The sequence below is a fragment of the Actinomadura physcomitrii genome, from assembly GCF_008923205.2.
GTDB lineage: Bacteria > Actinomycetota > Actinomycetes > Streptosporangiales > Streptosporangiaceae > Spirillospora > Spirillospora physcomitrii.
Genome location: NZ_WBMS02000058.1, coordinates 1 through 56,868, shown reverse-complemented (window position 1 = coordinate 56,868; position 56,868 = coordinate 1). Strand labels below are relative to the sequence as shown.

General features: G+C 73.3%; 53 protein-coding genes. 27 read left to right on the top strand and 26 right to left on the bottom strand.

What is annotated here, in order from left to right:
• Positions 1-115: 115 nt before the first annotated feature.
• Positions 116-808: an SMI1/KNR4 family protein gene (locus F8568_RS42245; protein WP_151599770.1), complete on the bottom strand. Its 693-nt coding sequence runs from the start codon at positions 806-808 to the stop codon at positions 116-118.
• Between the two features lie 19 nt (positions 809-827).
• The gene (locus F8568_RS42240; protein WP_328601284.1) at positions 828-1,193 is read right to left on the bottom strand and encodes an SDR family oxidoreductase; all 366 of its coding nucleotides are present in this window, start codon (positions 1,191-1,193) and stop codon (positions 828-830) included.
• 101 nt (positions 1,194-1,294) lie between these two features.
• On the opposite strand from F8568_RS42240, the gene F8568_RS42235 reads away from it, so the two are divergent.
• The 8 genes from F8568_RS42235 (at position 1,295) to F8568_RS42200 (ending at position 12,126) form a co-directional block, all read left to right on the top strand.
• Positions 1,295-2,287, top strand: a complete 993-nt coding sequence (locus F8568_RS42235) for an SDR family oxidoreductase (protein WP_151599766.1) — start codon at positions 1,295-1,297, stop codon at positions 2,285-2,287.
• 49 nt (positions 2,288-2,336) lie between these two features.
• On the top strand, positions 2,337-3,962 hold the full coding sequence (locus F8568_RS42230; RefSeq protein WP_151599764.1) for an alkaline phosphatase D family protein: 1,626 nt from the start codon (positions 2,337-2,339) through the stop codon (positions 3,960-3,962).
• Between the two features lie 282 nt (positions 3,963-4,244).
• The gene (locus F8568_RS42225; RefSeq protein WP_151599762.1) at positions 4,245-5,702 is read left to right on the top strand and encodes a sigma-70 family RNA polymerase sigma factor; all 1,458 of its coding nucleotides are present in this window, start codon (positions 4,245-4,247) and stop codon (positions 5,700-5,702) included.
• 241 nt (positions 5,703-5,943) lie between these two features.
• Positions 5,944-7,356: an NYN domain-containing protein gene (locus tag F8568_RS42220; protein WP_151599760.1), complete on the top strand. Its 1,413-nt coding sequence runs from the start codon at positions 5,944-5,946 to the stop codon at positions 7,354-7,356.
• 92 nt (positions 7,357-7,448) lie between these two features.
• A complete protein-coding gene (locus F8568_RS42215; RefSeq protein WP_328601283.1) occupies positions 7,449-8,090 on the top strand; it encodes a tetratricopeptide repeat protein in 642 nt (213 codons plus the stop codon).
• Positions 8,091-8,151: 61 nt separating this feature from the next.
• A complete protein-coding gene (locus tag F8568_RS42210) occupies positions 8,152-9,009 on the top strand; it encodes a PaaX family transcriptional regulator (protein ID WP_202125994.1) in 858 nt (285 codons plus the stop codon).
• A gap of 123 nt (positions 9,010-9,132) precedes the next feature.
• The gene (locus tag F8568_RS42205; RefSeq protein ID WP_151599759.1) at positions 9,133-10,497 is read left to right on the top strand and encodes an alpha/beta fold hydrolase; all 1,365 of its coding nucleotides are present in this window, start codon (positions 9,133-9,135) and stop codon (positions 10,495-10,497) included.
• Between the two features lie 51 nt (positions 10,498-10,548).
• Complete coding sequence (locus F8568_RS42200; RefSeq protein ID WP_202125993.1) at positions 10,549-12,126, top strand: MFS transporter; 1,578 nt, start codon at positions 10,549-10,551, stop codon at positions 12,124-12,126.
• Between the two features lie 18 nt (positions 12,127-12,144).
• Here the strand turns inward: F8568_RS42200 and F8568_RS42195 are convergent, their stop codons facing one another.
• The gene (locus tag F8568_RS42195) at positions 12,145-12,663 is read right to left on the bottom strand and encodes a lipase family protein (protein WP_151599757.1); all 519 of its coding nucleotides are present in this window, start codon (positions 12,661-12,663) and stop codon (positions 12,145-12,147) included.
• A gap of 71 nt (positions 12,664-12,734) precedes the next feature.
• Here F8568_RS42195 and pyrE point away from each other — a divergent pair, with 71 nt between their 5' ends.
• Complete coding sequence (pyrE, locus tag F8568_RS42190; RefSeq protein WP_151599755.1) at positions 12,735-13,271, top strand: orotate phosphoribosyltransferase; 537 nt, start codon at positions 12,735-12,737, stop codon at positions 13,269-13,271.
• On the opposite strand, the gene F8568_RS42185 is transcribed toward pyrE, so the two are convergent.
• Both F8568_RS42185 and F8568_RS42180 read right to left on the bottom strand, forming a co-directional pair.
• Positions 13,268-13,690, bottom strand: a complete 423-nt coding sequence (locus F8568_RS42185; RefSeq protein WP_202125991.1) for a hypothetical protein — start codon at positions 13,688-13,690, stop codon at positions 13,268-13,270. The genes pyrE and F8568_RS42185 overlap by 4 nt on opposite strands.
• A 51-nt stretch (positions 13,691-13,741) precedes the next feature.
• Positions 13,742-14,467, bottom strand: a complete 726-nt coding sequence (locus F8568_RS42180; protein ID WP_151599751.1) for a DedA family protein — start codon at positions 14,465-14,467, stop codon at positions 13,742-13,744.
• Positions 14,468-14,656: 189 nt separating this feature from the next.
• Here F8568_RS42180 and fbaA point away from each other — a divergent pair, with 189 nt between their 5' ends.
• The 3 genes from fbaA (at position 14,657) to F8568_RS42165 (ending at position 17,006) form a co-directional block, all read left to right on the top strand.
• On the top strand, positions 14,657-15,679 hold the full coding sequence (gene fbaA, locus F8568_RS42175; RefSeq protein WP_151599749.1) for a class II fructose-bisphosphate aldolase: 1,023 nt from the start codon (positions 14,657-14,659) through the stop codon (positions 15,677-15,679).
• Between the two features lie 266 nt (positions 15,680-15,945).
• Positions 15,946-16,395 (top strand): winged helix-turn-helix transcriptional regulator, encoded by a 450-nt coding sequence (locus F8568_RS42170; RefSeq protein ID WP_151599747.1) that lies wholly within the window; start codon positions 15,946-15,948, stop codon positions 16,393-16,395.
• 68 nt (positions 16,396-16,463) lie between these two features.
• Positions 16,464-17,006, top strand: a complete 543-nt coding sequence (locus tag F8568_RS42165; protein WP_236010020.1) for a GNAT family N-acetyltransferase — start codon at positions 16,464-16,466, stop codon at positions 17,004-17,006.
• Between the two features lie 17 nt (positions 17,007-17,023).
• Here the strand turns inward: F8568_RS42165 and F8568_RS42160 are convergent, their stop codons facing one another.
• Positions 17,024-17,299 (bottom strand): helix-hairpin-helix domain-containing protein, encoded by a 276-nt coding sequence (locus tag F8568_RS42160; protein WP_151599743.1) that lies wholly within the window; start codon positions 17,297-17,299, stop codon positions 17,024-17,026.
• Between the two features lie 178 nt (positions 17,300-17,477).
• On the opposite strand from F8568_RS42160, the gene F8568_RS42155 reads away from it, so the two are divergent.
• The 4 genes from F8568_RS42155 (at position 17,478) to F8568_RS42140 (ending at position 21,248) form a co-directional block, all read left to right on the top strand.
• A complete protein-coding gene (locus tag F8568_RS42155) occupies positions 17,478-17,897 on the top strand; it encodes a DUF3151 domain-containing protein (protein ID WP_151599741.1) in 420 nt (139 codons plus the stop codon).
• A 133-nt stretch (positions 17,898-18,030) separates the two neighbouring features.
• Entirely contained in the window at positions 18,031-19,314 is a 1,284-nt protein-coding gene (locus F8568_RS42150; protein WP_151599739.1) for an adenylosuccinate synthase, read from the top strand.
• Between the two features lie 75 nt (positions 19,315-19,389).
• Positions 19,390-20,262: a glycerophosphodiester phosphodiesterase family protein gene (locus F8568_RS42145; RefSeq protein WP_151599737.1), complete on the top strand. Its 873-nt coding sequence runs from the start codon at positions 19,390-19,392 to the stop codon at positions 20,260-20,262.
• 89 nt (positions 20,263-20,351) lie between these two features.
• Complete coding sequence (locus F8568_RS42140; RefSeq protein WP_160573963.1) at positions 20,352-21,248, top strand: hypothetical protein; 897 nt, start codon at positions 20,352-20,354, stop codon at positions 21,246-21,248.
• 74 nt (positions 21,249-21,322) lie between these two features.
• Here the strand turns inward: F8568_RS42140 and F8568_RS42135 are convergent, their stop codons facing one another.
• Entirely contained in the window at positions 21,323-22,423 is a 1,101-nt protein-coding gene (locus F8568_RS42135) for a magnesium and cobalt transport protein CorA (RefSeq protein ID WP_151599731.1), read from the bottom strand.
• A 439-nt stretch (positions 22,424-22,862) separates the two neighbouring features.
• Between F8568_RS42135 and purD the strand changes: the two genes are divergently transcribed.
• The 3 genes from purD (at position 22,863) to F8568_RS42120 (ending at position 26,298) form a co-directional block, all read left to right on the top strand.
• Positions 22,863-24,110, top strand: coding sequence for a phosphoribosylamine--glycine ligase (gene purD / locus F8568_RS42130; RefSeq protein ID WP_151599729.1), 1,248 nt, complete (start codon positions 22,863-22,865; stop codon positions 24,108-24,110).
• 63 nt (positions 24,111-24,173) lie between these two features.
• Entirely contained in the window at positions 24,174-25,484 is a 1,311-nt protein-coding gene (gene purB / locus F8568_RS42125) for an adenylosuccinate lyase (protein ID WP_151599727.1), read from the top strand.
• Between the two features lie 31 nt (positions 25,485-25,515).
• Entirely contained in the window at positions 25,516-26,298 is a 783-nt protein-coding gene (locus F8568_RS42120) for an MOSC domain-containing protein (protein WP_151599725.1), read from the top strand.
• Here the strand turns inward: F8568_RS42120 and F8568_RS42115 are convergent.
• The gene (locus tag F8568_RS42115; RefSeq protein ID WP_151599724.1) at positions 26,295-27,338 is read right to left on the bottom strand and encodes a suppressor of fused domain protein; all 1,044 of its coding nucleotides are present in this window, start codon (positions 27,336-27,338) and stop codon (positions 26,295-26,297) included. The two genes, F8568_RS42120 and F8568_RS42115, sit on opposite strands and share 4 nt — an antisense overlap.
• 273 nt (positions 27,339-27,611) lie before the next feature.
• On the opposite strand from F8568_RS42115, the gene murA reads away from it, so the two are divergent.
• Both murA and F8568_RS42105 read left to right on the top strand, forming a co-directional pair.
• Complete coding sequence (gene murA / locus F8568_RS42110; RefSeq protein ID WP_151599790.1) at positions 27,612-28,898, top strand: UDP-N-acetylglucosamine 1-carboxyvinyltransferase; 1,287 nt, start codon at positions 27,612-27,614, stop codon at positions 28,896-28,898.
• A 776-nt stretch (positions 28,899-29,674) separates the two neighbouring features.
• A complete protein-coding gene (locus F8568_RS42105; protein ID WP_202125990.1) occupies positions 29,675-31,003 on the top strand; it encodes a transcriptional regulator in 1,329 nt (442 codons plus the stop codon).
• Positions 31,004-31,052: 49 nt separating this feature from the next.
• Here the strand turns inward: F8568_RS42105 and F8568_RS42100 are convergent, their stop codons facing one another.
• Together F8568_RS42100 and F8568_RS42095 are read right to left on the bottom strand one after the other, a co-directional pair.
• Positions 31,053-32,153, bottom strand: coding sequence for an NAD(P)/FAD-dependent oxidoreductase (locus tag F8568_RS42100; RefSeq protein ID WP_151599722.1), 1,101 nt, complete (start codon positions 32,151-32,153; stop codon positions 31,053-31,055).
• 103 nt (positions 32,154-32,256) lie between these two features.
• Positions 32,257-32,739 (bottom strand): MarR family winged helix-turn-helix transcriptional regulator, encoded by a 483-nt coding sequence (locus F8568_RS42095; protein ID WP_151599720.1) that lies wholly within the window; start codon positions 32,737-32,739, stop codon positions 32,257-32,259.
• Between the two features lie 703 nt (positions 32,740-33,442).
• Here F8568_RS42095 and F8568_RS42090 point away from each other — a divergent pair.
• On the top strand, positions 33,443-34,075 hold the full coding sequence (locus F8568_RS42090; protein ID WP_151599718.1) for a hypothetical protein: 633 nt from the start codon (positions 33,443-33,445) through the stop codon (positions 34,073-34,075).
• 58 nt (positions 34,076-34,133) lie between these two features.
• Here F8568_RS42090 and hisC read toward each other — a convergent pair whose 3' ends face one another.
• From hisC to F8568_RS42050, 7 genes are all read right to left on the bottom strand, one after another.
• Positions 34,134-35,213, bottom strand: a complete 1,080-nt coding sequence (gene hisC, locus F8568_RS42085; protein WP_151599716.1) for a histidinol-phosphate transaminase — start codon at positions 35,211-35,213, stop codon at positions 34,134-34,136.
• 108 nt (positions 35,214-35,321) lie between these two features.
• The gene (locus F8568_RS42080; RefSeq protein WP_151599714.1) at positions 35,322-35,606 is read right to left on the bottom strand and encodes a DUF6401 family natural product biosynthesis protein; all 285 of its coding nucleotides are present in this window, start codon (positions 35,604-35,606) and stop codon (positions 35,322-35,324) included.
• A 242-nt stretch (positions 35,607-35,848) separates the two neighbouring features.
• Entirely contained in the window at positions 35,849-36,523 is a 675-nt protein-coding gene (locus tag F8568_RS42070) for an NUDIX hydrolase (RefSeq protein ID WP_151599712.1), read from the bottom strand.
• A gap of 130 nt (positions 36,524-36,653) precedes the next feature.
• A complete protein-coding gene (locus F8568_RS42065) occupies positions 36,654-38,000 on the bottom strand; it encodes a flotillin family protein (RefSeq protein ID WP_151599710.1) in 1,347 nt (448 codons plus the stop codon).
• A 110-nt stretch (positions 38,001-38,110) separates the two neighbouring features.
• Positions 38,111-38,293 (bottom strand): hypothetical protein, encoded by a 183-nt coding sequence (locus F8568_RS42060; RefSeq protein WP_151599708.1) that lies wholly within the window; start codon positions 38,291-38,293, stop codon positions 38,111-38,113.
• 100 nt (positions 38,294-38,393) lie between these two features.
• Positions 38,394-39,098: a hypothetical protein gene (locus tag F8568_RS42055; RefSeq protein WP_151599706.1), complete on the bottom strand. Its 705-nt coding sequence runs from the start codon at positions 39,096-39,098 to the stop codon at positions 38,394-38,396.
• Between the two features lie 87 nt (positions 39,099-39,185).
• Positions 39,186-39,587: a hypothetical protein gene (locus F8568_RS42050; RefSeq protein WP_151599704.1), complete on the bottom strand. Its 402-nt coding sequence runs from the start codon at positions 39,585-39,587 to the stop codon at positions 39,186-39,188.
• 68 nt (positions 39,588-39,655) lie between these two features.
• Between F8568_RS42050 and F8568_RS42045 the strand changes: the two genes are divergently transcribed.
• Positions 39,656-39,808 (top strand): DUF4267 domain-containing protein, encoded by a 153-nt coding sequence (locus tag F8568_RS42045; RefSeq protein ID WP_151599786.1) that lies wholly within the window; start codon positions 39,656-39,658, stop codon positions 39,806-39,808.
• A 53-nt stretch (positions 39,809-39,861) separates the two neighbouring features.
• Here F8568_RS42045 and F8568_RS42040 read toward each other — a convergent pair whose 3' ends face one another.
• The gene (locus F8568_RS42040; protein WP_151599784.1) at positions 39,862-40,539 is read right to left on the bottom strand and encodes a lysophospholipid acyltransferase family protein; all 678 of its coding nucleotides are present in this window, start codon (positions 40,537-40,539) and stop codon (positions 39,862-39,864) included.
• A 454-nt stretch (positions 40,540-40,993) separates the two neighbouring features.
• Between F8568_RS42040 and F8568_RS42035 the strand changes: the two genes are divergently transcribed.
• Complete coding sequence (locus F8568_RS42035) at positions 40,994-41,344, top strand: STAS domain-containing protein (RefSeq protein WP_151599702.1); 351 nt, start codon at positions 40,994-40,996, stop codon at positions 41,342-41,344.
• A gap of 35 nt (positions 41,345-41,379) precedes the next feature.
• Here the strand turns inward: F8568_RS42035 and F8568_RS42030 are convergent, their stop codons facing one another.
• From F8568_RS42030 to F8568_RS42000, 7 genes are read right to left on the bottom strand one after another with little or no spacing between them, the layout of a single operon-like run.
• Complete coding sequence (locus tag F8568_RS42030) at positions 41,380-42,237, bottom strand: glutamate ABC transporter substrate-binding protein (RefSeq protein WP_151599700.1); 858 nt, start codon at positions 42,235-42,237, stop codon at positions 41,380-41,382.
• 18 nt (positions 42,238-42,255) lie between these two features.
• On the bottom strand, positions 42,256-43,791 hold the full coding sequence (locus F8568_RS42025) for a hypothetical protein (RefSeq protein ID WP_236010019.1): 1,536 nt from the start codon (positions 43,789-43,791) through the stop codon (positions 42,256-42,258).
• Positions 43,788-44,534 (bottom strand): FHA domain-containing protein, encoded by a 747-nt coding sequence (locus F8568_RS42020; protein WP_151599698.1) that lies wholly within the window; start codon positions 44,532-44,534, stop codon positions 43,788-43,790. The genes F8568_RS42025 and F8568_RS42020 overlap by 4 nt, the downstream gene beginning before the upstream one ends.
• 5 nt (positions 44,535-44,539) lie before the next feature.
• A complete protein-coding gene (locus F8568_RS42015) occupies positions 44,540-46,036 on the bottom strand; it encodes a vWA domain-containing protein (protein ID WP_151599696.1) in 1,497 nt (498 codons plus the stop codon).
• Positions 46,033-46,986, bottom strand: a complete 954-nt coding sequence (locus F8568_RS42010; RefSeq protein WP_151599694.1) for a PP2C family protein-serine/threonine phosphatase — start codon at positions 46,984-46,986, stop codon at positions 46,033-46,035. The genes F8568_RS42015 and F8568_RS42010 overlap by 4 nt, the downstream gene beginning before the upstream one ends.
• Positions 46,987-46,988: 2 nt before the next feature.
• Positions 46,989-49,457, bottom strand: coding sequence for a serine/threonine-protein kinase (locus tag F8568_RS42005; protein WP_202125988.1), 2,469 nt, complete (start codon positions 49,455-49,457; stop codon positions 46,989-46,991).
• Positions 49,454-50,704 (bottom strand): hypothetical protein, encoded by a 1,251-nt coding sequence (locus F8568_RS42000; RefSeq protein ID WP_328601282.1) that lies wholly within the window; start codon positions 50,702-50,704, stop codon positions 49,454-49,456. Before F8568_RS42000 ends, F8568_RS42005 begins: the two co-directional genes overlap by 4 nt.
• Before the next feature lie 297 nt (positions 50,705-51,001).
• Here F8568_RS42000 and F8568_RS41995 point away from each other — a divergent pair, with 297 nt between their 5' ends.
• The 3 genes from F8568_RS41995 (at position 51,002) to F8568_RS47330 (ending at position 56,036) form a co-directional block, all read left to right on the top strand.
• Positions 51,002-52,387, top strand: coding sequence for a hemolysin family protein (locus F8568_RS41995; RefSeq protein WP_151599692.1), 1,386 nt, complete (start codon positions 51,002-51,004; stop codon positions 52,385-52,387).
• Positions 52,375-53,391: a hemolysin family protein gene (locus tag F8568_RS41990; protein ID WP_151599690.1), complete on the top strand. Its 1,017-nt coding sequence runs from the start codon at positions 52,375-52,377 to the stop codon at positions 53,389-53,391. Before F8568_RS41995 ends, F8568_RS41990 begins: the two co-directional genes overlap by 13 nt.
• 89 nt (positions 53,392-53,480) lie before the next feature.
• Positions 53,481-56,036: a hypothetical protein gene (locus F8568_RS47330; RefSeq protein WP_151599688.1), complete on the top strand. Its 2,556-nt coding sequence runs from the start codon at positions 53,481-53,483 to the stop codon at positions 56,034-56,036.
• A gap of 125 nt (positions 56,037-56,161) precedes the next feature.
• Here the strand turns inward: F8568_RS47330 and F8568_RS41985 are convergent, their stop codons facing one another.
• Positions 56,162-56,551: a phage holin family protein gene (locus tag F8568_RS41985; RefSeq protein WP_151599686.1), complete on the bottom strand. Its 390-nt coding sequence runs from the start codon at positions 56,549-56,551 to the stop codon at positions 56,162-56,164.
• Positions 56,552-56,868 lie beyond the last annotated feature (317 nt).

Genomic DNA, 56,868 nt, shown 5'->3' with positions numbered 1-56,868 from the left:
GCCTCCGCGGGGGAATAGCCGTTTCCCTGAAGAATCGTCGACCACGACTCCAGGTAATTGCCGCCACCACCCGCAGACTGGTCCACGGGCTGGGAAGACAGCCGTCCGGGGCCGGTCAGGCGTTGAGCCAGTCGCCCGGGAGCAGGGTGCGGAACCGGTCGAGGGTGTCGGGGTCGCGGGCGCGGACGGAGAGCCAGTCGCCGCCGCCGTCGGACAGCAGCACGCCCGGGACGGTGTAGTAGTTCTGGCCGCCCTCCGTCGGGAACGGGACGAGCGCGAAGCGGCGGGCCAGCTCGTCGTCCTCGCCGGCGCCGAGGGCGCGGGAGTCGCACAGCTCCTCGGGGCCCTGCGTCGACTCCGCCAGGACGATCTCCAGGACGGCCGCCGAGAACCGGTCGGTCCACGGCTCCCACAGCTCGGCGTACTTGTCGGCGAGGTCCGCGCGGATGTGGACGGGCGGGTCGTCGCCGCCGAGGGCGTCCAGCAGGACGCCCCAGCGCGCCGCGCCCTGGTTCTCCTCCCGGAAGACCAGGGCGCCGTGCTCGACGGCCAGCTCGCCGGGGCTCAGCAGGGTGTCGAGGTTGCTGTGCAGGTCGGGGCGGCGTCCGAACAGCGCGTACGCCTCGCGGACGGCGGCGGGCAGCCGGAGGCCGAGCCGCTCCTCGGCCTCGGCCAGTTCCGCTTCCGGCGTGCCGTCCTCGATGCCGAGGGGCAGGCCCCAGCTTGCGGCGAACTCCCTGATGAAGGTCCAGGCGGCGGCCCGGTCGTGGAGTGCCGGCGGCAGGTCGCGGACGATGTCGAAGCCCACACTTCGACGTTATCCCTCTTCAGGCGGTTTTGACCGCGCCTCCGTCGATGAGGTGATCGGTGCCGGTGGTGCTCGCGGCGATCGGGGAGGCGAGGTAGGCGATGAGCGCGGCGACCTCGGCGGGCTCGACGAGCCGCCCGGTGACCATGCCGATCCGGTCGGGGATCATGCCGATGAGCTGTTCCTGGTCCACGCCGAGGGTCGCGGCCAGCTCGGCGCCGTAGCCGTCCGGCGACTCCCACATGGCGGTGCGGGTGGCGCCCGGCGAGACGGTGTTGACGCGGACGCCGCGCGGCCCGAACTCGTGGGCGAGGGCCTCGCCGAACGCGGTCAGCGCCGCCTTCGCGGTCGTGTAGGGGATGGGGCCGAGGTGCCACGTGGACACGCTGCTGCGGGGCTTCGCCGCGCACCCCGAGCGCGGCATGTGATTTCGCCGGGAGCGTGCAACGCTCCCGTACGTAAGGTACAGAACGTACAGTCCGCGGCATGAGACTTCTGATGCTGGGCGGTACGGAGTTCGTCGGGCGCGCCATCACCGACGCGGCGCTGGATCGCGGCTGGGACGTGACCGTCTTCCACCGGGGCCGCCACGAACCGCCGGACGGCGTGACGGCCCTGCACGGCGACCGGACCGCGCGGGACGGCCTCGCTCCGCTCGCCGACGGGAAGTGGGACGCGGTGGTCGACACGTGGTCGGCCGAGCCGTCCGTCGTCCGCGACGCGGCCCGGTTCCTTAAGGGACGGGTCGAGCGGTACGTCTACATCTCCAGCCGGTCCGTCTACGCGTACCCGGCGGGCGCCGGGCTGGACGAGACCGCCGACGTCGTAGAAGGCTCCAAGGACGACGGTCAGGTCCCCTATGCGGAGTCCAAGCGCGGCGGCGAACTCGCGGCGATCGACGCGTTCGGCGACCGCGCCCTGCTCGTCCGTGCGGGCCTGATACTCGGGCCCTACGAGAACCTCGGACGCCTGCCCTGGTGGCTCACCCGCGTAGCGCGCGCGGGACGGGTCCTGGCGCCGGGCCCGCGCGACCTGCCGCTCCAGTACATCGACGTCCGCGACCTGGCCGCCTGGACACTCGGCGCCATTGAACGCGGCCTCAGCGGCCCGTACAACCTGGTGAGCCGGCCAGGCCACACGACGATGGGCGAACTCCTGGCCGCGTGCGCCCGCACGACCGGGTCCGACGCCGAGTTCGTATGGACGTCCCCGGAGCCGATCCTCAAGGCCGGTATCGAACCGTGGACGCAGCTCCCCATCTGGCTACCGCCCGGCGAGGAGCACGAAACCCTGCACCAGGGCGACGTCACCAAGGCGCTCGCCACCGGCCTGCGATGCCGGCCCATAGGGGAGACGGTGGAAGACACCTGGAACTGGATGCGGTCCGTAGGCGGGCAGGCACCGCGACGTCCGGACCGTCCCGACGTAGGACTCGCCCCGGAAACCGAAGCCGCGTTCCTCGACGGCGGCGGGCACTGACCGCATCGGGGTGGACGCGGCGCGCCGGGTTCCGCTAGAGAGACCTTCTATGACCGCTTTGGCACTCGGCCCCCACCTCCGCCACGTGAGCGCCCGCACCGCGACGATCTGGGTGGAGACCGACCGCCCCTGCGAGGTCCGCGTGGTCGCCCGCGAGCACGGAGTGGACGCGGGCTCCCGCACGTTCACCGCGCACGGCCACCACTACGCGATCGTGGAGGTCGACGGCCTCGAACCCGGCGCCCGCGTCCCCTACGAAGTGGTCATCGACGGCGAGACGGTCTGGCCGGAACCCGGCTCGGACCAGCCGCCCAGCCGGATCCGGACCCTCGACACCGGCGGGACGCTGCGCATCTCGTTCGGGTCGTGCCGCCGCTCCCCCGGCACCCCGGAAGAGTTCGGGTACGACGCGCTCACCGCGTTCGCGCACCGGCTCATGTCCGGCGGCGACGCGGCCTGGCCCGACGTCCTGCTGATGGTCGGCGACCAGGTGTACGCCGACGAGCTGAGCGAGGAGATGAAGGAGTTCATCCGCGGCCGGCGCGCCGCGGACGAGCCGCCCGTCGACGAGGCCGCCGACTTCGAGGACTACACCCACCTGTACAAGCTGGCCTGGCGCGACGACCCGGCCGTGCGGTGGCTGCTGTCGACCGTCCCGACCTTCACCATCTTCGACGACCACGACATCCGGGACGACTGGAACACCTCCCACGCCTGGCGGCGGGAGATGTGGGCGCAGCCGTGGTGGCGGGCCCGGATCACCGGCGGGATCGGCTCCTACTGGGTCTACCAGCACCTCGGGAACATGTCGCCGCAGGACCGGGCGTCCGACCCGCTGCTCGCGGCGGTGCGCGCCGCGTCCGACGACGGCGGCGACGCGGGCAAGATCCTCGACGAGTTCGCCGAGCGCGCCGACAAGCAGCCCGACACCATGCGGTGGAGCTACGCGCACGACTGGGGCGGCACCCGGCTCGTCGTCGTCGACAGCCGCTGCTCCCGGCTGCTGACCTCCGACCGCCGCGGCATGCTCGACGACGAGGAGTTCCGCTGGCTCGACGGGCAGTGCCAGGGCGGCATGGACCACCTGCTCATCGCCAGCTCGCTGCCCTACCTGCTGCCCCGCACCATCCACCACGCCGAGTCGTGGAACGAGGCGGTCGCGGGCGGCGCGTGGGGGCGGCGGGCCGCCGCCGTCGGCGAGAAGATCCGGCAGGCCGCCGACCTGGAGCACTGGGCGGCGTTCGAGCGCTCCTTCCGCGAGGTGGCCGAGGACGTGATCGCGGTCGGCAGGGGAGAGCGGGGCGCCGCCCCGGCCAGCATCTCCTTCCTCTCCGGCGACATCCACTACTCGTGCCTGTCCCGGGTGACCGCCCCGGACACGACGTCGGCCATCACCCAGATCATCTGCTCGCCGCTGCGGAACCCGCTGGACGGCACCATCCGCCGCGCCAACCGCATCGCGTCCGTGCGCGGCGTGAGCGGGGCGTTCCGGGCGCTGGCCAAGCTGGCGAAGGTGCCCGCGCCCCCGCTGCGGTGGCGGATGACCGACGGGCCCTGGTTCGACAACGCCATCGCGACGGTGGAACTGAACGGCAGGCAGTGCACCGTCCGGTGGGAGACGCCCCGCGCCGAGACCGCCCTCACCGAGATGGGCCGCGCCGCCATCACCCGCTGAACCCGGCCGAACCTCGGCCTGGACCCCGCTCCGCCTGCGACGATGGACGGAGCGGGGCACACCCGTTCAGCCCCCTCGCCGGAACGGGCGCACCCCGGGCGGGCGGACTGGGGAACCGCCCACGCCCCTCCAACGCGCCGGCACCCCCGCCATGACGCGGATCCGCGACATCGACCATGTCGAGCGCCGGCGTCGGCGACAATGTGTGGTCAAGGCGTCACAATGGGCTATCATCGGGGTGGCAAGATCCCGCCAAGGACGGCGCGCCCGTGAGGAGGCCACGTGGAGGAGCCCGCCACGACCGGAACCGGGGACGCGGCGCTCATCTCGCGGGTCCGCGACGGCGACGTCTCGGCGTACGGGGTGCTGTACGAGCGGCACGTCGCCGCGGCCCGCGGCCTCGCCCGGCACCTGACCGGCGGGTCCGACGCGGCCGCCGCCGAGGACGCCGTGCAGGACGCGTTCACCAAGGTCCTCGGCGTGCTGCGGCGCGGCGCCGGGCCCGACACCGGGTTCCGCCCGTACCTGCTCACCGCCGTGCGCCGCGCCGTGTACGACCGGCGGCGCGCCGACCGCCGCCTCCACCGCACCGACCGGATCGAGGAGTTCGACGAGGGCGTCCCCTTCGAGGACCCGGCCCTCGCCGACCTGGAGCGCTCGATGATCGTGCGGGCGTACCGGTCGCTGCCCGACCGCTGGCAGGAGGTGCTCTGGCACACCGAGGTCGAGGGCACCAAGCCCGCCGAGGTCGCGGCGCTGCTCGGGCTCACCGCCAACGGCGCCGCGGCGCTCGCCTACCGGGCCCGCGAAGGGCTCCGGCAGGCCTACCTGCAGATGCACCTCGCGGGCCTCGGCGACAGGCGCCGCGAGTGCCGGCCGACACTGGAGCGGCTCGGCCCGTTCGTGCGGGGCGCGCTCGCCGCGCGCGAGAGCCGCCGGATCCAGCGGCACCTCGACGGCTGCGCCGGCTGCAAGGCGCTGCACGCCGAGCTCGCCGACCTCAACACGGCGCTGCGCGAGGGGCTCGGACCGCTGGTGCTCGGCACCGCGTCCAGCGTGGCGCTCGCGTCCAAGGGCGGCCTGTTCACCTGGCTGCGGTACCTGCCGAGACGGCAGCAGCAGGTGCTCGCGGGCGGCGGCGCGGTGGCGGTGGCGGCCGCGGTGGCCGCCACCGCGATGGTCCTCGTGTCCGACAGGCGGCCGGTCCGGCCCGCGCACGACCCGCCGGCCGCCGTGCAGGCCCCGCCGCGTCCGCCGGCCGCGGAACCGGCACCGGAACCGGCCGTGCCGCGTCCACCGGCTCCGTCCCGTCCGGCGCCGCCCGGCGCGCGGCCCGTGGTCGTGCCCGCCGCCGACCGGCCCGCCCCGCGTCCGACATCTGGCGTCCCGGCACCGCCGGTGAGCAGGCCGCCGAAGAAGCACCCGCATCCGCATCCGCCCCGGCCCGTGCACCGGCATCCGCGCTGCCCGTTCGTCCGTGTCACGGCGGGCGGGCCCGACGTGCTGGTCGACGTCGCGGTCGGCACCAACATCCATGTCAAGGGGGGCGGTGAGCACGTCGCCGCCGAAAGCGTGCACGTCAGGACGACCACTGTGCGCGTCAGGGCCGGCGGCGCGGTGCACGTGAAGGTGCGCGCCGGCGCCGGTGCGGGCGTGCCGCGCCAGGTCGTGGTGCCGGTCTTCGCCGACGCCCGGTTCCATGGGCGGTTGAAGACTCGGTCGCGCGCACCCTACGGCTGAACCGGCCACCTGCTCTTCCCGTAAAGATCATGAAGAAGGGCGGGGCGGGGCGGCAGCGGCTGGTAGCGTCCGCCGCGGTTCCCAGTTTGTTGTTACTGGGGAGTCGCGAACCGGCGGTATGCCATGAAAGAGTGCGAATCGCCGTATTGGCCTACAGGGCTGACGGGCTTCACTACGCTATAAGCGCCCGAGGTCACTACGCCGGCCTGTGAGCTCCCGTGTAGAGGAAGGGCGGTGTCGCATGGATCGCTGCGCGCTGTTCGTAGACGCCGGCTACCTGCTGGCCGACGGCGCCATGGCGGTGCACGGCACCCGCCATCGCGAGACCGTCTCGTGGGACTTCAGCGGCCTGCTGCAGCTGCTGAGCGACCTCGCGCGCGAACGCACCGGCATGCCACTGCTGCGCTGCTACTGGTACGAGGCCACCGTCGAGGGCCGCCGCGCCCCCGAGCACGACGCGCTCGCCGACCTGCCCGGCCTGAAGCTCCGCCTCGGCCGCATCCGCCCCGGCCGCCGCGAGGGCGTCGACACCGAGATCCACCGCGACCTGATGACCCTCGCCCGCAACGGCGCCCTCGCCGACGCCGTCGTCGTCAGCGGCGACGAGGACCTCGCCCAGGCCGTCTCCGACGCCCAGGACCTCGGCCTGCGCGTCACCGTCGTGCACGTCGCCGTCGACGGCAACTGGACGATCTCCCGCGTGCTGCGGCAGGAGTGCGACGACCTCATCGAGATCGGCGCCGGGCACCTGCGCCCCTACGTCAACCTGCTCAGCGGCATGGACACCGGTGCGGGCTCCGCGGGCGGCGCCCCCGCGCTCGGCGCGGGCCCGCTGTCCAACGGGCACGGCTCCAACGGCCACGGCCCCGGCGGCGCCGGCGCGCCGCTCGGCCCGCTGCAGACCACGACGCACAACGGCCCGCCGCCGTCGTCCCCGATCGGCGGGCAGCCGCTCAGCCCGGCCGGCGCCGGGCTCGGCCCGTCGGGATCGTCGGGCTCGTCCGGGTCGTCCGGCGGGTACGGCGGGGGGAGCAGCGGCGGCGCCGGCGTCCCCACCGGCCCGCTGCCCCTGCCGGGCAGCGGCGGCCTCGGGCCGTCGTCCTCGCTGGGCTCGTCGTCGTCCTCGCTCGGCTCCGGCGGGCTGCCGCTGCCGTCCTCCTCGCCGCTGCAGGCCCCGCCCTCGTCCGGGCCGTCCGCGTCGGCCGCCCCGGCCCCCGCGCCGACGTCCGGCCAGCCGCCGCTCGGCCCGCAGTACACCTCGTCGCCGGTGCCGTCCCCGTCGCCGCCGCCCCCGCCGCAGACGCTGCCGTCCCAGTCGTCCGGGGCGTCGCCGCTGCCCGCGAGCCGGCCGCACGGCCCCTACACCGGGCCCCAGCAGATCTCGCCCGTCCCCGCGCAGCAGAACACCCCGACCCTCTCCGACGCCGTGAAGGCCGCGCACCAGGAGGGCCAGGACTTCGGCGAGTCCGTCGCGCGGGACGCGCCCGCGCTGTGGCTCGAGGCCGTCCTCGCCCGCAAGCCGCGCATGCCCTCCGACCTGGAGGCGCGCCTGCTGCAGGGCTCCTCGCTGCCCATCGACTTCCTGCTCCACGACGAGGTGCGGCACGCGCTGCGCCGCGGATTCTGGGACGCCCTCGAACGTTCCCGCAGGTGACGGCGGTACGCCCCGGACACATACGGGCCGGTAATGCACGATCATCAGTGATTCGCCCGCTTCGGTCGGCCGCCTGCGGGTAGCGTTGAACCGTGACGCATGTGACGGAAGACGATCTCGACGACCTGGAGTTCGACACCCTGCGCACCGGCGATCACATCTCGGCGGCCGAGCGGCTGTCCGAGCTGGCCGAGTCGGTGACGGGCGGGGTCTCGCGCGCCAACGTCCTGCTGCGCGCCGGTGAGCAGTGGCAGCACGCCGGCGACCACGCCAAGGCCGCCGAACTGTACCGCAAGGCCATGGAGGACGGCGGTGAGGTGTACGGCGACCCGCGCGCCTACCTCGCCGACGCGCTGTTCGAGCTGGGCAGGGCCGACGAGGCGCGCACGCTCGTCGACCAGATCCGCGCCGACAAGCCGCGCGACCCGGAGGTGTACCGCACGGTCGCCGAGGTGCTGTACGCCCAGGGCGACGCGTCCGGCGCCCACGACTGGGCCACCAGCGGCGCCGACGTGGTGCTCGCGCTGCGCGACCGGGCCGTCGGCACCGGCATCGGCGACCCCGACGAGCCGCCCGTCCCCGACGACGAGTCGCTCACCCCGGGCCCCGACGACGTCGCCCTCGCCGAGGACAGCCTCGAGGCGCTGCTGCGGCTGCGCTACCGCGCCCGGATGGACCTCGGCCGCAGCGAGGACGACTACGACGCGCTCCTGGACGACCTCCTCAAGAACTGAACGGCTTCGTCGAGAACCGAGCGGACACGGCGCGGCGGCCGGAGCCCCTTACGCTGTGGGGATGCCCAACTCCGCCGGCGCCGAGGCGCGCACGCGCCCGCTGATGCTCACGTTCTTCGGGGCGCACGTGCTCGGGCGGCCCGTCGCGGTGTCGGCGGGCAGCGTCATCGAGGTGCTCGGCCGGGTGGGGCTCGGCGAGCACGCGGTCCGGACGTCGCTGAACCGGATGGTCAAGCGCGGGCTGCTGGAGCGGCACCGGCAGGGCCGCAAGATGTACTTCGCGCTGTCCGCGCACGCCGCCGAGGTGCTGGAGGACGGCCGGGAGCGGATCTGGCGCGCGGACGTGGTGAACCGGAACTGGGACGGCCGGTGGACGCTCGTCGGGTTCTCGCTGCCGGAGGACTGGCGGCGCGAGCGGCACGACCTGCGGTCCCGGCTGATCTGGGCGGGGTTCGGGCCGCTGCAGAACGGGCTGTGGGTGGCGCCCGGCATGGTCGACGTCGCGGCGGCGGTGGCCGGGCTCGGGCTGGAGGCCCACATCCGGGTGTTCGGCGGGAGCTTGCTGCCGCCGACGCAGGTGCGGGACGTGCTGGAGCAGGCGTTCGACGTGCCCGCCATGGCCGCCCGCTACCAGGCGTTCCTCGACCGCTGGGACACCGCGGGCGACGCAGACCGCGGCGGCGGGGCGGGCTGCCCGGACGCCGCGGCCGGGCTGCCCGACGACCTCGCGCGGCAGCTCGTCCTGCACAGCGACTGGCTGGAGCTGGTGCGCCGCGACCCGCACCTGCCGGCCGAGCACCTGCCGGAGGGCTGGCCCGCGATGCGCGCGGAGGCGGTCTTCCGCGACCTCGCCGGACGGTGGGAGCGCCCGGCCGCGGCGGAGGCGGCCCGGATCCTGGACACCCTTCCGCTGGGTTGAAACTGCTGATCATCGGCGTGCGGCGGCGCATGATCCGATATTCGTCACATTATTGACAGCCGTCAAGAAACAGCCGTACATTCGCGGCGACCTTCCGGCACGCTCCCCGATCAGGAGCCGCTCATGTCCCTCCCGCGCCGTGCCCGCCGCCTCGGCGGCCTCGCCGCCGCCTGCACCGCCCTGACCCTCGCCCCCGCCCTGCCGTCCGCCGCGTCCACCCAGGCGAATACCGCCTCGTATTCCGGCAAGCTCGCCGACGGCGCCTCCTGGACCGCCGAAGTGCCCGCCCGCTGGAACGGCACGCTCCTGCTGTTCAGCCACGGTTTCGGTCCCCTCGTCGCGCAGGACGCGCCGAGCCCCGGCGCCCGGACCGCGCTGCTCGCCGAGGGCTACGCGCTCGCGGGCTCGTCCTACGACCCGAACGGCTCGATGTGGGCGCTGACGTCCGCCGAACGCGACCAGTTCGCCACGATCGACGCGTTCCGCGGCGCCGCCGGCAGGCCCCGGCACGTCATCTCGGTCGGCCAGTCGATGGGCGGCCTGATCAACGCGCAGATCGCCCGCGACGGCGCCGGACGCGTCGACGGCGCGCTCGGCCTCTGCGGCCTCGTCGCGGGCGGCGTCGACCTGGACAACTACCAGCTCGACGCCGAGTACGCGATCGCCGCGCTGCTCGGCCCGGGAGCCGGCACCCGGCTCGTCGGCTTCGCCGACGCCGGCGAGTCCGCCGCGCTCGGCGCGAAGCTCACCGACGCCGTCACCAAGGCCCAGGCCACCCCGCGGGGACGGGCCCGGATCGCGCTCGCCGCCGCCTACCTCAACCTCGCCGACTGGGCGCCGGACCAGCAGCAGCCGCCCGCCAGGAACGACTACGCCGGCCAGGAGAAGCAGCAGTACACGTGGTTGGCCCTGGGCCTGCTGCCCTTCCTCACCACCGCGCGCTACCAGGTCGAACTGTCGGCGGGCGGCAACACCTCGTGGAACAAGGGCGTCGACTACGCCGCGCTGCTGCGGCGGTCCTCGCACGCCGCGCAGGTCCGCGCCCTGTACCGCACCGCCGGGCTGAACCTCCGGGCCGACCTCGCCCGCCTCACCAAGGGCGCGGACGTCACCGCCGACCCCGCCGCCGTCCGGTCCCTGCGCCGCACCTCCACCGCGGGCCAGGGCCTCGCCGTCCCCCTGCTCGACGTGCACACCACGTCCGACCAGCTCGTCCCCGTCGAGCAGGAGAACGCGTTCGCCGGACGGGTCCGGGCCGCCGGACGGTCCGCGCTGCTGCGCCAGGCCTACGTCGCCCGGCAGGGGCACTGCAACATCAGCACCGCCGAGACCGTCGCGGCCGTCCACGCCGTCCAGCACCGGGTCGCCACCGGACGCTGGAGCGGCACGAGCGCCGCGCAACTGCAGCGCAGCGCCCTCGCGCTCGGCCTCGACGGCGCCGCCTTCGTCCCCTACCGGCCCGGCACCCTCGTCGGCGCCCGCCGCTGACCCGACATTCCGAAGCCGCTGACCGTCCACCCCGTTCCGTCAGGAGTCCACGTGTCCACCACCGCGGAGACCCCGTCCCGCTCCACGCCGGCGTCCGGCCCGTCCCTCGCCCGCGGCACGCTGATCGCCTGCTGCGTCGCGGTCTGCCTCGCGCAGATCGGCATCGCGATCCCAGCCACCCTCAACGGCCTGTTCCAGAAGGACCTGCACCCCGTCGGCTCCCAGCTGACCTGGATCTCCGACGCGTTCCTGCTGCCCGTCGCCGTCCTGGAGCTCACCTTCGGCGTGCTCGGCGACCTGTTCGGCCGCAAGCGGCTGCTCGTCGGCGGCGCCGTGCTGATGGCGATCGGCGAGACCGTCAGCACCACCAGCTCCGGCGTCCACCAGCTGTGGGTCGGGCAGGCGCTCGCCGGTCTCGGCGCCGCCGCGCTGTTCCCGACCTCGCTGGCGATGCTCGCCGCCGGCACCAGCGGCGGCACCCGGCGCGCCCGGGTGATCGCCCTGTGGGCCGCGTGCCTGTCCACCGGCGGGTTCCTCGCGCCGCTGCTCGGCGGCATCACCGCCACCTACGGGTCGTGGCGCTGGTCGTTCATCGTCGTCACCATCGTCGCGGTGGTCAGCGCGGCCGTCAGCATCCTGCTGGCACGCGACTCCCGCGCCCCCGAAGGCCGCTCCCTCGACCCGGCCGGGCAGATCACCATCGGCCTCGGCCTGTTCGCGCTGCTGTTCGCCATCATCCAGGGCCCCGACGACGGCTGGGGCTCCGCTCCCGTCGTCACCGGGTTCGTGCTGGCCGCCGTGTTCCTCGCCGCGTTCGTCGCCGCCGAGCTGCGCGTCCGCTCGCCGCTGCTGCGCCTCGACCTGTTCGCCAACCGCGCCTTCGCCGTCGCGTCCATCGTCGCCGTCGTCGGCATGTTCAGCTTCCTCGGCACCGCCTACTCGGTCAGCATCCGGCTCGGCCCCGCGCAGGACCAGAAGCCCATGCACACCGCGATGGCGTTCCTGCTGCTCAACGGCCTCGCGCTCGTGCTGCTGCCGGTCACCGAACGGCTCCTGCACCGGGTCGCGCCCGGGCTGCTCACCGGCGGCGGGCTGATCCTCATCGCCGCCGGCGACTTCTGGACCGCGACCCTCCCCATCAGTGACCGCGCCCTGACCTCGCTGATCCTGCCGCTCGGCCTGGTCGGCATCGGCTTCGCCGTCACCGTCTCCTCCATCACCGCGACCGCCGTCAACACCGTCCCGCACCACCTGGAGGGCATGGCCAGCGCGACCACCAACCTGCTGCGCGACTTCGGCTTCACCCTCGGCCCCGCCGTCATCGGCGCCGTCGCCCTCAGCCGCGCCGGCTCCGGCTTCACCGACAAGCTCGACGCGTCGCCGCTGCCCGCCGGCCTCAAGCACGCCGCGCTGGAGGTGCTGCACGAAGGCGGCCCGCTCGGCATCAACAGCGCGTCCGCCGCCGCGCCGCCGCTCAAGCCCGTCCACTCCATGGCCCTGGACGCCGTCGGACACGGCTACTCCATCGGCTTCGTCGTCTGCGGGGCCGCAGCCCTCGCGTCCGCGCTGCTCACCCTGCTCACCCTGCGCGGCTCGAACCGTCCCGCACCCGAGACCGACGCGACCTGACGGCACGCCCGCCGCGGCCTAGAGCGTGGTGATCAGTTCGCTGAACGCCTGGGCCGCGGCGGCGGGAGGCTCGTGCTCGACGACGGTCCAGCCGCGCAGCCGGGCCTCCCGGACCGCCCCGTCCCGATCGGGGAACGCGGCCCGGTCGGCGTGCGTGCGCAGGTAGCCGCAGGGCGCCTCGGGCCAGTCCGGCGGGCCCGGAAGCGAACCGTGGTCGTGCGCGGCGCCCGGCGGACGCGGCAGATCCGCGTCCACGAACACGTAACCGCCCACCGGCCGGTGCGCCGCGCGCTGCGCCAGCGCGATCGCCGGCAGCAGCGGACCCGCCGCGCCGTGCGCCGCCAGCACCAGCGGCACCGACGGCCCCGCCGCCGAGACGATCAGCGAGACACGGGCGACGTACCGGGCCCCCTCGCCGTCCGGGACGTCCGGCGCGATCACGTCCATCCCGTACGAGCGCAGCATCTCCGGCATGTCGCCCCAGGACGCGGCGGACGCGCCCGGCGCGTGCAGCAGCACCACGGAACCCGGCGTCATGGCCCCCCTTCCCGCCGCAACCGTACAGTGCGGCTGCGGCGGCCCGGCGCCGGATGAATAGGGTTCCTCCTGTGAGCGATCGTGATGAGCTGCTGCGAGAGATCAAGGACAAGGCCGTCGTGCACGGCGACTTCACCCTGTCCTCCGGCAAGAAGGCGTCCTGGTACGTCGACCTGCGCCGGGTCACCCTGGACGGCGCCGTCGCGCCCCTCGTCGGGCGGGTGATGCTGGACGAGACCGCCGACCTGGACTACGACGCCGTCGGCGGCCTCACCCTCGGCGCCGACCCGGTCGCCACCGCCATGCTGCACGCCGCCGCCGCGCGCGGCCGCCGCCTCGACGCGTTCGTCGTCCGCAAGGCCGGCAAGGCGCACGGCCTGCAGCGCCGCATCGAGGGCCCCGACGTCGCCGGGCGCCGCGTCCTCGCCGTCGAGGACACCTCCACCACCGGCGGGTCCGTGCTCACCGCCGTCGAGGCGCTGCGCGAGGCCGGCGCGGAGGTCGTCGCCGTCGCGACGATCCTGGAACGCGGCGCCGCCGCCCGCATCGCCGAAGAGGGCCTCGCCTACCGGCACCCCTACGCCGTCGACGACCTCGGCCTGTCCTAGCCCTTCGGGCGCACGTACCAGGTGGCGCGCTGCCCCTGCGGCTTCGCCGCCTGCAGCTTGCCGTAGATGCTGACCTGGAGCGATCCGCCGTTCGACGCGACGACGTCCAGGGTGTCCTCCTTGAACTGCAGGACCTCCCCGGTGTCGTGGACGCCCTGGGTCAGCACCCGCCCGGTGTCGGGGACACGGACGATCACCGTGGTCGGCTGGCCGGTGACGCGGATCAGCAGCGGGACGCTCGACGAGGGGGCCTTCGCGGTGGGGGACGCATCGGTGGAGGACGTGCGGCCGCCGCTCGGGGATTCGGGGGCCGCGGACGGGGCTTCCTTGTCCGGCGAGCCGGACACCGCGTTCACGAGCGCGATGCCGCCCACCACGAGAAGCGCTAAGGCGAAGACCACGGCGATGGCCGCGATCACGATGCGTGCGAGACCTATAGGGTCCGACCGATGACGTCCCACATGGGGAGGTTAGCGATAACTGTCACTCCTGAGCGACGGACGTGACTCTTCACGGTCATTCTTATTCGGACCGTTGCCACCGCCGCGCCCCTTCATGATCTCCCGGACGATCGGGATCACCGACAGGACGAGGATCACCGCGACCCCCGGCAGGATGTACTTCTCGATGTCCGGGACCTCGGAACCGAGGAAGTGGCCGAGCAGGAACAGCGCGTCCGTCCAGACCACGCCGCCGATCACGTTCCAGACGAAGAATTTGCGCGCGTCCATGCCCAGCATCCCGGCGAGCGGGTTCAGGAACGTCCGGACGATCGGGATGAACCGGGCCAGCAGCACGGCGCGGGCCGGACCGAACCGGTTGAAGTAGTACTCCGCCTTGTCCACCCACTCCCGGCGGAACAGCCTGGAGTCGGGCCGGTCGAACAGGCGGCGGCCGTAGCGGGCGCCGAGGAAGTGCCCGAGCTGGGCGCCCGCGATCGCCGCGACCGGCCCGCCCACCAGCAGCCACGGCAGCGACAGCGACTGGAACTCCTGGCCGTTGACGGTCGAGACCGCCGTGAGGATCCCCGCCGTGAACAGCAGCGAGTCGCCCGGCAGGATGCAGCCGATCAGCAGTCCGGTCTCCGCGAAGATGATGGCGAGCACGCCGACCGTCGCGAACGTCCCGAACAGCTGCAGCCACGCGGTCGGGTGCAACCACTCGGTGATGTCGTAGGGAATCGTCGTGAGCTCCACACCGCGAGCGTACCTTTCCGCACGTCGCGATTAGGCGGAACGCAGGCCCCGACGCGATACTGAGGAGCGGACGGCATGCCAGACCGGAGACCGTGTGACCCGGGCCGCTCACCTGGGTAGACGGTCGTTCGTGGTGCTACCGCCCGGCCGGATGCCCGGCGGCACCCTGCGTATGAAAGGACGCTGACAATGCCCATCGCAACGCCCGAGGTCTACGCGGAGATGCTCGACAAGGCCAAGCGCGACGGCTTCGCCTTCCCCGCCATCAACGTGACGTCGAGCCAGACGCTGAACGCGGCGCTGCGCGGCTTCGCCGAGGCGGAGAGCGACGGCATCGTGCAGGTCTCCACCGGGGGCGCCGAGTACCTGTCCGGGTCCACCGTCAAGGACATGGTCGTCGGCGCCAGCGCCCTCGCCGAGTACGCGCGGGTCGTCGCCGCCAAGTACCCCGTCAACATCGCGCTGCACACCGACCACTGCCCGAAGGACAAGCTGGACGGCTTCATGCGCCCGCTCATCAAGATCTCGCTGGAGCGGGTGGCGCGCGGCGAGGAGCCGCTGTTCCAGTCGCACATGTGGGACGGGTCCGCCGTCGAGCTGCACGAGAACCTCGACATCGCCGCCGGGCTCCTCGAGGAGTGCGCGAAGGCGCGGATCATCATGGAGATGGAGATCGGCGTCGTCGGCGGCGAGGAGGACGGCGTCGCCAACGAGATCAACGAGAAGCTGTACACCACCCCCGGCGACGCGATCGCGACCGCCGAGGCCGTCGGCGTCGGCGAGAAGGGCCGCTACATCCTCGCCGCGACGTTCGGCAACGTGCACGGCGTCTACAAGCCCGGCTCGGTGAAGCTGCGCCCCGAGGTGCTCAAGGAGATCCAGGACGCGGTCGGCGCCAAGTACGGCAAGGACAAGCCGTTCGACCTGGTGTTCCACGGCGGCTCCGGCTCCACCCTCGAGGAGATCCGCGAGGCCGTGTCGTACGGCGTCGTGAAGATGAACATCGACACCGACACCCAGTACGCCTTCACCCGCCCCGTCGCCGAGCACATGTTCCGCAACTACGACGGCGTCCTCAAGGTGGACGGCGAGGTCGGCAACAAGAAGCAGTACGACCCGCGCTCGTGGGGCAAGGCCGCCGAGGCCGCGATGGCCGCCCGCGTCGTCGAGGCCACCGAGAACCTCCAGTCCGCCGGCAAGAAGCTGGGTTAGCCCAGGGGGCTGTGTTTTCCCAGGGGGGCGACCCCCTGGAACCCCCGCCACGGTCGACAGGCCGTTTCCCGCTCCGCAAGAGCTCCGCGCGAAACAGCCTGTCGACCGACGGGCAGGCCCGCTGCACTCGCTGCACTCGCTCCGCGTGCCCGCCCGTGCCGGGGCTGGGCTCTGGCCTTCCGGACCGGATGACAACCGGCTCCTCGGCAGCGGACATCGGGGCACGGTCCATGCGTTTTGTGATGAAACTTCGGTAGTCTCGGGGTGTGGCGCTGCCCCGTACCTATGAGAGTCAGAACTGCTCGATCGCTCGTGCGCTGGAGGTCGTCGGCGATCGGTGGACGCTCCTGGTGATCCGGAGCGCGTTCGAGGGCGTCCGGCGGTTCGACGACTTCCAGGACGCGCTCGGCGTGGCGCGCAACGTCCTCACCGACCGGCTGACCCGGCTGTGCGACGAGGAGATCATGCGGCGCGTCCCGTACCAGGAGCGGCCCGAGCGGTACGAGTACCGGCTCACCCGTAAGGGCGTCGAACTGTGGCCGGCGATGATGACCCTGCTGATGTGGGGCGACAGGCATTACGCCCCCGACGGACCGCCGGTGATCGTCGGGCATCGGGGCTGCGGCGGCACGCTCACGCCGCGCTTCACCTGCGACTCCTGCGGCGCGACCCTGGGGCCCGGGGACGTCGACACACGGCCCGGCCCGGGCGCTTAGAAGAATCCACGCGCTGTTCACCCGGTTATCGGTTGCTTGACGAAACTCAGTGCGGTCCAATGGGTTTTATGAAGCAACTCAATGTGCGCAGCGTCGCCCGCATTGCCGCGCCCACGCTCGAGGACGTGCGGATCCGGCCGTACGGGGTCACCGACCACGACCGGCTCGTCCGCATGTCCGACCGGCTCTCCGGCAACAGCCTCTACACCCGCTTCTTCTCCGGAACGCCGCGCATCCCGGACTACTACGTCGCCGCCATGGACCGGCTCGACCACTGGGACCGCGACGCCCTGGTGGCGCTGGTCGGCGGCGAGATGGTGGGGATCGCGGAGTACGTCCGCGACGTCCGCGAGCCGTCCCGGGCCGAGATCGCGGTGCTGGTCGCCGACCTGTGGCAGCGCTGCGGCCTAGGCAGCCGCCTCGTCGGGCACCTGACGCGGCTCGCCGCGCGGCGCGGCGTCACCGAGCTCGGCGCCGACGTCATCCTCACCAACCGGGGCGCCCTGCTGTTCATCCGGCACGGCTGGCCCGCCGCCCGCTCGCGCACCGAGGAGGGCGCCGCCCGGTTCCGCCTTCCGCTGCCCCCGCCCGTGACCGCAGCGCGGCGCTGAGGGCCGGGCAGGGCACGTCAGGGCTTCTCGGCTCCCGCCAGAAGGCGCTTCCGTTCCGGGGTGTAGTGCCACCACGGGTGGGCGGGACGTCCTTCGGCCTGGTCCACTGCGGACATGACGGTGTCCAGGAGGCAGGGGTCCAGGCGCTGCCCGTAGGCGGCCGACATCTCCTCGTACAGCTCGACCGGGTCGCGGCCCGCCAGTTGCTCGACGCGGGTGACGCCGATGCGCTCGAAGTAGCGCGCCACCGCCCGGCCCACGTTGACCAGGCCGGTGAGATCCGAGTCGGTCATGCCGTCCCCCTTGCCGTCTTCGCGGTATCTTCTTGCAGCTCAGCGTAGGCACGGCAGGGACGGTGGCGCTTGTAGGAATCGGACGCGTCAGGATGGTGTGTGGGCCGCGCCGGCGTGCAGGCCCGGCGGGAGCGGGGCCGTGACCCGGGTTGATGCGGACCCGGCGCGTCGACTTACGATGACCCGCATGACCCAGAACCTGCTCGGCGGCCCGCCACCCACCGAACTCCCGGACAACACCGAGGCCCGCGAGGCGCTGGACGGCGGCGTCGACCCGTTCGAGGTCGCCGCGCGCCACCCCGACTACCCGGGCGCCTGGGCCGAACTGGCCGACCGCGCCTTCGCCAAGGGCAGCGTGATCGACTCCTACGCGTTCGCCCGCACCGGCTACCACCGCGGCCTGGACCAGCTGCGCCGAGCCGGCTGGAAGGGCCACGGCCCGATCCCCTGGGAGCACGAGGCCAACCGCGGCTTCCTGCGCGCCCTGCACGCGCTGTCGCGCGCCGCCGCCGCCATCGGCGAGGAGGACGAGGCCGAGCGCTGCCGCACGTTCCTGCGCGACAGCAGCCCCACCGCCGCGGACGAACTGTCGTCCTGACCCACGCGTCGCACCCGTACCCGGCCGGTGAGGTGCGGTTTTTTTAGCGGCCGGGTACGGGTACGCTTTGATCGCAAGAGGCCCCTTCGCGCTTGCGGCGACCGGGGCCTTCGTCGTGGGAAGGAAAAGTGGCATGCCTGCCATCGTTCTTGTCGGTGCCCAGTGGGGAGATGAGGGCAAGGGCAAGGCAACAGACCTGCTCGGGGGCGACGTCGACTACGTCGTCCGCTACCAGGGCGGCAACAACGCCGGCCACACCGTCGTCATCGGGGACAAGAGCTACGCGCTGCACCTGCTGCCGTCCGGGGTGCTGTCGCCGGACGTCGTCCCGGTGATCGGCAACGGCGTGGTGATCGACCCGGCCGTCCTGCTGCAGGAGATCGACGGGCTGCGGGAGCGCGGGATCGGCTGCGAACGGCTGCTGATCTCGGCGGACGCGCACCTGATCATGCCGCACCACCGGGCCCTCGACAAGGTCACCGAGCGGTACCTCGGCAAGGCGCGGATCGGCACCACCGGCCGCGGCATCGGCCCCGCCTACGCCGACAAGATCAACCGGATGGGCATCCGGGTGCAGGACCTGTTCGACCCGAACATCCTCACCCAGAAGCTCGACCTGTCGCTGCGCGAGAAGAACCAGGTCCTCACCAAGGTCTACAACCGGCGCCGGATCGAGACCGGCCCGATCGTCCAGGAGTACCTGGCCTACGGCGAGCGCATCCGGCCGTTCGTCGCCGACACCACGCTCGTGCTGAACAAGGCCCTCGACGACGGCAAGGTCGTGCTGCTGGAGGGCGCGCAGGGCACGCTGCTGGACATCGACCACGGCACCTACCCGTTCGTGACGTCGTCCAGCCCCACGGCGGGCGGTGCGTGCGCGGGCTCCGGCGTCGGCCCCACGAAGATCACCCGCGTGATCGGCATCCTGAAGGCCTACACCACCCGCGTCGGCTCCGGCCCGTTCCCCACCGAGCTGCTGGACGAGCAGGGCGAGTACCTGCGCAAGACCGGTGGCGAGTACGGCGTCACCACCGGCCGCGACCGGCGCTGCGGCTGGTTCGACGCGGTGATCGCCCGCTACGCGTCCCGGGTGAACGGCATCACCGACTTCTTCCTCACCAAGCTCGACGTGCTGTCCGGGCTGGAGCGGGTCCCGGTCTGCGTCGCCTACGACGTGGACGGCGAGCGCGTCGACGAGCTGCCCGCCACGCAGACCGACTTCCACCACGCCAAGCCGGTCCTGGAGTACCTGGACGGCTGGCAGGAGGACATCAGCGGCGCGAAGACCTTCGAGGACCTGCCGAAGAACGCGCAGGCGTACGTCCGGTCGCTGGAGGAGATGTCGGGCGCGCAGATCTCCGCGATCGGCGTCGGCCCCGGCCGCGACCAGACCCTGTCCCTGCGCTCCCTGGTGTAACGCCTGAACCACCGTTTTCCCCGTCCTCACCGGACCTCCATCCGGGGTTCGGCGGCGGCCGGTACCGTTCCCCCGATGATCGGCATCGAGGGGACCGTCGAGCTGCACGGTCATCGGGGCGCTCGCGGGCTGCGCCCGGAGAACACACTGCCCGGCTTCGCGCACGCCGCCGAGCTGGGCGTGGACGTCGTCGAGCTGGACGTCGGCCTGTCCGCGGACGGCGCCGTCGTCCTCGGCCACGACCAGGTGCTGTCCCCGGCGAACCTCGCCGACACGGCCCCCGCGTGGCCGGACGACCCCGCGTTCCCCTACGTCGGCAAGCCCGTCAGGGAGCTGACGCTCGCGCAGCTCAAGACGGTCGACGCGGGCGTCCGGCAGCGCGACGACGCGTTCGCGCGCACCCAGCGCCCGCTGCCCGGCACCCCGATCCCGACGCTGGCGGAGGCGTGCGCGCTCCTCGCGCCCACCCGCGCCGGCCTCGCCGTCGAGCTGAAGACCGACCCCGACTGGACGGACGAGGAGGTCGAACTGTTCACCGCCGCCGTCGCCGGCGTCCTCGCCGCCGCGGGCATGACCGGCCGCAGCCGGCTCCTCGCGTTCGACTGGCGCGTCCTCGTGGAGGCCCACCGCAACCACCCGGGGCTCGGCCGCACCGCGCTGGTCGAGCGCAAGACGCTCGTCCCCGGCACCCGCTGGCTCGCCGGCCTGCCGCCGGACGACCCGGTCGCGGCCGCCGCCGCGGCCGGCGCGACCGCCCTGTCCCCCGAGCACGCCATCACCACACCCGCCCTGATCGAGGACGCCCACACCTTGGCCCTGCCCGTCGCCGTCTGGACCGTCAACGCCCCCGAGGACATGACCCGCTTCATCGAGTACGGCGCGGACGCCATCGTCACCGACTACCCCGACCGCTTCCCCGTCCCCCGCCCCACCGCGCCCGCACATTGACCGTCCCGACGGATAATTCATCACTCTGTGCGATCAGATGGTAACTTCACGTCCATGCGGTCCCCCCCCTGCACGACGCGATCAACCAGATGATCCGCGAGCGACCCGAGTCCGCGCTCGAGATGCTCCGCGACCTCAAGGGCATCGACATCCCGCCGACACCACTGGTGCGCGTGGAGAGCAACACTTTCAACGACCGGCCGTCCAAGGACTTCACTCCTGACACCGTCATCTCGGCCGGCCCTCCCCAGCAGCCGTTCCACGGCCTCATCGTGGAAGTCCAGCAGGAGCCGAGCGAAGCCAAGCGCAAGCAACTCCCGAGATACGCGGCATCGCTGTGGCTGATGCTGAACTGTCCCGTGACCCTGCTCTGCATCTGCCCGGACGCCGCGACCGCGAAGTTCTTCGCCAAGCCGATCACCACCGAACTGCCGGGCTACGTGCTCGAAGCGGTTGTACTGGGCCCCGACGACGTTCCCGCGATCAGCGATGCGAGCGAAGCGGCGACTCACCCCGAAGTGGCCGTGCTGTCGGTGCTGGTGCACCGGGAGCAGAAGGTGGCCGAGGCATTCGTCGGCGGCCTGAGTCTCATGTCGGACGACCACGCAACGCAATACTATGAATACGCATACGGCATGGCTTCACTGCCGGTGCGCCGCACTCTGGAGGAACTCATGACGTCGACCAACTGGCCGGTCTACAGCCCCTTCGCCCGCGAACACTTCGGCCGCGGGAAGAGCGAAGGGCTCGCCGAGGGCCGAGCAGAGGGCCGGATCGAGGGACGAGCAGAAGGCCGGACCGAGGGACGAGCAGAAGGCCGGACCGAGGGACGGGCCGAGGCGCTGCTACTCCTGCTGGAGGCACGCAATCTGAATGCTTCCGGCTCCGTGATCAAGCGCATCCTCCTGTGCAAGGACACGGAGATGCTCGAGAAGTGGATCCGGCGCGCGGCGCTGATCGAGAAGGTCGAGGATCTGTTCGACTGACGTTCGGGACGTCGGGCCGTTTCACCCCGAAGCGGGGGAACGGCCCATTCGTCTTGGGGCGCGGGCCCTGGAGGTCAGAGCCAGCCGTTGCGGCGAAAGCCCCGGTAGAGGGTGAGGCAGATGAAGGCGATGGTCCCGACGATCATCGGGTAGCCGAAGTGCCAGTGCGTCTCGGGCATGAAGTCGAAGTTCATCCCGTAGACACCGGTGATCGCGGTCGGCACCATGAAGATCGCGCCCCATGCGGAGATCTTGCGCATGTCCTTGTTGTCGGTGACCGTCACCTGGGTCATGTGCGCCTGCAGGATCGGGTTCAGCAGCTCGTCGTAGGCCTCGACCTGCTCGCGGACGCGGGTGAGGTGGTCCTCGACGTCGCGCAGGTACTCCTTGATCTCGGCGGGCACGAAGCGGCGGCCGGACAGGTTGCGCAGCGGCCCGGCGAGCGGCCCCACGGCGCGCTTGAGCTGGATGACCTCGCGCTTGAGCCGGTAGATGCGGCGGGCCTCGTCGGTGCGCTCCGGCGAGAACACGGCCTCCTCGACCTCGTCGATGTCCTCCTGGACGGCGTCGGCGACGCAGACGTAGCCGTCCACGACGCGGTCGGCGACGGCGTGCAGGACGGCGGCGGGGCCCATCGCGAGGCGCGCCGGGTCCTTCTCCAGCTGCCGGCGGACGGGGCCGAGCTCGCCGTGCGTGCCGTGCCGGACCGTCACCACGAAGTCCGGGCCGCAGAAGATCATGATCTCGCCGGTCTCGACGACCTCGGCCTGGTCGGGGCCGGTGGAGACGTAGCCGACCGTCTTCATGACGACGAAGTGGACGTCGTCGTAGCGCTCCAGCTTGGGCCGCTGGTGGGCGTGGATGGCGTCCTCGACGGCGAGCGGGTGCAGGCCGAACACCTCGGCCAGCTCCGCCAGCTCGGTGGCCGACGGCTCGTGCAGCCCGACCCAGACGAAGCCGGCGCTGTCGCCGTCGGGGGTGAGTCGGCCGTCGCGGATCAGGCGGACGGCGTCCTCGACGGTCGCGGTGGAGGCGCGGTGCCCGTCGATGTAGGCGGCCCAGTCGATGACGGCGGAATCGCGGGCGCGCCCCTGTACCTGTGCACCGTGGGTTCGCCCGCGGGCCTTGAACAGCGACTTGGTGGCGCGCGCAGGACGGACTCGTGTCATGGCCATGAGGTGCTCCTAACCCGCCGGCCACGCACGCAGGGGCGCGCTCGACCCGTTCGGATCGGCGGGCCCGAGGGCGCCGCGTCAGCGAGGGGAGCGCGCGAGAGCGATGGCCGGACGCCAGATGGAGGCGGACGGATGGACAGTCCTGTCCGGACTGTGAGGGTTCTCCGGCGAACTGCAAGTATCACCAGGACTCATCCCGACCACCTCCTTTCGCACCTCGACCACGGGGCGTCAAGCCCGTCGCAGCTTATCAGCCGACATATAAGACGCCGGGCCGTTCGGCGAGGTTCACAAGGAACGCGTGTGACGGCCGCCTCACCCGGGCCCGGCGGCGTCCGCCACACCGGCCGGCACTGTCCATAACGCCTTACCGCTGGGGCCTTATGCCCGCCTTACCGCCGACCACACCGAACCGCCCCGACCAGTAAGCTCGCGTGACGTGCGAGTACTCGTCCTTGGATCGGGTGGCCGCGAGCACGCGCTCGCCCGCGCCCTGCACCGCGACCCTGCCGTCACCGCCCTCCACTGCGCCCCGGGCAACCCGGGCACGGCCGAGATCGCGGACAACCACCAGCTCGACCCGCTCGACCCGACCGCGGTGACGGAGCTGGCCGCGCGGCTCGGCATCGAGCTGGTCGTCGTCGGCCCCGAGGCGGTGCTGGTGGCGGGGGTCGGCGACGCGCTGCGCCGGGCGGGCGTCCCGTGCTTCGGGCCCGACAAGGAGGCCGCGCGGATCGAGGGGTCCAAGGCGTTCGCCAAGGAGATCATGGCGGCGGCGGGGGTGCCGACCGCCGACGCCCGCGTCTGCGAGACCGCCGCGCAGGTGGAGGAGGCGCTCGACGCGTTCGGGGCGCCGTACGTGGTGAAGGACGACGGGCTCGCCGCGGGCAAGGGCGTCGTCGTCACCCGCGACCGGGACGTCGCCGCCGCGCACGCCGCGGCGTGCGGCCGCGTGGTGGTCGAGGAGTACCTCGACGGCCCCGAGGTGTCGCTGTTCGCGCTGTGCGACGGCCAGCACGCCGTCCCGCTGCTGCCCGCGCAGGACTTCAAGCGCGCCTACGACGACGACGAGGGCCCCAACACCGGCGGGATGGGCGCCTACACGCCGCTGCCGTGGGCCCCGGACGGCCTGGTGGACGAGGTGATGGCCAGGGTCGTCCAGCCGGTCGTGGACGAGCTGCGGCGCCGCGAGACACCGTACGTCGGGGTGCTGTACGCGGGGCTCGCGATCACGTCCGGGGGTGTCCGCGTGATCGAGTTCAACGCGCGGTTCGGCGACCCGGAGACGCAGGTCGTCCTGGACCGGCTGGCGACGCCGCTCGGCGTGCTGCTCCAGTCCTGCGCGATCGGCGGCCTCGACCCGGAGACCGCGCTGGAGTGGCGGCCCGGCTCCGCCGTCACGGTCGTCGTCGCGGCCGAGGGGTACCCGGCGGCGCCGGTGAAGGGCGGGGAGATCACCGGCCTGGACGAGGCCGCGGCCGTCGACGGCGCCTACGTGCTGCACGCGGGGACGAAGCTCGGCGCCGAGGGCCGGCTCGTCGCGGGCGGCGGGCGCGTCCTCAACGTCGTCGGGACCGGCCCGGACCTCGCCGCGGCCCGCGCCACCGCCTACGAGGCCGTCTCCCGGATCGGCTTGCCCGGCTCCCACCACCGCACCGACATCGCCCTCAACGCCTCCCAATCCTGACCGTTCCAGCTCACAGGGGGTTCCAGGGGGTCGCCCCCCTGGGCAGATGCGAGAATCAACCTCGTGATCGAGCGGTACACACTTCCGGAGATGGGACGCGTCTGGAGCGACGCGCACAAATACGAGCTGTGGTGCCGGGTCGAGACCCTCGTGGTCGAGGCCCACGCCGAGGCCGGCACGATCCCGCCGGAGGTGGTGGAGCCGGTGCGCAAGGCGCCGCCGCCGACGCCGGAGGCGGTGCACGAGATCGAGGCGGTCACGCAGCACGACGTGATCGCCTTCCTGTCGGCGTGGGCGGACAACACCGAGCCGCGCGAGGCGGCGCGGTACGTGCACTTCGGCATGACCTCGTCCGATCTGCTGGACACGGCGCTGGCGCTGCAGCTCGTCGAGGCCACCGACATCCTGCTCGCCAAGGCGGACACGCTGGTCGCGACGCTGCGCGACCACGCGCTGGCGCACAAGGCGACGCTGCGGGTCGGCCGGACGCACGGCATCCACGGCGAGCCGGACGTATGGGGCCACCGGGTCGCCGACTTCGCGTTCGCGATGGCCCGGTCCCGGGACCGGCTGCGCCGTGCGCGGGAGGCCGTCGGCGTGATGGCGATCTCCGGCGCGGTCGGGACGTACTCCAACATCGATCCCGCGGTCGAGCTGCACGTCGCGCGCAAGCTCGGGCTGCAGAGCGCGGACGTGTCGACGCAGGTCGTGATGCGCGACGGCATCTCCGAGTGGGTGTCGTGCCTGGCGATCATGGCGACGGTGTGCGAGGCGATCGCGCTGGAGGTGCGGCACGGGCAGCGCACCGAGGTGCGCGAGCTGTGGGAGCCGTTCGGCAAGGGCCAGAAGGGCTCGTCGGCGATGCCGCACAAGAAGAACCCGATCATCTCCGAGCGGCTCGCCGGGATGGCGCGGATCGTGCGGGCGCAGATCGTCCCGGTGCTGGAGGGCATCCCGCTGTGGCACGAGCGCGACATCTCGCACTCGTCGACGGAGCGGATCGCGCTGCCGGACGCGTCCATCGCGCTCGACTACATGCTGAACCTGACGAACCGGCTGATGTCCGGGCTCGTCGTGGACGAGGCCCGGATGACGGCGAACCTGGAGTCGACGGGCGGCCTGATCTACACCTCGACGGTGCTGCTGGAGCTGGTCGAGGCCGGGATGTCCCGCGACGACGAGGCGTATCCGCTGGTGCAGAAGGCCGCGATGGAGACGTGGGAGACGGGCGTGCCGTTCCGCGAGACGCTCCGCAAGCACGCCGCCGAGGCGGGCCTCACCCTGGACGAGGCGCGGCTGGACGAGGTGTGCCGTCCGGAGCGCTTCGTGCAGCGCCTCGACACGGTCTTCGACCGCCTCGCCGCCCTGACCTGACCCGCCTCTGGCCCGAGCCCTGGGAGCGACCGTGCCGGCGACCCTGACCGAGCTGAACGCCTATCCGCTGAAGAGCGGCGGCGGTACCGCGCTGCGCACCGCCGAGCTGACCGCGCGGGGCCTGCCGTACGACCGGGAGTTCATGCTCGTCGCGCCGTCGGGCCGGTTCCTGTCGCAGCGGGACTTCGCCGGGATGGCGCTGCTGCGGCCGACCTACGACGGCGAGGTGCTGACCGTCGGCGCGCCCGGCGCGTCCCCGTTCGTCCACAAGGCGGTGGACGACGGCGAGGTGCTGGACGTGACCGTCCACCGGCACGAGATGCAGGGCGTCGACCAGGGCGACGAGGCGGCCGGGTGGTTCTCGGCGCTGCTGGACGCCGACTGCCGGCTGGTCCGCTTCACCGGGCACCGGCCGACGACGCGGGGCGGCGGCGAGGCGATGTTCGCCGACGGCTACCCCTTGCTGGTCATTTCCGCCGAGTCGCTCGCCGATCTGAACTCCCGGCTGGACGCGCCGCTGCCGATGAACCGGTTCCGCCCGAGCCTGGTCGTCGAGGGCCTCGGCGCGTACGCGGAGGACTCGGTGCGGCTGCTGCGCGTCGGCGGGACCGTCATCGAGATGGTCAAGGCGTGCGCGCGGTGCGTGATCACGACCACCGACCAGGAGACCGGCGAGCGGGGCCGCGAGCCGCTGCGGACGCTGGCGTCCTACCGGACCATCGACCGCGGCATCCGGTTCGGCCAGAACGCCGTCCCCCGCACGCTCGGCACCCTCACGGTCGGCGACGAGGTGGAGATCCTGGAGACCGCTTAGCCGACGACTTCGCCGGTCTCGTTGCCGAAGCGGTCGCGCATGCGTGTCGGGACGATCTCGACGGTCAGGCCGGGCAGCGACGCGATCGGGGTGCGGCCCGCGACCGGGCGGAGCGCGGCGACGACGTCGTCCAGGGCGTCCGGCGGGAGGCTCACGTCGAGGCGGCCGTCCTCGGGTTCGACGACCGCGTACGCGCCGGCGGGCTGGAACACCATGCGGGTGTCCTCGGTCTGCAGGAGCAGCGTGCGGCCGAACGGCAGCCGGCCCCGCAGCGACTGCGCGATCGCCTCCGCCTGGAGCGCGCCGATCCGCAGCGTCGTGGACGCGCCGTCCAGCTCCCAGTGCGCCGTGTTCACGTACAGGGCGCCGCTGCTCGACCCGTCGCGCGCGATGCCGTCGCGGACGGCTTGCGCCAGCTCCGGGTCGGCGAGGAGCGAGCGCCGGTCGATGTCGGTGACGAACAGCGGCAGGTACGGCTCGACGGCCCGCAGGAACGAGGTGGCGTCCCACTGCCGGACCGCCTCGTACTCCTCCGTGGCGAGCCCGACGACCTGGAGGAACCGGACGCGGCCGTGCGGCGTGCCGATCTCGCCGAGCTCGGGGTCGGTGACGAACGCGACGGCGCGGATGTCGCAGTCCTCGCGGTCGGCGGCGATCGGGCCGTTGACGTTCATGTGGTGCCCGGGCTCGAACCAGTTCCCCGAGCTGAACACGTACCGGCCGAGGTTCTGCAGCAGGTTCGCCGCCCAGACCGGCGGCTCTGTTTCCGCCGGGTCGCGGGCGAGGCGGAAGGTGAACTCGAATCCCCAGCCGGACTCGTCCGGATCGCCGGACTCCTTGCTGTACAACTCGGACATTCCGTACGAAATGAAATGCCAGTGGGGGACGGGCTCCGTCCGCGCGTAGATGCTGATCCCGTCGAGCGGGTCGGGGCCGCCCAGCGCCCACTTCACCACGGTGCCGAGATGGTACGGCTCGACGTCCCCGTAGAGGGGGCGCAGCGCGGCGTCGATGGCGTCCCAGCCCGGCGACTCGTCCATGGATGATCACCCTAGACCCGCCGCGCCGCCGCCGTCCGGCGGACGCCCAGGCTCGGATTTTCCTCGGGAATGCGAACCTTTGGGCCGCTCTGGGGGTCTCACCAAGCAGACTGGCGCAAGGGTGACGCATGCGGACACCCCATCCCCGGACCGGTGGTTTACTGGGGGCGCGTTGGCGCAGCGGGACCGTTCGGCGCGCCCGGCCCCCGTGGTCCCCACCTTCATCGGGCAGGCACCTTAACCGCGTTTCGAAGGAGATATGGCGGAATGAGCATGGGCCACGAGGTTCGGTATCGCGTGCGCGGCGGCCGGCGGCTGCACGGCACCGTCTTCGTCCAGGGCGCCAAGAACGCCGTCCTGCCGATGATCGGCGCCTCGCTGATGGCCTCGCGCGGGCGCACGGTGCTCCGGAACGTTCCGATCATCGAGGACGTGCGGCGGGCGGTGGAGCTGGCCCGGGCGGTCGGCGCCAAGGCCGAGCTGCACGAGACCGAGCGCACCCTCGTCATCGACGCCTCCTCGCTCAGCAGCCCCGTGCTGCCCGGTGAGATCGCCTCCCGCTTCCGCGGCTCGTTCCTGTTCGTGCCGGCCCTGCTGCACCGGCTCGGCGAAGCGGTCATCGAGGGAGTCGGCGGCTGCAACCTCGGCAGCCGCAACCTCGACTTCCACTACAACGGCTTCAAGCGGATGGGCGCCACGGTCACCGAGCACGTGGCCGACAACGGCGACGGCATCATCCACATCAAGGCCGGCGACCTGCGCGGCGGCACGCTGTACTGCGACACGCCGTCGCACACCGGCACCGAGAACCTGATCATGGCCGCGGCGCTCGCGCACGGCACCACGCTGATCAAGAACGCGGCGCTGGAGCCGGAGGTGCTGGACAACATCGCCATCCTGCAGGCGATGGGCGCGAAGATCAGCGGCGGCGGCACCGGGTTCATCACCGTCGAGGGCGTCGACGAGCTGACCGCCGTCGAGCACACCGTCATGCCGGACCGCATCGACGCCGGCGTCTTCGTGATGGCCGCCGCCATCACCGGCGGCGACCTGAACCTCGTCGGCGCCACGCTGGAGCACCTCGGCGTCGCCGCCGACAAGCTCGAGCAGATGGGCGTCGAGTTCCACCAGCAGGGCGCGGTGCTGCAGGTCCGGCGCGAGCGCACGCTCCGCCCGATCAACGTGATCACCGACGAGTACCCGGGCTTCGCCACCGACCTGCAGTCGCCGATCATGGCGCTGTCCTGCCTGGCCGAGGGCCCGTCCTACATCTACGAGCGGATCTTCGACGGCCGGTTCAAGCTGGCCGACGAGCTGCGCAAGATGGGCGCCGACATCGAGGTGGACGGCAACCGCGCCAAGGTCAACGGCCCGCGCGGGCTGCGCGGCGCCGAAGTCCAGGCGCACGACCTGCGCTGCGGCAGCGCGCTGGTGCTCGCGGGCCTGGCCGCCGAGGGCGAGACGACGATCACCTCCGCCTACTACCTCGACCGCGGCCACGCGCACACCGCCGAGCGGCTGTCCCAGCTCGGCGCCGACATCGTCCGCGAAGCCGACTAACGGGCCTCCATAGCGGCTTCGGAGCGGCCCGGCGGGATGATCCCACCGGGCCGCTCCGCTGCTGACTGAGTGGTCATTCCGGCCGGGCGAATCGGCCGCATGTGGCCTTGGCTCTGACCCAATCGGGAGTGGTTCCTTACGGGGGTTGTCACAGCGCGACGGGAAACGGGGTGGACCAGTGGTCACCGGACGGTCACGCAAAGTCCGGTCCCGGCGGTCCGGCGGTGCGCATGGACAGCGCCCTGACCAGCGAAGAAAACGGAGTGGATCGCTCCACAGACGGCACTCCCGAGTCCGTTGGAAAATCACCGCGACGGCGCCTTCGGGCCGTCCGGACGGATCACTCGTCTTTCCGGAGCCGCCGACATCGGGTTGATCAAGTTTCGGCCCGCCGGTAAACCAAACGGTCACCGCGGGGGTCTCCTCAGTGGCCCGCAGCGCCCGGAGGTGGCCCTCCTGGCGTTTTCGGGTCTTGTTTTTCAACTTCGGACGTCCGAAGATGCAGGATCAAGACTGACCGATTGGTGACAAATTACTGACCAGGGGGTCCCGTAGGTTACTTTTTCGCCGCACTCTTGATTCGATTTCGCGTCTGGGCGTCACACATCGTCGCCCTGACCCGATCTGCCCACTGAGGAACGAATCGCACGGGAACTGCGGTGCTGGGTCAGAAGGCAGGGGCGACAAGCCATGAGACGACCGTTGGGCGGAGCGTGCGCGAACGCGTGGCCGGGGCCGTGCCCCCGAGAGGATGGACCGGAAGCGAGCGATCATCGATGACGGCGGCACGAACGGGCTCGGTCACGCCGGACCTGACCATCGGCGTGGTGGGTCCCCATGACCTCGTCGAGCGGGTCATGCTGATGGGCCACGGCCCCACGCCGGTGCCGAGCCGGCTGGTGGCCGCCGCCTACCGCGACGAGCAGGAGGCGGCCGACAAGGTCGTCCGGCTGGGCTCAGGGGTGGACGTCTGCCTGTTCGCCAGCCCCGTCCCCTACGACTTCGCGCGCAAGGCCGGGGTGCTGACCATGCCCGCGACCTACGTCCCGCTGAACGGCGCCGCGCTGCAGGGCGCGCTGCTGCGCGCCTCCCTCGACGAGCGCTTCGACCCGTCGCGGGTCAGCATCGACGTGCTCGGCCGCGCCGAGGTCGAGGAGGCCTACGCCGAGATCAACCTCGGCACCGAGCAGGTGCACCTGCGCGAGGAGGCCGCCGGGCCCGGCACGCTCGCCGCCTTCCACGAGCGGCTGTGGCGGCGCGGCGCGACCACCGTCGCGATGACCTGCGTGCACGCCACCGCCGAGCGGATGGAGATGGCCGGGGTGCCGACCATCCGGGTGCGCCCGACCGGCGCCTCCATCCGCAGCTCCCTGCAGACCGCCGCGCTCCTCGGCGCCCACCACCGGCTCGAGGAGTCGCAGCTCGTCGTGGTGCTGGTGGACGTCCCGACCCTGCGCGAGACCCCGCGCCGCGTCACCCCCCGGTACTGGCGGGACGAGCTGAAGCTCGCGCTGCACCGCGTCCTGCTCCAGGAGGCGCACCGGATGAACGCGTCGGTGTGGCCGCTGGACGACCACAGCTACCTGGTGATCGCGACGCGCGGGTCCGTCACCGCGTCCACCGAGGGCTTCCGGACGCCGCCGTTCGTCGAGCGGGTCCGCGAGGAGCTGGGCCTCGCGATCGAGGTCGGCATCGGGATGGGCCGCACCGCGCACGAGGCGGAGAACCACGCCCGCGCCGCGCTCGCCCGCTCGCAGAGTTCCCAGCGCGCGCAGGGCTTCGCGCTCGACCGGGACGGCCGCGCGCTGGTCCCGGCGCCGCGCACCCCGCCGCGCAGCCAGCCGCAGGCCAAGCCGAAGGGCCTGGAGATCCTCGCGCGGCTCGCCGACAAGCTCGGCGACCAGGAGCAGCCGCTGATCGTGGACGCCGAGAACGCCGGGAAGATGCTCGGGGTCACGCCGCGCACCGCCCGCCGGCTGCTGCGCACCCTCGTCGAGGAGGGCCTCGCCTGGCCGCTCCCGCCGAACCGCACCCCGCAGCCGGGGCGGCCGCGCCAGCTCTACCGCCTGATCGTCGAGAAGCTCGGCCCGGCGAAGGCCGGCTGACCGCCGGCCGCGTACGGCGGCCGCCCGTCGATGACGGTCGTCCCTCTCCTCAGGCGGCGGTGGGGCCGAACTGGCGGGTGAAGCGGGCGGTGAACAGGTCCGTGCCCTTGTACTCGGCGACCATCGCGGGCGACGCGACGGACGGGCCGTCCGGGGACGGCAGCTGCCCGACGCCGCCGCGGGTGCCGAGCGGGAGCAGGATCATCGGGTGCGGCTGCGGCCGGTAGACGGCCGTGGGCGGCTCGCCGTTCAGCCGGGCCCTGATGTTCGCGACGACGACCTCGGCGTGCCGCGTCGCCCACCCGGCCATCTTCGCCTCCGGGACGTCGGTGAGGTCGCCGACGGCGTAGACGTGGTCGTGCCCGGTGACGTTGAGGGTCTCGGTGACGCCGACCTGCCCCTGCGGGTTCAGGGTGGTGAGCCGGCCGTCGGCGAGGTAGCCGCTGTTGGTTCGGACGCCGTAAGCGCGGAACCAGATGTCGGCGCCGATCTCCTCGCCGCCGGTGGTGGTGGCGGTGAACGCGCCGGCCCGGCCGGGTTCGGTGGCGGGCGGCGCGGCGAGCGCGGTGCCGAGCCGCACCTCGATGCCGAGGTCGTCGAGCTGGCGGCGCAGGCCGGCGACGACCGCGGGCTCGAAACCGGGCAGCAGCGCGGCGGCCGGGTCGGCGACGGTGACGTGCTTGTCCGGCCAGGTCTCCTTGATCTCGCCGGCCAGTTCCAGGCCGACCGGCCCGGCGCCGAGGATCAGCACCCGGCCGGCGCCCAGCAGTTCCTTGTGGGTGCGGCGCAGGTCGTCCAGTGCCTCGTCGACGGTGTCGGACCCGGGCTTGGCAGGGTAGGCGTAGCTGGAACCGGTGGCCAGCACCAGGTGGTCCGCGTCGACGCGTCCGCCGGACGCCAGGGTGACGCCGCGGGGGTCGGCGGAGACCGCGCGGTCGCGGATGTGCCGGCCGCCCTCGGTGAGCAGCGTGGCGTAGGGGAAGAACATGTTCGGGGCCCAGTCGGGCCTGGTCAGCGCCCGCAGCGACGCGGCCGCGTTCACGAACGCGTCGCGCGGTTCGATCAGCACGACGTCCGCCTCCGGCTGCAGCGCCTTGGCGACCGCCGCGCCGCCGTACCCTCCGCCGATGACCGCGACCGTACGGCTCATGATGGCATCACTCCCGTTGGCGAATGCTTAAGTTCGTAATGCGAACGGTATCAGTTCGCACTACGAACAACAATCTCACGCTAAGGGAGGTGATTCCGCGGCGTCAGTGCGGGCGGTCCGCGGCGGCCCCTTCGTCCGGCTCCTTGAAGACCACCGGGACCTCGTTGTCCAGCACGACGCGGCCGAGCAGGCCCGCCAGCGCGTCCCGCTCGCCGGCGCTCAGGCCGGCCGCCAGATCGTCGACCCGCTTGCAGGTCTCGGCGTAGAACTCGTCCGCGAGCCCGGCGCCGCGCTCGGTCAGCGCGACCCGCACGGCCCGCGTGTCCCGGGGATCGGGCTCGCGCCGCACCAGCCCGTTGCGCTCGGTGCGGTCCACCAGGCCGGTGAGGCTCGACTTCGCCAGCCCCAGCGTCGACCCCAGCTCGCCCATGCCGTACGACCGCCCCATCAGCACGCAGAGCAGCTGCCCCTGCTGCTGCGTCAGCCCGTACTCCCGGGCCGACGCCGCGTACACGGCGTCCACCAGGAACGAGGACCGCACCAGCGCGGCCACCACCCCGATCCGGCCGTCATCATTTCTGCCCACACGGCCAGGCTAACACCCGAAGCCACCGATAATTCGTGCAGCGAACTGCCCTTGCGGTGGGACGCAGGGGGCCGCGGCTGCGACCGCCCGTGGCCTCGCGGGCACCGGGCGCACACGGGGGGCAACCGGAAACGGCCTTCCGGCCGCCCGGATCGAGATCACCAGGAATGGTATTGACCGATCAACTTCCGCCGTTCATCATGGCGGTCACGTGAGGCATCATCGCTGACCCCGGCCGGCCCGCCCGGGCGGATTCTCCAGCGCTGGGCGCGTGCCCTCGTACCGGTTCCTGCCATGTCCGGATTCACGGGAGCGCGCCGTGCACTCGACAAGCCCGTTCGCCGCTGCCCGCGCCGTCCGCCTGCCGCTGACCCGCGCCGGCCCGGTGCCCTTCCGGGCTTCCCCAGCACAGACCGCCTCTCCTCGTTGAACGCCCCACCCGCCGGGCGCCGGGGACCGCGCACCACCCGGGACGCGGGCCCGCCGCGCCGCACCGCACCCCGCCACTTCACCCCGCCAATTCCACCCTTCTCGCGCGCCATTCACCGGGCGCGCCATTTCGCCTGCCTTAAAGCGGAAATTAGCCGCTCCATCCAATAGAAACCAGAAAGTGTCTCAATCCGGCCAGGCTCTTGAATGCGCCCCGCGGAGATGTGCTTAATCGCCGTACCACCCCCTTGACACCTCGCGAAGGGAGCCACAGGTGTCACGTGTTCGCAAGCTCGCAGTCGTCGGAGCCGCTTCGGCCTCCGTCCTCGCGCTCGCCATGGCGCCGGCGTCCGCCGCCGGCACCACCATCCACAGCGGCAGCGCCACCGGCCCCGCCTACTCGGGCGGCGTCGTCGCGACGAACCTCGGCGACGTCTCGGTCGTCACCTCGCTCAGCAACGCCACCTGCACCTCGGCCGTCCAGAACGGCACGATCAACTCCGACGGCTCGAACCTGACCGTCACGTCGGCGTCGTTCACCGGCTGCACCAGCAGCCTCGGCTCCGTGACCGTGACCGCGCAGAGCCTGCCCTGGACCGGCGGCTCCGTCGTCTACGCACCGGTCTCCGGCGGCCACGACGGCACCATCACCGTCGCCCACTACACCGTCGGCGCCACCGTCTTCGGGCTCAGCTGCGTCTACTCCGGCACCCTCACCGGCGACGGCTACAACCCCGACAACCCGGGCCGGCCCGACACCTCCGTCGCGCAGGCCCAAGCCAAGATCACCAACGGCACCGTGACCAAGCAGAGCGGATCCTTCCTCTGCCCGGGCACCGCCACCGTGACCGCCGCCTTCCAGCTCGTCGGCAGCGGCGGCGAGCAGCTCTGGGCGGCCGCGAGCTGACCCGGCGACCGGGCCGCCCCGCCCTCCCCGCGGGGCGGGACGGCCCGGTCCGCGAGCGTCAGTTCCGGTGCGGGAACTCCTTCGCGACGGCCAGGAACGCGTCGTTCTCCTCCGGCGACCCGATCGAGACGCGCGCGCCCTCCCCCGCGAACGGGCGGACGCTCACCCCCTGCGAGTCGCACGCCGCCGAGAAGTCCATCGTCCGCTCGCCGAGCCGCAGCCACACGAAGTTCGCCTCCGTCGGCGGGACCGTCCAGCCGTCCGCGAGCAGCGTCCCGCGGACCCGGTCGCGCTCCTTCACCGTCCGCTCGACCCGCTCCAGCAGCTCGCCCGTCGCCGCCAGCGAGGCGATGCCCGCCGCCTGCGCCACCGAGTTCACGCTGAACGGCAGGAACGTCTTGCGGATCGCGCCTGCCACGACCGGGTGCGCCACCAGGTACCCGATCCGCAGCCCCGCCAGCCCGTACGCCTTCGAGAATGTCCGCAATACCGCCAGGTTCGGGCGGTCGCCGTACATCGTGAGGCCGTCCGGGACGGCGTCGTCGCGGACGTACTCGCGGTACGCCTCGTCCAGCACGACCAGGCAGTCCTCGGGGACGCGGTCGAGGAACGCCTCGATCTCCGCGCGCGGCACCACGGTCCCGGTCGGGTTGTTCGGGTTGCAGATGAAGACCAGCCGCGTCCGCTCGGTGATCGCGTCCGCCATCGCGGCCAGGTCGTGCGTCTCCTCTTCCAGCGGCACCTGGACGCCCGTCGCGCCCGACAGCGACACCAGCAGCGGGTACGCCTCGAACGACCGCCACGCGTACACGACCTCGGTGCCCGGCTCGGCGACCGCCTCCAGCAGCATCTGCGTCATGCCGACCGACCCGCAGCCCACCGCGACGTGCTCGGCGGACACGCCGCAGAACGCCGCGATCGCCTCGGTCAGCGCGGTCGCGTTGTTGTCGGGGTAGCGGTTGATGTCGCGCGCCGCCTCGGTGATCGCGTCCAGCACCGAGGGGAGCGGCCCCTCCGGCGACTCGTTGGACGAGAGCTTGAACGAGCGGCCCTCGGGCGACACCACGACCTTCCCGGGCTTGTAGGCCACGAACCGGTCGAGGACGGAGCGGAAGCGCGGAGTGGTTGCCTCGGACACCGTTGTCCTCCAGGTCTGCACAGGGGTGTTGGGGTCAAGCCTACGGAATGCGCCACGTCCCAGGTCAAAGCGGGACACGCCCCGCCTCAGAGGCCGGGGCCTCCCGCGTCACGCCGCGTTCTCCCGCATCATCCAGCACACCGCGACGATCCGGACGAACTCCCAGTCGCGCGTGCTGTCCGGCCACCAGCCGCGGTTGAACGCCTCCTCCGCGAACGACCGCAGGTAGCCCATCAGCTCGTCCTCGCCCGGCTCGCCCAGCTCGTCGCGCAGGCTCGCCACGTGCTGGTCGACCGCCGCCGCCAGCCCGGGGGACCCGGCCATCTCCGCGACGCCGGCCTCCCCGATGTCCCTGACGAGCAGGCCCAGCACTTCGGACGAGTCACCGTTCATAGGTCGCAAGCTAGCAATCCCGCCCGGATGCCCGCGACATCACCCCAGGTCAAACCGGCCTCCTCCCGTTGAGTTGTGGGGGGGGGGGGGGGGGGGGGGGGGGGGGGGGGGGGGGGGGGCGGCGGCGGGGGGGGCCCCGCGCCCCCGCGCGGGGGGGGGGGGGGGGGGCCCCCCCCCCCCCCCCCCCACCGCCCCCCCCCCCCCCCCCCCCCCCCCCCCCCCCCCCCCACAACTCAACGTTCTCAGGTGCGGGGGCGGAGCATGGGGGGGCGGAGCTGCTCGGCGTCGCCGCGGCGGTACAGGCGCGCCGGACGGCCGCCGTCCCGCGTCGTCGTCCGGTCGGTCGGGATCAGGAACCGGTCCGCGCCGGTCACCTTCCGGTGGAAGTTCCGCGGGTCCAGGACGGTGCCCCAGACGATCTCGTACACCCGGCGCAGCTCCGCGACGGTGAACTCGGGCGGGCAGAACGCCGCCGCGAGCGAGGTGTACTCCAGCTTCGCCCGCGCGCGCTCCATCCCGTCGCACAGGATCCGCCGGTGGTCGAACGCGGCCCGGTCGTTGTCGATCAGGTCGTCCACCGCCGTCCACAGCACCTGCGCGCGGCTGGAGGCGGGCAGGTCGGGCGCGAGGCCGAGGTAGGCGACGCTGACGACGCGCTGCCGGGGGTCGCGGTCGGGGTAGCCGTAGGTCGCGAGCTGCTCCAGGTGGATCCGGACGTCCGCGAGGCCCGCACGCTCGGCCATCAGCCGGGACGCGGCGACGGGCAGGTCCTCGTCGAGCTGGATGAACCCGCCGGGCAGCGACCACGCCCCGTCGTAGGGCGCCCGGTCCCGCCGCCACATCAGCGCGGACAGCCGCTGCTCCCGCACGGTGAGCACGACCAGATCGACGGAGACGGCGAGCCGCGGCACGGACATGCCTGGAGTCTATTGGGGCCCGGCGCCCCCGAACCCCGCCCGCGCAAGGCTCGCGGCCCCGCCCGCGCGGCCGGGGGCGCGGGTATGGCGAAGGCCCGGCCGCACCGGCCGGGCCTTGCGTCGTCGTGCGTCAGCTCTCGTCCGGGCCCGACGGCGCCGCGACGGGCGGGACGGGACCGGGGTGGCCGTTCACCGCGCTCTGCCCGTTCTGGCCGTTCATCCCCGACAGCAGCTGGCGGGCCAGCCCGAGGCCGGTGCCGCCGAGCGTCAGCGCCTTGGCGAGCATGTCCTCGATGCCGTCCGCGCCGTTCAGCACCACCATGTTGTCGACGTTGCCGAACACGCCCGCGCCCGCCTGGACGATCTCCGGCCACTTCTCCGCGAGCTGCTGGGCGATGACCGCGTCGGTGTTCTGCGCCAGCGCGTCCGCGCGGGCCTTGATCGCCTCGGCCTCCGCGAGGCCCTTCTGGCGGATCGCGTCGGCCTGCGCCTCACCGAGCAGCCGGGTCGCCTCGGCCTCCCGCTGCGCCCTCAGCTGCACCTCGGTCGCGGCGGCCTGCGCGTAGGAGATGCGCTCCTCCCGCTCGGCCTCCGCCAGCTTCACCTGCTCGTACGCGCGCGCGTCGGCCGGCTTGCGGACCTCGCTCTCCAGCCGCTTCTCGGTGCGCTCGGCCTCCAGCTCGGCGTTGCGGGTCTCCTTGAGGATGACCTCCTGGCGAGCCTGCTGCGCGGCCTGCTGCACCTGGCCCTCGTACTCCGCCTTCTTGATCTCGGTGTCCCGGATCACCGCGGCGTTCTCCCGCATGGCCTCCTGCTCCTTGCGGGTGGCCTCCTGGTTCCGCTCGGCCTCGGCGATGCGGGCCTCCGCGGCGACCTTCGCGGCGTGCGGGCGGCCCAGGTTGGTGATGTAGCCGGTCTCGTCGTCGATCTCCTGGATCTGCAGCGAGTCGACGACCAGGCCGAGCTTGCTCATCTCGTCGGCGGCCGAGCCGCGGGTCTCGGAGGTGAGCCGCTCGCGGTTGAGGATCAGGTCCTCGACGGTCAGGTTGCCGATGATCGAGCGGAGGTGGCCGGTGAACAGCTCGTGGATCGCCCCGTCCATCGACTTCTGCTGCTCCAGGAAGCGGCGCGCGGCGTTGGCGATCGAGACGAAGTCGTCCCCGACCTTGTAGATGACGACGCCGCGGACCTTCACCGGGATGCCCTGCTGGGTCACGCAGTGGACCTCGAGGTTGGCGGCGCGGCTGTCCAGCCGGAGCCGGCGGGCCGTCTGGAAGCCGGGCAGCACCGAGGTGCCCTTACCAGTGACGATCTTGAAGCCGAGGCTGTCCACCCCGTCGATCGGCTTGGACCGGGCTCCCAGACCGGAGATGATCAGCGCTTCGTTCGGCTCCGCGACGCGCCAGACCATCTTGAACAGGATGATCAGCACGATGATGGCGACGACCACGGCGATCGCCACCGCGACGAATGGCATGCGGCCTCCTCACTCTCGGCGGGCGGCCGGCCCGGTGGTGGCGGGTCCCGTCCGCGTTTTCCAGTAGACGCAGCGGACCCGCCGTTGGTTCGTCCCTTTTGCGGCAGTCTTCAGGACGCCAGGGCGTGCGCCACGTACACCGTCCGCGGCGGGTGGTACTCGACCACGACGACGATCGAGCCGACCGCGATCTCCTCGCGCGGATCGACCGGGTGGGCGTAGAAGGCCTCCGACCCGCCCCGGATCGCGATCATGACCTCGCCGACCAGCCCGGGGCCGATCCGGCCGGTCACCCGGCCCTCCTTGCCGATCAAGACAACCCCCGCTCGTATCCGTGTGCATCATCGCTTGCGATCTCGACACTAGAGGTCCGCGCGGGTTCGGTGAAGCGCGCTACCTGCCGAGGATCCGATGGGCCTGGGCGACGGAGGCGCGCGCGAGGGACTCGGCCTCGGCACGGGTCGCGTTCGGGCCGAAGACGCTCACGGAACCGAGGTAGTGGCGGCCCTGGAACACCACGTACCAGGTGTTCATGCGCTGGGCGCCGATGGTGGTGGCGACGCCGACCGTCCGCGAGCCGTTGCCGATGTCGCCGCGCGGGGTCTCGGTGATCCGGTGCTCGGCCCACTTGTCGCCGAGGCGGGTGCGGAACGTCAGGCAGCCGGGCGGGACGCGGGCCTCGACCTGCTTCTCGGCGTCGGCGTCCGCGACGCCCATGAGGGTCTCCGTCGCGGTCTGGCCGTCGCCCTTGACGAACGTGACGAGCGCGGTCGGCACGTCGGCGGCGACCTGCCTGCGGCCGCCGGTCTGGGCGTCCGCGCACTTCGGCTTGTCGAGGGTCGCCTCCTGGCGCACCTGCGCGGCGTTCCGCAGCGCCTTCAGCGAGCCGTACTCGCCGGAGTCGGGCTCGCCGCGCCAGTAGCCGGTGACCTGCTGGAGCAGCGCCTGCCCGAGCTGGTCGGAGGTGTAGCCCGTGCCGGCGGGCGCAGCGCGGGCGGGGCCGGGGACCGTCCCGCCGCCGGAGCCGCCGGAGCCGCCGCAGGCGGACGCCGCCGCGACCGTCGCCAGCACCGCGAGCGGGAGGAGCCTGTGCGCCATGCCCGCGACCCTAGGGGCCCGGCCCGCGCGGCACCCGGCCGACACGCGGTGCGGGCGGCAGGAGCACCCCAATGCGGGCGGGAACCCTCAATGCGGGGCGTTCCACAGGGCCGCGATCTCGGCCGCGCGCCGGACGTGCGGGGCCGGGTCCTCGCCGGCGAGGGGCGCGAGTTCGGCCAGCGTGCGGGCGGGCGGCGGCATCGCGACCGCCAGGCTCTCCAGCCCGGCCGGCGGGCCGTCCCGGTGCGGCAGTAGCACCTCGTACATCTCCGCCGCGCCCCGCGCGTCGCCGAGCGCGACGACGGTCATGGCGCGGAACGTGCAGAACATGGTGAAGAGGTAGTCCGGCTGGATCGGCGGGGCCGACTCGTACAGGCGGCGCGCTTCGGCGAGCCGGCCCGCGGCGGCGTGCGCGGCGGCGAGGACGTCGGCGGCCTGCGCCGGGGGCTCGCCGCGCCACAGGTCCTCGATCGTGCGGTCGACCGGCACGACCTCGCCGCGGGCCTCGCCGTCCTCGCGCTGCTGGCCCGGGGAAGCGCGAGGCGCTCGGCCTGGTGATGTGCGCGTTCTCGACGATCGCGGCCGGCGACATGGTCACCGTCCTCGCCCACCACGGCTCCAAGGCGACCGCGTTCGGCGTCCACGGCGCGACGGCCGCGGCGGTGCTCGCCTCGGGCCTGCTGCTCCTGCGCGCCGCCCGCCGCCGCTGAGCCGGCGGACTCCCCGATCATGCCGGTGGCGCGGCCCGTCCGCGCCGCCGGCGCTACTGCTGTTCTTCGTCGGCCCGCTCGTTGTAGACGGGGGCGTACTCCTGGCCGGACATCTTCTGGATGGCCTCGACGATCTCGTCGGTGATGGCGCGGCGGGCCTTGGCGGGCGGCAGGTCGCGGTAGTGGGAGAAGTCCATCGGCGGGCCGATGCGGACGGTGGGGCGGGGGCCGAAGACGCGCGGCTTGGACGCCCCGATCGGCTGGATCTTCTCGGTGCCCTCCAGCGCGACGGGCAGGACGCGGGCGCCGGAGTGCAGGACGAGCCAGCCGACGCCGGTGCGGCCCCGGTAGAGGCGGCCGTCCGGGGAGCGGGTGCCCTCGGGGTAGATCGCGAAGGCGCCGCTGTTGGCGAGGACGTCGCCGGCCTGCTCGAGGGCGCCCATCGCGGCGCGGCGGGCGCCGCGCTTGACCGGGACGTGGCCGAGGTTGGTGAGGAACCAGCGGACGAAGCCGCGCTTGAGGCCGCCGCCGGCGAAGTAGTCGGCCTTGGCGATGTAGGTCACCGGCCGGGGGACGGCGAGCGGGATGATGAAGCTGTCGATGAACGACAGGTGGTTGCTGGCGACGATGAGCGGCCCGTAGGAGGGCACGTTCTCCCCGCCGATGACCCGCGGGCGGAATAGGAGCCAAAGGATCGGACGCACCACTCGCGTCATGAACGTGTAGAACACCCAGCCTCCTGTCATTCGCACCGCCACTGTAACCTCTGTGCCGATCCGTCCCCGGGTCAGCACCTGCTTTTCTGACCGTGCGGGAGGTAAGAAATGGTTCAACTGCTGGTCACGGAGGGTGCCGGTGGACTATTGGGGGCCTTGATCCCGGGGTGGGACTTCGGTCACATTGGAGAGGTGCGGCAATCGTGAAACCATTTCCTACCATCCGGTAAGTTCCGCTGGAGTAAGTTATTCGGGGGCCGGACGCGGCAAGCCGGGGAACGCGGGCACGGGACCCGCGCGGCCCGGGCGCGGCCGGGCGTTACGGTCCGGGACGCGGGAGGGCGACCCGGTCCTTATCCCGGGAAGTGCTTGGATTGCGGGCAGGGGTGCGCAATCCTGAGGAGTCACCTGAGGTGGATACCAGGTGCGTGGAACCGGGGTGCCCTTGGAGGCGGGGCGAGAGGTGGCCATGGACTTCGACATCAACCTGATGAAGGACGAACGCTGCACCCTGGTCCGGGTGCAGGGCGACATCGACGTGGTCTCCCGGGCGCGCTTCGAGGAGGCCCTGTTCGAGGTGGTCGACGCGGGCGAGCCCATGGTCGTCGACATGCGGCAGGTCACGTTCTGCGACTCGACCGGCCTGAACGCGATCGTCGCGGCGAACCGGCGCGCCGGGCAGCACGGCGGCACCGTGGCGCTGGTGGCGCTGCCGCCGCGCGTGCAGCGCGTCTTCCGCATCACCGGGATCGACAAGTTCGTCCCGATCTACGACACGCTGCGGGAGGCGATCGGCGCGCTGCCGTCGACGACCGCCTGACCGCGACCGCAGACGACCCGGGCCCGCCGGGGGCGTCAGGTGCAGCCCTCGAACTGCGGGACGCTCGTGGTGAGCTTGAGCCCGGACTTGCCGAACCACTTGGTCAGCAGCCGCGCCGCCGTGCCGTCCTGGTACATCGCGGTGATGGCCCGGTTGATCTGCTCGCAGCCCTCCAGATCGCCCTTCTTCAGCCCGACCCCGTACTTCTCGTCGGTGAACGGCGCGTTGATGATCTTGCCGGGGCGGCCGGCCGCGAACCCGGCGAGGATCAGGTCGTCGGTCGAGACCGCGTCCAGCTTCCCGGCGGCGAGGTCGTCCATGCACGCGCCGTAGGTCGGCGCCTGCACCGGCACCGCGGCGATCTTGCGCTCCTCGATCACCCGCCGCCACGAGTTCGACCCGGTCACCGCGCAGATCTTGCGGCCCTTCAGGTCACGGACGGCGTGGATGGTCGTGTTGCCCGGCGCGACCAGCGTGTCCTGGTGCGCGACGTAGTAGGGCCCCGCGAAGGTCACGGCCCGCTTGCGCTTGGCGGTGATCGAGTACGTCGCCACGATCATGTCGACGGTGCCGTCGGCGAGGGCCTTCTCGCGGACCGAGGAGTTCGTCGTGCGCCAGGTGATCCGGTCCTTGCGCACGCCCAACTTCCCGGCGATGTAGGTGGCGACGTCGACGTCGAAGCCCTGGTACGTGCCGTCCTTGCCCTTCACGCCGAGGCTCGGCTGGTCCTCCTTCACGCCGATGGTCAGCGCGTGCTTGTGGGCGATGGTCGGCTCGTCCGCCGCGCCGATCCCGCACGCCGGCAGCGTCCCGGCGGCGGACAGGACGGCGCAGGAAAGGGCGGCCGTGCGCAGGAAAGGGCGGCGGGCGGAACGGGGACGGGCGGCGCGCATGGGTCGGTTCTCCTCCGGTCAGCGGAACTCGGCCAGCCGGGGACGGACCCCCGCGACGATCAGCAGGGCGATGACGGCGGCGGCCGGCGGGACGGCCTTCCAGCCGCGCAGCCCGCCGTCCGCGTCCTTGATCTGCTTGGTGAACGCGTCCTGGTGCACGGCGATCAGCGAGCCGAGCGCCGCGTCGTAGGCGTCGAAGTGGCTGATCGCGCCGGACTGGCGCCCCATCCGCATCGTGATCGCGCCGTTGCGGTCGCCGGACGCGGCGAGCGACCGCATCTCCTGGTCGTCGCCCTGGACGACGATGTACGCGCGCAGCGTCCGCTGCACGGCGTCGGCCTCGCGGGCGTTGCGCACCGCGGCGGCCTCGTCGGCGAAGAAGCCGAGGAACGGGGCCGTGCCCTTGTGCGGGCGGTACGGCCCCACCTTCTGCTTCAGGCCCGCGTAGTAGTTCTCCAGGTTCAGCGGCTTGTCGCCGATGTCCGGATAGACCACCGAGAGCGACTTGTCGAGGTAGGTCTGCTCGTAGGTGTCGGCGCGGCCGGGGTCGAGGAGGTAGCGGCTCTGGTCCGCGAACGCGCTGTGGCTGATCGCCCGCGCGCGCGACAGCGACAGGACGGAGTCGAAGCCGTCCTCCTTCGCCTTCTTCATGTGCCCTGCCTGCGCCGACAGCAGGCCCGCGCCGGCGGCGGTGAGCGCGACCGTGCCGAGCGTCGCCAGGACGAGCGCCGGGTTCAGCATCCGCCGGAACGTCCGCGCCAGGTACAGCTGCGTCGCGACCAGCAGCAGCAGCGCCGCCGCCCCGGCGACGATCACCCAGTCGCGGCCGGTGAGGACCGCCGTCCGCTTCGTCTCGTACGCCTGCCGGACGTGCGCGCCGGTGTCGAGCGTGATGTTGTACGCCTTCGGCAGCAGCTCCAGCTTCATCAGGTCGGTCGCCTGCCGGTAGGCGTCGACGACCTCCTTCGGCGGCTCCCCCGCCGGATGGTCGGCCTTCTGGTCGAGCTGCATCGCCGACCCGACGAGCCGCTCGTACCGGCCGAGGCCGTCGAGGACGTCCTGGACGGTCTGCCGCAGCGCCGGGTCGCGCCCGGCGAGCTGCGCGGCCTGCACCGCCGCGGCGTCGGCGTCCGCGCGGCGCTGCTCGTAGGCGGCGAGCATCCGGTCGTAGCCGCTGCCGAGGTCGTGCTGGCGGCCGATCAGCAGGATGCTGGAGACCTGCGCGTCCATGTCGCTGAGCGCGAAGTACAGCGTGCTCGTCGCGACGACCTGCGGGCCCGCGTCGTGCCCGATCGTCTGGACGGAGTCGCGCGCGTTCCCGACCGCGACCGTCAGCACGGCGAGCAGCGCGACGAGCGCGGCCAGGACGAGCGCGACGTGCGCGCGGATCCGGCCGGGGATCGTGCGCAGCCAGCGGCCGCGCGCGAACGTCGCGAGCCGGCCGCGGCGCGCCGGGGGAGCGGCGGGCGGGGCGTCCGTGCCGGGAGCGGCGGCGGGCGCGCCGGGCGGCCGGGCCCCGGGCGGCGCCGCCGGCTGCGCGGGCGTCATCGTCATGGGGAGCCCTCCTGAAGGGACAGCGTGATGGTCGTCCAGGCGCCGACGTGGACGCGGTCGCCGTCGCCGAGCGGCACCGGCATGTTCACGGCGATCGGGTCGGCGCCGCCGTTCACCGTCGTCCCGTTGGTGGAGCCGGGGTCGACGAGGAGCCAGCCGCCCTCCGGCCGGGCGATCAGCACCGCGTGCAGGTGCGAGACGCCGGGGTCCTCGGGCGGCCCGCCGAGGTCGATCTCCGGGACGCTGCGCCGGGACGCGCTGCGCCGGCCGATCCTGATCTGCTCGCCGACCAGCGGGACGCGGCGCTCCGGGCAGTACGGCGGGAACTCCAGCGATCCCGAGTCGGGGCCCTCCTGCGCGATCACCGAGGCGTAGTACTCGCGGTCCGCGGTGATCAGCGCCGACCAGCGGGCCGGAGCCGGGGAGTCCGGCGCGGGTCCGGGCTCGGGTCCGGGTCCGGCGGCGGGCCGCTCGCCGGGCCGGGCGGTGCCGGTCGCGAAGTCGTAGCCGCAGTTCTCGCAGAACCGGCCGCTGCGCGGGGTGCCGCAGTCGGGGCACTCCTCGGGCGCCGGCTCCTCGGCCGCCGGGCGGGCGGCCGAGCCCGGCCCGGCGGGGTCGGCGAGCGCGATCGCGCCGCGCTCGACCCTGCTGAACTCGGCGCGCGGCGCCCCCTCCATGAGGTCGCCGCACACGTCGCAGTAGTCGTCGGCGGCGGACACGTGCCCGTTCGCGCAGATCGGCATGGACCTCAGCTCCCGGCCTCGTCCGGCGGCGTGTCCCGCTGCGCGTCCCGCGGCGTGTCTCGTGGCGCCTCCGGCTCATCCGGCTCGTCGGGCTCGTCTTGGGGCGTCTTCTGTTGATCTTCCGGGGGAAGGTCGCTCTTGCGGGTCCGGGCGGTCCGGACGGTCCGGACCGAACGGGTGTCGAGCGACATCTCGTCGGCCTTCGACACGTCCGCCTTCAGCCGGACGGTGCCCGTCACGGGGTCGATGACGTCCACCACCTTGTCCAGCAGCTCCGCGATCTGCTCGTTGCCGACCTCGCGGGCGAGCACCACGGCGCGGCCGAGCCGGGCCGTCGCGGTGTCCTCGTCGCCCTCGCGCCGGGCCTCCAGCCCCTCCTGGATCGCGTCCGCCAGCTCCGACTGCCCGGTGTGGTGCGCGACGCGCTTGTTGATCCGCGTCGAGAGGGCCTCGTCGTCGGTCCACTCGGCGAGCACGTTCCCGGACGCCAGCTCCCGCTCCGCCTCGCCGCCCGAGCCCGGCGCGATCACCTTCACCCACGCGGCGCGCATCTGCCGCCCGATCTCGCCCGGCCGCACCTGCACGCTCAGGAAGTACTCGCGCTTCTCGCTGCCCCACGCGCCGAGCGGGAAGTCGGCGGTCTGCGCCCCCGACCGCGCCCGCTTGCCCGTCAGGTCGTCCACGGTCGGCACCATCTGCTTGAAGAGCTTCAGCTCCGCGTGCTGCGGCGTCCACACGCGCAGCGCGACGTCCGCGACCTGCTTGCCCATCGCCGCGCGCGTCATCTCGAGGAAGTCGGCCTCCAGGTCCTTCGGGTCGGGGACGTCCAGGAACCCGCCGAGCAGCGCCGAGGTGATCTTGCGCAGCTCGGCGACCTCCCAGTCGGTGCCGACGCCGCGCGCGTCGCACAGGAAGTGCCCGGAGCACTGCCGCAGCGCCGCGTCCAGCTCCTCGTCGCTCTCGTGCTGGTTCTTGCCGTCGGTCAGCAGGATGGCGTGCTTGACGGCGCCGTCTGGATTCCGACGAAGTCGGCCCGGGGGGTGTGGGGGGTCGTCCCCCCTCGAAGGGCTCAGTCCGTCGAACAGCCGGTCCGCGAGCCGCAGCCACGACCCGATCGCGGTGCCGCCCGCCGCCTCCAGCCGCCCCACCGCGTTCGCCGCGCTGCGCCGCGTCGACGCGCTCGCCTCGACCAGCCGCTCCCCCTGCGGGTAGATCATCCGCGGCCGGTTCGCGCCCGCGACGACCGCGAACCGCACCCCGTCACGCAGCACCCCGACCGCCGCCTTCGCCGCGCGCCGCGCCGCCGCCATCTTGCCGCCGTACGACATCGACCCGGAGGTGTCGATGATGATGATCTCCGCGGCGCCGCCCTCGGCGGGCGGGCCCGCGCCGTCGCCGTCCGAGCGGGCCTCGACGGTGACGACGGCGTGCATCTCCCGCCCGCCCGCCGGCAGGTACGGGTTGTGGTCCACGCGGATCGTGAACTCGGGACGTTCGCTCATGAACCGGGCTCCCTCGTCGGGTCGGGCGGCGGGAACTCGATGACCACCACCGTCACGTTGTCGTGTCCCCCCGCGTCCAGCGCCGCCCGCACGAGCCGCCGCGCCGCCCCCAACGGCCCCGCCTCCTTGGCCGCCCTTGGCGCCCCGCCGGTGCCGGCGGCACCGCCGAGCGCGACCGACGCCAGCGCGGCCGCGTCCGGAAGATCGTTCCAGAGGCCGTCGCTGCAGATCAGCACGAGTCCCGGGCCGTCCGGCTCGTACGCGGCGAGGTGCGTCTCGAACGCGCCCGCCTCCGCCCCCATCCACGCCGTCAGCATGTGCGCGCGACGGTCCGCCCAGGCCGCGTCCGCGGTCAGCTCGCCCCGCGCGACCGCCTGCACCGCCCACGAGTCGTCCGTGGTCAGCGGGTAGGAATCGGTCTCGGACAGCCAGTAGGCGCGGCTGTCGCCCAGCCAGCCGACCGTGACCCGGCCCGCCGCCACCACCGCCGAGACGAACGTGCAGGCAGGACCCCGGCCGCCGGCGCCGTCGGCGAGGGCCGCGACCGCCTCGCCGGCCCGCTCCGCCGCCTCCCGGGTCGCCTCGTCCGGGCCCGCGCCCGCCGCGATCCGGTCGAGCAGCACCGCCGCCGCCGTCTGCGCCGCGGCCCGCGCCGCCTCCCGCGACCCGGGCGCCGTCGCGACCCCGTCGCACACGACCCCGCACGCCCCGTCCGGCAACCGCGCCAGCGCGAACGCGTCCTCGTTGTGGGCGCGGCGCAGCCCCGGGTCGCTGATGCCGGCGCCCAGCGCGGGCCGCCCGTCCACCACCAGGTGCGCCTCGGCGTGCTCGTCGGCGCCCGGCTGCCGCAGCCCGCACGCCTCGCAGAACCCGTCCGCCGTGACGGCCCAGCTCCCGCAGTCGCGGCAGGCGGCGTCCCCGCGCGCGCCCGCGTTCCCGTCCCCGTTCATCGTTAGAACAGCGTCCTCGGGCGAACGGCGTTGGCGCGCTTCACCATCGCGTGGCGGTGTCCCGGGCCGTCCGCGAGCTTGGCGAGCACCCGGTAAGTCTCCTCCAGCTTCGCCCGCAGCCGAGGTTCTTCGAGCGGGATACCGAGGATGTCCTTTTCCGGCCGGAGCTGCGCGGGGGTCCGGTCGGCGCGCAGCCAGCCGAGCGCGGCCTCCAGCACCTCAGCCACGAACGCCGAGTACCGCTCGGTGTCCAGCCGCAGCGACCGCAGCCGCCGCCCCGCCTCCACCAGCGCCGCCGCGTTCAGCTCCCCCGCCGGACGTCCCCGCACCGCCGCCCCGACCGCGCCGAGCTGCGCGGCCAGGTAGTGGCTGGAGATCCGCGGCACCGAGTCCAGGACGCGGCCCGCGCTGCCCCGGTCGCCGCCCGCCAGGTACGCGCGGGCCAGCCCGAACGCGGCGCTGACGTGCGTCGGGTCGGTGCGCCAGACCGTCGCGTAGAAGCGCCCGGCCGCCACGTGCTGGCCGAGCAGCTCCTTGCAGAAGCCCAGCGCGAGCTTCGGCGCCTGCTCGCCCGGCATCAGGTCGTACAGGTCGGAGAACACGGCGGCGGCGTCGGCGGCGCGGCCGTCCGCGAGCGCACGCGCGCCCCGGTACCAGTCGACCCGCCAGTCGTCGGGCTGCTCGGCCTCCAGCTCGCGCAGCAGCCGCGCGGCGACGTCCAGGTCGCCCAGCTCGATCCGGACCCGGACCAGCGCGAACCGCACCTCCCGCGACGCCACCGGCGCCGCGGCCAGCGCCGCCGCGAGGTCGCCCGGGTCGCGGGCGGTCAGGCCCGCGAGGAACGCGGCGGCCGGGTCCGAGCCGTGCACCAGCGGGACGGGCAGCGCGATCGCCGCCGCGGCCGGCTCCAGCGGCGCCAGCACCGGCGTCGCGCCGTCGCGCGCCGGATCGGGGTCGATGATGTCGGTCCCGGCGGTGTGCTGCTCCGGCCCGAACAGCGGCGACGGCGCCGGACGGGCCTTGCCGTCCTCGGCCGACAGCACCTCGCGCAGCACGCCCGTCAGCTGCTCGGCCATCTCCGCCGCGCTCTGGAACCGGCGCGCCGGATCGGGATGCGTCGCCCGGCGCAGCAGCCGGTGGTACGACTCGTGCCGCTGGAACAGCGGCACCTCCTCGCGCGGCGGCAGGCTGCGCAGGTGCCGCCGCGTGTAGCCGCGGAACGGGAAGCTCAGCACGGCGAGCGTCCGGCCGACCGTGTACAGGTCGGACACGATCGACGGCCCCGTCGAGCCGATCTCGGGCGCCTGGTAGCCGGGCGTGCCGAAGATCGGGCTGTCCACGTCGAACGCGCGCCGCACGCCGCCGAGGTCGATCAGCTTCAGCTGCTCCTCGGACTGGATCGCGTTGTCCGGCTTGAAGTCGCAGTACAGCAGGCCGACACCGTGCAGGTAGCCGAGCGCGCTCAGCACCTCCAGGCCGTAGGCCAGCACCTGCCCGAGCGGCAGCGCCGCCTGGTCGCCCTCCTCCGCGCGGCGCGCGAGCAGGATCTCCTTGAGCGACCGGCCGCCGACGTACTCCATCACGATGTAGCCGGAGTCGCCGTGCCGCACGAAGTTGTAGATCTTGACGATGTTGGGGTGCTCGACTTCGGCGAGGAACGCCCGCTCGGCCGCCGCGGCGGCGAGCGAGTCGGCGTCGCCGGTGTCCAGCAGGCCCTTCAGCACCACCCACCGCTCGCTGACGTTGTGGTCGCGCGCCAGGTACACCCAGCCGAGCCCGCCGTGCGCGAGGCAGCCCAGCACCTCGTACTGCCCGCCGAGCAGCTCGCCCGGCTTCAGCTTCGGGGTGAAGGAGAACCGGTGCCCGCAGGACGCGCAGAACCCCTCGGTGCGGCCCGGCCGTCCGTCCCGGCCGCGGCCGACCTTCTCGCCGCACCGGCTGCAGTACCGCCGGTTCTCCGGGACCTCCGGGTTCTCCATGATCGCGGACGCGGGGTCGCGGAACGGGACCGGCGGCACCTCGACCAGCCCGGCGCCGAGCATCCCGCGCCGCGCGGACCCGGTGGAGCCCGTCCCGCGCGTCCCGCCGCGCGACGCGGTGCGGCCCGAGCCCCCGGACCCGCCGGTCGGCTCGCTGCGCGACCCGCCTGAGCCGGGCGTGCCCGTGCCGGGCGTGCCCGTGCCCGGCCGGGACGCCGGGCGCTCGACCGACGTCGCCGGCGCGTTCACCACCGTCTTCGGAGCGGGAGCGGGAGCGGGCGCCGGGCCGCGCGGCTGCGCCGGGACGGAACCGGCGGCCGGCGGCCCGGCTGCGAGCGGCCCCGACAGCGGCCCCGACGGCTGCGATGCCACCGGACCCGAGCCTCCCGGGTCGGCGGGCGGCGGCTCCGGGAGCGGCGCCATCCCGCACACCTCGCAGAAGCCGTCCGCGCCGACCTCGCCGCCGCAGCCGGGCTGGGTGCATCGGGTCATGTGCTGGTCCCCGTCCCGTCGTTCTCGTGCGCCCTGATCGCGCGCTGGTACTCGGCCAGCAGCGCGGTCGCCCGGCGCAGGTCGCACGGCGCCGACCACAGCACGTCACGGGCCCGCCCGTGCAGCGCCGTGAGCGCCTCGTCCTCGGCGAGCCCGAGCCGCGCCGCCTTCGCCCGGTACGCCTCCAGCCGCCCGCGCAGCTCGCCCCGCCGGTCGAGGAGCCCCTGGCTGAGACGCAGATCGTCGGTCGCCCGTTCCAGCGCCTCCGCCGCCGCGCTCTCCAGCTCGGCGACGCGGCCCGCCATCTCCACCCAGCGGCCCGCCTCGCGCAGCCGCTCCAGCGCCGCGAGCCGGTGCCGCAGCCCGTCGCCGAGGCCCCGCGCAGGCGGCGGCACGTTCGGCGCGTGGATCTTCAGCAGGACCGTCGCGTGCGCCTCGCACGCCCGCCGCTCGGTGTCCTCCACCCGCCCGATCGCCGCTCCGAGGCCCGCGACCAGGTCGGCGTACTCGTCGCGGAGCCGCGCCACCCCCGCGAGCTCGTCCTCGATCGAGCGCAGTGACGCGCGCACCCGGTCCAGCCGCGAGGTGTCGGGACGGCCGTCCGGGCACAGCGACAGCGGATCGGTGCGGACCAGCCGGCCGAGCGCGGTCAGCTCGCGGCCCAGCCGGTCCAGGTCCGGGTGCCGGGTGCCGTCCAGGGAGTGCGCCAGCCGCGCCGTCCGCTGCCAGCTCTCCTCCGCCTCCTCCAGCGGCCGCAGCAGCGCCGACCACGCCGCGTCCGCCGCCGCGACCTCCTTCGCCACGAACGCGTACGCGTCGGACATCATCCCGACCGCCTCGTCCAGCGTCGCCCGTTTCTCCTGCGGGCCGAGCAGCGTCCGGTCCTCGAGGGGGATCTCGCCGTCCGGCAACTCCACCGACCGCCCCGACAGCAGCCCCGTCAGCTCCACCAGCGTCGCGACGCCCGGCCGCGCCGACCGGCCGCGCAGCGCGCACGCCTCGTCCAGCACCCGCTGGTAGGCGTCGAAGACCCGCCACAGCAGCGCCAGCCGGGCGCGCACCTTCTCCCAGCGCCGCCACGTCTCGCCCGCGAGCCGGGCGCCCTTCAGCAGCCGGACGCCGGTGTGCCCGTCGAGCTCCAGCAGGGACGCCGCGATCCGCTCCCGCTCCGCGCCGAGCGTCCGGAGGGCATGGTCGACTCCCTCCCGGCTCATGGGCGCGGCGGCCCCGGCCCCGCTCTCGTCCACCTCAGCCCCGCGTTCGGTTCTCTCGGTCCCCGTGCGCGCCCCCGGTCCCGGCGGCCTGGGAGCAAAGGACCGCACAAGTATCGGGCACGCTCTCTCCAACAAGTGTGATCCGTGACACTTGGCGACACAAGCGCCTGTCCCCGCCGGACAGGTCCCCGCACCGGTGGGACGATCACCCTGGGCCGTACCCTGGTGCGCCGGGAACCTCGCCGCCCGAGGCGGCGTTACGCAGGTAGGCCCAGATGAGAGGAGTGGTGAGTCCGCGGTGTCGGACCCCAGTCATAGACCCGGTGCCCCATGCTGAGCGCGGCGCTGGGACTGCTCGCGGTGATCGTTCTCACCGCCGCCACCGGATACTTCGTCGCCCAGGAATTCGCCTACGTCGCCGCCGACCGCGCGTCCCTCGAGCAGGACGCGGCGCGCGGCGACACCGCCGCCCGCCGCGCCGTGAAGGTGATCGGCCGGCTGTCGTTCATGCTGTCGGGCGCGCAGCTCGGCATCACGATGACCACGCTGGTCGTCGGGTTCATCGCCAAGCCCGCCCTGGCCGGGCTGATCCAGCCGCTGCTGGACGCCGCCGGGATCCCCGAGGGCGCGACCGGCGCGATCGCGCTGGCCGCCGGGTTCGTGCTGGCCACGCTGATCCAGATGCTGCTCGGCGAGCTGTTCCCCAAGAACCTCGCCTTGGCCCGCGCTGAGTCGCTGGCGCGCGCGCTGGCCGCGTCCACGCTCGTCTACATGACGGTGGCGGGCCCGCTGATCCGGCTGTTCGACCGGGCCGCCGAACGGCTGCTGCGCGCCGTCGGCGTCGAACCCGTCGAGGAGCTGCACAGCGGCGCCACCCTCGAGGAGCTCGGCGACATCATCGGCAAGTCGCAGAGCTCCGGGCACCTGCCCGCCGACCTGTCCGGCCTCCTCGACCGCGCCCTGTCGTTCGGCGACCTCACCGCCGACGAGGTCATGGTCCCGCGCCCGCAGGTCAGCACGCTGCCGTCCACCGCGCCCGCCGCCGACCTCGTCGCGCTGATCCGCGCGACCGGGCACAGCGCCTACCCCGTCTACGACGGCGAGGTCGACGACGTCATCGGCGTCGCGGGCGTCCGCGAGGTCGCCGACGACGCCCTCGACCCCGCCACCCCGGTCGGGGAGATCGCCCGCCCCGCGCTGCTCGTCCCCGGCAGCCAGCCGCTGTACGGGGTCATCGAGCGGATGCGCGAGTCCGGCGAGGAGTTCGCCTGCGTCGTCGACGAGTACGGCGGCCTCGCCGGCATCCTCACCTTCGAGGACGTCGCCGAGGAGCTCGTCGGCGAGATCGCCGACGAGACCGACGCCCGCGAGGACGCCCCCACCACCGGCCCCGACGGGTCCTGGCTCGTCGACGCCGGCATGCGGATCGACGAGGTCGTCCGCCTCACCGGCCTGGACCTGCCCGAAGGCGACGCCTACGACACCCTCGGCGGCCTCGTCATGGCCGAGCTGCGCCGCCTCCCCCGCCCCGGCGACCGGCTCACCGTCGCGCTGGACGGCGCGTCCGGCGGCGCCGCGTCCGGGCACGCCGAGCTGGAGGTCGTCAGCGTCGCCCGCCGCGTCGCCGAGAAGATCCGGATCCGCACGGCCGCGTCCGCACCCGCACTCGCGCCCGCGCCGGCCGGCCGTCCCGAGGAGGCCTCGTGGACCCGCTGACCTCGCTGCTCATCACCGTCCTGCTGCTGATCGGGAACGGCTTCTTCGTCGCGTCGGAGTTCGCGCTCGTCGCCGCCAACCGGTCGCAGCTCGAACGCGCCGCCGGCAAGGGCGGCCGCCCCGCCGCCGCGGCCGTCGCCGGCGTCCGCGAGCTGTCGCTGATGCTCGCCGGCGCCCAGTTCGGCATCACCATGTGCTCCCTCGGCCTCGCCATCGTCACCGAGCCCGCGTTCGAGCACCTCCTCGAACCGCCGCTGCACGCCGTCGGCGTCCCCGAGGCCGGCGCCAAGGCCGCCGCCCTCGCCTGCGCGCTCGGCGTCATCACCTTCCTGCACATGGTCGTCGGCGAGATGGCGCCGAAGTCCTGGGCGATCGTGAACCCGGAACGCTCCGCCGTCCTGCTCGCCCTGCCGTTCCGCGGCTTCGCGAAGGTGTCCCGCCCGATCCTCGCCGCGCTGAACGCCGCCACCAACGGGCTGCTGCGGCTCGTCCGCGTCACGCCCCGCGACGAGCTCGACAGCCACACCGACCCGGCCCGGCTCAGCCACCTGGTCGGCGAGTCCCGCCGCCTCGGCCTCATCGGCCGGCACGACCACGAGCTGCTCCGCCGCGCGATCTCCGCGCGGGAGGCGACCGTCCGGCACCTGGTCATCCCCGCCACGTCCGTGACCACCATCGACGCGGGCGCGTCCGCCGCCGACATCCGCCGCACCGCCACCGCCAGCGGGCACAGCCGGCTGCTCGTCCGCGGCCCGGACGGCGCCGCCACCGGCATCGTGCACGTCCGCGCCGCCATCACCGAGCCCGACGGCGACCGCTCCGCCGCCGACCTCGCCTACCCGGCGCCCGCGCTCACCGCGGAGACGACCGTGCTCGACGCCGTCAGCCGGATGCGCCGCGCCCGCGCGCAGCTCGCCGTCGTCAACGGCGAGCTGGGCGGCTTCGCCGGCATCGTCACCCTCGACGACCTGCTGGCCGAACTCCTCGCCACCAACCCGCACTGATCCGGATGATCGTTTTCATATGAGACGTTAGACGCGAGCAGAAGGGGACACATACGGCCCCGGGGTCGAACTCGGACGGGATGGCGTCGGTGAACCAGTCAGCGGAACCCAACGAGCCGGACGGCGCGCCGGAGCCCGCCCTCGACGCCCGCCCCGACCTCGAGACGATGCCGTTGACGGAGGCGTCCACCGAGGAGACGCCGCCGATGGGCGTGGAAGAGGTTCCCCGGGGCGGCGCCGACCTCGTCGAGACCGCCTACGCGCCGCTCACCGAGCAGTACGAGCACCTCCAGACCCTTCTGCAGGACGACGCGCTCGGCTGGGCCGCCCAGATCGCCGCGCTCCGCGCCCTCCGCACCGCTCAGGTCGCCGGCGACTGGGAGGTCCTCGCCCGCCTCCTCGTCGCCCCCGGCACCCTCGACGCGACCGGCGCCGTCCGCCTCGTCCGGACCGCGGACGAACCCGAGACCGTCCGGCACCTCGTCGCGGACCTCAAGGCCGCCGGCGAGCGCACCCTGCTCCTCGCCCCGACCCCCGAGAAGGCCGCCGAGCTGCTCCAGGCCGTCCAGGACGACCCGGAGATCCGCGCCCTCCTCATCGAGACCCATCCGCCCCGGCCACCGGCCGCGTCCGACGAAACACTCAAGCCCCCGCCGGCGCAGGACGAACCTCCCGCGACGCCGTCCAGGAACGAGGCCGGCTCCAACGGAACGGTCGAGTTCAAGCCGGTGACCGGCCTCCCCGCCCCCGGCACGGCCGTGACGCGAGCCGAGCCGCTCCCCGCCGCCGCCGACGACGACGTCCAGCCCGCAGCGGAGCCGAGAGAGACCTCGCCGACCGACTGGTACGCCCAGCCCATCACGCCCGAGACCCCCGCCCCCGCCGGACCGACCAAACCCAACGAGCCCACGCCGAGCGACGCGTCCGCGGAGACGCAGGCGATTCCCGCCGTCGCCGAAGCGGACGAGGGCGCCAAGCCTGAGGTATCCGAGGCGTTGCTGAGCAGCGGGGCTCCTGAGACGTGGGTCATGGGGGCCGGGCTGCGGGCCGTCGGGGAGGGCTGGGCTCGGCGGTGGCGGGCCGAGGCGGGAAAGCTGCGGCGCGGGTTGATGCTGCTTGATCAGTGGCCTCTGGACGCTGCGGCGCTCACGGCGGTCCGGGCGGAGGTGGCCGCGCGCAAAGAGGCGCTGGACGCGGAGCTGGCGGGGCTGGCGGGCGCGATCGAGGAGGCGCGGGACGCGGCGCAGAGCGCGGAGGAGCGGGCCGCCGAGGCGGACGCGGAGGCGCAGCGGCTCGTCGCGGTACAGCGGGAGGCGGAGGACGAGCTGATCGGTCCGCGCGCGGAGGCGGAGCGGTTGCAGGGGATCGCGGACGCGGCGGGCGCGGAGGCGAGCGACCTGACGCGGATGGCGGACGAGGCGTACGCGCGGTGCACGCAGCTGGATCAGCGGGCTCGTGAGGCGCAGGAGGAGTTCCGGGGCGCGCAGCAGGTGGAGGCGTCGTTGAAGGACGAGCTGGCGCGCGCGCAGGAGGCGTTGCCTGCGGCGGCGGAGGAGGCGGACAGGCTGGCCGCCGTGGACGCGGACGCGTCGGCGGAGGGGCACGCGGCGTACTACCGGCTGGTGTCGGCGGAGTCGGCGCTCGCGGCGGTGCGGCGGAAGATGACGTTGACGCAGCGGCTGCATGTGGCGGCGCCGCCGTCGGATCTGAAGAGCGTCCGGGCGGAGGTGCAGGCGCGGACGCGGGACGCGGACGTGGCGGCGAAGCGCGCGCAGGAGGCGAAGGACGCGGCGGAGCGCGCGGAGGCGCACCGGCAGGGGCTGGCGGCGTTCGTGGCGGAGGGCGGTCCGCGGCTGGCGACGGCGCGGGAGGCGCAGGAGCGGTTGACGACGGAGCTGGCGTGGCTGGCGACGGAGCGGGAGACGGCCACCGCGGACCATCGCGAGCAGGCGCGGCGCGCGGCGGAGTCGGTCGACCGGGCGACGCAGGCGGGGCTGGAGGCGCGGGCGGCGCAGCAGGCGGCGCGGGCGGTCGAGGAGCGGGTGGAGGCCGCGCGCGCGGGCCGGGAGGCGGCTCTGGCTGCGGCGGCGCAGGCACGCGCGGACTCGGAGGCGGCGGTGACCCGGGCCGCGGAGCTCCGGGCGGAGCTGGACCGGCGCAGCGCGCAGGGTGAGGAGGAAACGGCCGCGGGTCAGGCGGAGCTGCAGGCGGCGGAGGAGACGGAGGCGCGCGCGCGGGAGAACGTCCAGAAGGTGTTCGAGGCGGACCCGGCGGACGATCCCGACGTGATTGGGGAGCGCCGCCGTTCGGCGATGGCGCGGATCGAGGAGCTCGGCGGGTTCCTGGAAGGCGGTGGGCCGGACGGCGCCGCGCTGCTGCCCGCCGCGGACCTGGTGGTCGGGACGCCGGTGGGCGTGGGGGCGGCGGTGCCGGACGAGCGGTTCGGCGCGCTGGTCGCGGTGGGGCCGCTGGACGACGCGGATTTCCTCGTCGGCGCCGTCCGGACGGCCCGCTGGATCCTCGTGGGCCCGCCCGAGGACGAGCAGCCGGGGCACGGGACGTTCGCGCGCTGCGCGACCGCCGCACCCCGGCTGGTGGAGAACGGCGACAACCTGTGGCTGGACGAGCCGACACGCCTGGTGTGATCGCCCATCACGGATCCATCTGGCCGGTGGTCAACCGACCGTCCGGTACGAACCGCCCCACGCCCCCGACAAAAGCCGACTGACCGACGCCTTCCGCTCCGCTAGAGCTCCGCTCCAGGCGCCGGTCAGTCGTCGTCCTTGTCGTCGTCGCCGGGGATGAGGACGTGCAGGAGCCAGCCGACGATGCCCACGACGATCGCGCCCCAGAAGGCCGGCCAGAACCCGCTGACGTGGAACGGCAGGTCGAGGCGGTCGGCGATGGCGCTGGTCAGCCAGAGCAGCAGGCCGTTCACGACGAGGCCGATGAGGCCGAGGGTGAGGATGTAGAAGGCGCAGCCGAGCGTCTTGACGATCGGCTTGATGACGGCGTTGACCAGGCCGAAGATGACCGCGACGCAGAGCAGTGTCAGCGCGCGGTGCGCCGTGTCCTGGTCGCCGAGCGTGATGCCGTCGATCAGCGCGGTGGCGGCCCAGAGGGCGATCGCGGTGATGACGACCTTGATGAGGATGCGCACAGTTCGAGGATGGTAGGGGACGTTGCGGTATTCATCCCTCTGCGTGGCGATTCGCCGGGCGTGTCGCTCATCATCCGGAACGACCGGGCATCGGCCCGGGCCGCGCGGGCGGCGGCCCAGGCGGGCCCAGGGCGGGCCCGGGCGGGCCTCAGTCGGCGCGGTCGAAGAACGGGGAGCGGGCGGTGACCTGGGAGCGCGGTCCGACGCGGGTCGCCCGCGCGCCGGGCCCGGCGGGAGCGGGAGGGGCGGCGGGAGCGGCGGGCGGCGCGGCGGCGGCGCGGCGGGGAAGCGGCGGCGCGTCCGCGGCGGACGCCCCG

Bases quoted from the DNA above. Each gene is read 5' to 3' on its own strand.
- F8568_RS42235 (WP_151599766.1), top strand. From the start codon at position 1,295: ATGAGACTTCTGATGCTGGGCGGTACGGAGTTCGTCGGGCGCGCCATC.
- F8568_RS42230 (WP_151599764.1), top strand. From the start codon at position 2,337: ATGACCGCTTTGGCACTCGGCCCCCACCTCCGCCACGTGAGCGCCCGC.
- F8568_RS42220 (WP_151599760.1), top strand. From the start codon at position 5,944: ATGGATCGCTGCGCGCTGTTCGTAGACGCCGGCTACCTGCTGGCCGAC.
- F8568_RS42210 (WP_202125994.1), top strand. From the start codon at position 8,152: ATGCCCAACTCCGCCGGCGCCGAGGCGCGCACGCGCCCGCTGATGCTC.
- F8568_RS42205 (WP_151599759.1), top strand. From the start codon at position 9,133: ATGTCCCTCCCGCGCCGTGCCCGCCGCCTCGGCGGCCTCGCCGCCGCC.
- F8568_RS42195 (WP_151599757.1), bottom strand. From the start codon at position 12,663: ATGACGCCGGGTTCCGTGGTGCTGCTGCACGCGCCGGGCGCGTCCGCC.
- fbaA (WP_151599749.1), top strand. From the start codon at position 14,657: ATGCCCATCGCAACGCCCGAGGTCTACGCGGAGATGCTCGACAAGGCC.
- F8568_RS42165 (WP_236010020.1), top strand. From the start codon at position 16,464: ATGAAGCAACTCAATGTGCGCAGCGTCGCCCGCATTGCCGCGCCCACG.
- F8568_RS42160 (WP_151599743.1), bottom strand. From the start codon at position 17,299: ATGACCGACTCGGATCTCACCGGCCTGGTCAACGTGGGCCGGGCGGTG.
- F8568_RS42155 (WP_151599741.1), top strand. From the start codon at position 17,478: ATGACCCGCATGACCCAGAACCTGCTCGGCGGCCCGCCACCCACCGAA.
- F8568_RS42150 (WP_151599739.1), top strand. From the start codon at position 18,031: ATGCCTGCCATCGTTCTTGTCGGTGCCCAGTGGGGAGATGAGGGCAAG.
- F8568_RS42145 (WP_151599737.1), top strand. From the start codon at position 19,390: ATGATCGGCATCGAGGGGACCGTCGAGCTGCACGGTCATCGGGGCGCT.
- F8568_RS42140 (WP_160573963.1), top strand. From the start codon at position 20,352: ATGATCCGCGAGCGACCCGAGTCCGCGCTCGAGATGCTCCGCGACCTC.
- F8568_RS42135 (WP_151599731.1), bottom strand. From the start codon at position 22,423: ATGGCCATGACACGAGTCCGTCCTGCGCGCGCCACCAAGTCGCTGTTC.
- F8568_RS42115 (WP_151599724.1), bottom strand. From the start codon at position 27,338: ATGGACGAGTCGCCGGGCTGGGACGCCATCGACGCCGCGCTGCGCCCC.
- murA (WP_151599790.1), top strand. From the start codon at position 27,612: ATGGGCCACGAGGTTCGGTATCGCGTGCGCGGCGGCCGGCGGCTGCAC.
- F8568_RS42105 (WP_202125990.1), top strand. From the start codon at position 29,675: ATGACGGCGGCACGAACGGGCTCGGTCACGCCGGACCTGACCATCGGC.
- F8568_RS42100 (WP_151599722.1), bottom strand. From the start codon at position 32,153: ATGAGCCGTACGGTCGCGGTCATCGGCGGAGGGTACGGCGGCGCGGCG.
- F8568_RS42080 (WP_151599714.1), bottom strand. From the start codon at position 35,606: ATGAACGGTGACTCGTCCGAAGTGCTGGGCCTGCTCGTCAGGGACATC.
- F8568_RS42070 (WP_151599712.1), bottom strand. From the start codon at position 36,523: ATGTCCGTGCCGCGGCTCGCCGTCTCCGTCGATCTGGTCGTGCTCACC.
- F8568_RS42065 (WP_151599710.1), bottom strand. From the start codon at position 38,000: ATGCCATTCGTCGCGGTGGCGATCGCCGTGGTCGTCGCCATCATCGTG.
- F8568_RS42055 (WP_151599706.1), bottom strand. From the start codon at position 39,098: ATGGCGCACAGGCTCCTCCCGCTCGCGGTGCTGGCGACGGTCGCGGCG.
- F8568_RS42045 (WP_151599786.1), top strand. From the start codon at position 39,656: ATGTGCGCGTTCTCGACGATCGCGGCCGGCGACATGGTCACCGTCCTC.
- F8568_RS42035 (WP_151599702.1), top strand. From the start codon at position 40,994: ATGGACTTCGACATCAACCTGATGAAGGACGAACGCTGCACCCTGGTC.
- F8568_RS42030 (WP_151599700.1), bottom strand. From the start codon at position 42,237: ATGCGCGCCGCCCGTCCCCGTTCCGCCCGCCGCCCTTTCCTGCGCACG.
- F8568_RS42025 (WP_236010019.1), bottom strand. From the start codon at position 43,791: ATGACGATGACGCCCGCGCAGCCGGCGGCGCCGCCCGGGGCCCGGCCG.
- F8568_RS42020 (WP_151599698.1), bottom strand. From the start codon at position 44,534: ATGCCGATCTGCGCGAACGGGCACGTGTCCGCCGCCGACGACTACTGC.
- F8568_RS42015 (WP_151599696.1), bottom strand. From the start codon at position 46,036: ATGAGCGAACGTCCCGAGTTCACGATCCGCGTGGACCACAACCCGTAC.
- F8568_RS42010 (WP_151599694.1), bottom strand. From the start codon at position 46,986: ATGAACGGGGACGGGAACGCGGGCGCGCGCGGGGACGCCGCCTGCCGC.
- F8568_RS42005 (WP_202125988.1), bottom strand. From the start codon at position 49,457: ATGACCCGATGCACCCAGCCCGGCTGCGGCGGCGAGGTCGGCGCGGAC.
- F8568_RS41995 (WP_151599692.1), top strand. From the start codon at position 51,002: ATGCTGAGCGCGGCGCTGGGACTGCTCGCGGTGATCGTTCTCACCGCC.